The organism is Bradyrhizobium sp. HKCCYLS2038 (genome assembly GCF_051167655.1).
Classification (GTDB): Bacteria; Pseudomonadota; Alphaproteobacteria; order Rhizobiales; family Xanthobacteraceae; genus Bradyrhizobium.
On the sequence record NZ_JBNPTM010000003.1, the window covers coordinates 781,575 to 838,081 of the forward strand.

Consider the following 56,507-nt stretch of genomic DNA (forward strand, 5'->3'; position numbering starts at 1 on the left):
GTGTTAGCGAGCATCGGCAGCGCCTCCTCGCGCCAGCGCGCATAGCCCGGCGGGTTGACGCCGTGAATGATCAGGCTGGCCCCCTCGGCGGCCGCGAGCACCGAAGCCGCATCGCGCGCATCGCCCTCACGCCACTCGACCGGGAAATCCAGCAGCGGTCGCTGGCCGGGGGGCCTCCGCGTGAGCGCGCGGATGACAAAGCCGCGCCGCGCCAGCGCCTTGGCGATGGCGCCGCCGATCGCGCCGGTGAGGCCGAGGACCAGGGCGGTCGGGGTATTCGTGGCGTGGGACATGGTCGATCTCCTTGCTGTTTCCGGCAATCTGGCCCGCCCCACTCCAAACGAAAATTGCCAATCTTCCTTGAGATGCTATACGTTTTTGTATGAAGACAGAGCCCTCGGACTGGAGCCTGCTGCGCTCGTTCCTCGCGGTTGTCAGGCGCGGCAGCCTGTCGGCGGCGGCGCGCGCCACCGGCCTGACGCAGCCGACCGTCGGCCGCCACATCGACGAGCTGGAAGCCAGCCTCGGTATCGCCCTGTTCACCCGGTCGCAGGCCGGCCTGCTGCCGACCGAGGCGGCGACGGCGCTGCTGCCGCATGCCGAGGCGATGGAGGCGGCGTTCGCGGCCCTGGTGCGCACCGCCAGGACCGGCGGCGATGCACTGCAGCCGCGCGGCGTCGTCAGGATCTCGGCCAGCGAGATCGTCGGCACCTTCGTGCTGCCGGCGATCTTCGCCGACATCCGCCGCCGCTTCCCGGACATCGTCATCGAGCTCGTGCTCAACAACCGCACCGACGACCTGCTGCGGCGCGACGCCGACATCGCGGTGCGAATGGTCCGCCCGGTGCAGGACGGCCTGGTCGCGCGCCGGCTCGGCAACGTTCCGCTGGGACTCTATGCGCACCGCGACTACATCGATCGCTACGGCCTGCCGGAGACGGTCGAGTCGCTCGCCGCGCACCACATCATCGGCTTCGACCGCGACGACCACTCCGCGCGCTCGGTCGCCAGCTCACAGCTGCCGATCTCGCGCGAGCTCTTCTCCTACCGCACCGACTCCGACGTCGCCCAGGTCACCGCCATCGAAGCCGGCCTCGGCATCGGCGGCATGCAGAAGGCCATGGCCCGGCGCAATCCAGCGCTGCTCCCGGTGCTCCCCGACCAGATCACCTTCGAACTCGACTGCTGGCTCGCCGCCCATCAGGACCAGAAGGACTCACCACCGATCCGCGCGATGTTCGATGGCTTGGCAGAGGGACTGAGCCGGTGGATTGGTGAGGGACGGCATTAGTTGGTACGCCGAGATCCCTCTCCACGCCAAACAGGCGTGCGCCCGCAAACTCATTTCTCCCACCCTCTCAACCACATCACCACTGTCCAGTCCTCCCGCGAAAAATATTCCTGTTTCTATTTTCCAGAAATTATGTTTCTCTCTCCCCGTCCCGCCTCGGCACGAGGGGCGTTTCGCGAACGTCACGGCACGCGGGGTGGGATGCGGTGGGCGCGTCGGAGCGCAGCGTGACCAGGTCATGCGGACGAACGTTTCCGATGCGCCGGCGAAATCGTAGGGTCCTGGCCTCCCGGTGCTGAGGTCAAGCTCGCGACAACGCTTTTCGCGTTGCGCGGGTGACGGGGGCAAGACAGCCGGTCCCCGGGGAGAGGACGTATAAGCCGTCAAACCATCGCGCGGGGAATGCCGGGATGTCTCGGCTGAACCTGTGGTACCTGCCGCCTGCATTTTTTTCGCAGGCGGGCCATGGGGGCGGCCAGCTCCCGGCATTCCCTGCGCCCTCGGCTCATTCGAGGGCGAGACCACCGGCACAGCTCGGACGCATCGGCGCCGCGAGGGCGAAGACGTCATGTCCCGGTCGCGCCGCGCGGCAGCCGGATCTCACGCCGACGGCGGCGTGCTCAACTCGCGGCCTTGCCGGCGGCGATCCTGCCGGCCAGCGCCGAGGCGATCGCCTCCGACAGCTCGCCGAGACGGAAGGGCTTCGCGAGCAGCCGCGTCGTGGCGCGGAACTCCTCCGGCACCAGCGAGGGATCGGCGAAGCCGGACATGAACAGGATCGGCAGCTCCGGCCAGCGGCGGCGCGCCTGCTGCGCGAGCTCGATGCCGGTCACGCCATCCGGCAGCACGATGTCGGTCAAGAGCAGCGCGATCGGCTGCGGCCGTTCCAGTTCGACGATCGCGGCGGCCGCGCTGGTGACGACGACCGGGACGTAGCCCATGGAGCTCAGCATGGTGGAGGCCATGGCGCAAACCAGCGGATTGTCCTCGACGACGAGGATGCGCTCGCCGGTCACAGATCGCGGCAGCCGGATCGTTCCGCCGCGGGGACCCTCGAGGGGGCCGGGGCCGGCACTCGGCAGATACAGCGTGACGCGCGTGCCCTCGGCCACGCGGCTCGCGATGACCGCGGTGCCGCCGGATTGCCTGGCGAAGCCGTACACCATGCTCAGCCCGAGCCCGCTGCCCTTGCCGAACTCCTTGGTGGTGAAGAACGGCTCGAAGGCGCGGCGCGCGACCTCGGGCGGCATGCCGGCGCCCTTGTCCGACACCGCAATGGTGACGTATTCGCCAGCCGCGATGCGCTCGTCGCCGTCATCGAGCGGCTGGTCGAGCACGGCATTGGCGGTCGTGATCGTCATGCGGCCGCTGCCGGCCATCGCGTCGCGCGCGTTGAGCGCGAGGTTGAGCAGCGCATTCTGCAGCTGCGTCGAATCGATCAGGCACCGCCACAGCATCGGCTCCTGCGCCAGCTCGATCTCGACGGTCTCGCCGAGCGTCCGCTGCAGGATCGTCGTCATCCCGCTGACGAGCTCGTTGACGTCGGTGACCTGCGGCCGCAGCGTCTGCTTGCGGGCGAAGGCGAGCAGGCGGCGGTTGAGATCGGCGACGCGCTCGGCCGCCTCGATCGCGCGCTCGACCATGCCGCGGGCGTCGTCCTCGGCGGGCGGCAAGGTGTCTAGCAGCAGATCGAGATTGCCGAGCGCCGCCGCCAGCATGTTGTTGGAGTCGTGCGCGATGCCGCCGGCCAATTGCCCGATCGCCTCCATCTTCTGCGCCTGGCGCAGTTCGTCCTCGATGCGCCTCCGCTCGGTAATGTCGACCGACAGCACCAAATATCCGCGCACCGCGCCGTCCTGGCCGCGGTCGGGCACCCGGATGGTCTCGCACCATCGCTCGCGGCCGTCGGGAAACACCAGCCTCTCCTCGCCGCGAATGGTCTTGCCGGCGAGCACGGCCTCGATCTTCAGCTGCGCCTCGGCCGCGCGGGAGGAATCGATGAAATCGTCGATGCGGCGGCTGCGCATGGCCTCGGCGGGGGCGCCGGCGTACCATTCGCGCGCGACGCGGTTGGCGTAGCGGATGCGGCCATCGGCATGCACGTGCACGATCAGCGCAGGAACGTTCTCGGTGACCAGCTGATGCTGCTCGAGATTGTCGCGCATCGCCCGCTCCGAGCTCGCGCGCAGCTGCCATTGCCGCGCCAGGCCGAGACCGAAGCCGATGATCAGCAGATTGAGCGCCGCGGCGGCCAGGCTGTAGTACAGCGCGTTATTCTTCCAGCCGGCCAGATACTCGATCGGATGCCGCGCCACGGTCACCACCAGCGGCAGACCGGCGACCCGCCGATAGCTGATGCTGCGCGAGATTCCGTCGGTGACCCCGCTGCCTTCGAAGCTTCCGTAAGGTGCCTGCGGAAGGTGGTACGTGAACAGCTTGTTGGTCCTGACGTTTCGTCCGGCCAGCGCGTCGGCGTTGGGCGTGCGCAGCAGGATGGTGCCGTCGTCGCGGTACAGCGTCACGCTGCCGCGCTCCCCGACATTCAGGGACAGGAAGAATTTCCGCAGATTGTTGTAGTCGATGGGCACGAACACGACGCCGCCGAACCGTCCGTCCCGCGTGAAGAACGCGCGGCTGACGGCGATGACCATGGTCTTGCGCACGCGGGATTCGACCGGCACGTCGATGAAGAGCCCGCGACGGGGATCATCGCGCTGAGCCTGGTAGTAGGTGCGATCGGCGAAATTCTGTTCGCGGCCAGGCCCGCCATTGCCGAGACTGTCGGCCAGCAGCTTGCCCTCGGCATCGAGAACGACGATCGCATTCGCAACCGGGTATGGCGCCGCACGCTGTTTCAGATCCTCGATCAGCGCCGGATTGCCGGGGGTCTGAAGCGACGGATTCTTCGCCAGATTGTCGATGGTCGTGCTCAACAGAACGTCGACGGCCTGGATGTTGCGCAGCATGTATTCTTCGAGCGCGCGGGCGAGATCGCCATTGGCGGCTTCGATCGATCGATAGGTCTCCCAGTAGTTCACCGACAGCATGTGGGCGACGAACGCATCGCACAAGATCGCCAGCACGAGGCCGCTGAGGACGATGATGCGCGGCGTCCAACGCCGGTCCATGGCGGACCGCGGTGCGCTCCTGGTCAGCGCGGCAAGGGTTCCCGTCCGCTGCGCAGCGGTCCGCTCCTCGACTCTCGCTTTGGTGTTGTCCAACATGGCGCCAGGAAGTCGTCGAGCAGGTCGTCGAGCAGGTTGATCGTTGATTTGATCGGCGCGGCTCGTCGGCTCATGGTGATAAATTGTGTCGAGTTCTACGTCTCGGAAGCCCATGCCGCGCGATGCACGTCGCGATCACCGGATAGCATGCTTTGCGCTGCGATGTCATCTGTGGCGCGATCCGGCCGAGGACCCGGTACAACCGGCGGGCGAACCGAGGCCAATGCCGCCTTGGCCACGGTTTCGGCCGCCGCCGAGATCGACGTTGAGACCGAAGATGCTGCCGCCGATCATCAGATAGTCGTCTGCGGACGTTCCGATCAACGGCACGTCGAGCGGGAATCCCTGGTTCGAAACGTCGACCGGGCTTGCCGCCGTTCCCGACACGAGCAGGTCGACCTGGTCGCTGAACTGCAGCACTTCCACGTTGGTCAGCGTGTCGGTGCCGTCGCGTCCGGCCGCCCAGCCGCCGGCCAGCAAGCGCCGCATGCCGCGCCCGTCCGAGAAGCCTTCGAGATTGAGCTCACGCGCCAGCGCGGCGGCGACGAACGAGGCGAGGACGCCCGGAATGATGCCGAGGTCGAAGCCCGGCTTCAGCTGCGGGCTGGCCAGCACCTGCATCAGGAGCTCGGCGGACGGGCCGCTGAAGGTCAGGCCTTTCAGCACCATCGGCGCGAACGAGGCCTGGGCGAACTGATACGTCAGCAGCCAGCCCGCGGCGACTGCCCCGCCCGCGGCCACGGCCGAGCGCAGGATCTTCGTGCCGACCTGAAACTTGGACACCTCGGCAAATCCGGTGAGCGCTGTGCCCGCGGGCACGCGGCAGCTGTCGCTCTCTCTCACTGCGCCTGGTTCCAAGCTTAGTGGACGCGCATCATGACTGCACAACTACACGACAAACAGCTCAAGATTCGATCTTGACGCAGGCGTCAGGATCGAATGTCCTTCTCAAATCTTGGGGGCTCTTGCGCCCCCTCGCGTTCCGAGATGACCGGCCTTCGCCGGCATGAGTCCGTTTGCGCCGGTTCTCCATGAAGACACCGCTCATGGTCGACGGGCAGCGCCTGGCTCGGTGCCAACTCTTGCCCATGAGCACGCTGCTCGTGGTCAACGTGCAGCTCCGAGTTCGGAGCCGGCCCGTTATGATGAGAGCCGCTCCCGAGCTTCTTCCCTCAACTCATCAGGTCAAAGCCACCGACAGGTTTCGCGTCCCTGCTCGCTCGTGCCGGCGATGCAATCCACGCGTGACATTTGATCTTCACAACTGAACAAGATCGCAGCTTGCTATTTATTTGTTCAACAAAGCATTGCTTTGATCACATCTTCAACTGGCGCTTTGAACAAGTCGTGATCATCATTTGCTGGCGATCGGACAGAAGACGTGGCGTCGCGACACATGCGCGCGACACCGGGTACCCACGCCGTCGAGCTCGAATCGTCGCAGGCGCGGCGTCGACAACAACGGGCCGCCTGCGGTTTGGCATTCACTCAAACTGCGAGGGGGTTCATCCCATGACTGTTGGCGTCCTCTATCTGATCGTGGCCGCAATCGGCATCTTGCTGGCGGCGATCGCCTATTTCCTCAACCGCACCAGCGGAAAGTTCTTCATCGCCTTCACGCTAATGGAGATCGTCATCATGGCGATCATCGGCGTCATCAACGGCGTGCTGGGAACGCCCAACGCGATGCTCGGACGCCTGTTCATGACCTTCTCCGGCAGCTACGGCTTCCTCGCCTTCGCCGCGATCTGCGGCGGCTTCTACATCGCCGGTCCGCTGTGCGGCTACATCATCCGCAAGCCCGGGGCGGCGACGCTCGCCGAGACCATGAACGGCGTGGCGCAGGTGCTGTCCGGCAATCCGAACGGCGTCATGGTGCTGGGCGCGGGCTTCCTGCAGGGCTTCATGTCCGATTTGGGCTTTGCCTTCTTCGGCTATCGCAAATGGACGATGTCCGTGCTTGCGCTATCCGGCGCGCTCGCTCCGTTGCTCCAGCAGATTCCGGAAGTCTACTTCTTCGGCGTCGGTGACATGGGCATCAGCTACAACCTGCTGGCCCTGGTCATCCGCATGGTCAGCGGCGCGGTCTATGCCATCATTCTCGTCAAGCCGATCGCCCATGCGCTGGCCCGCGCCGGCGTGCTGCGCGGCACCGCCTTGGCCTCGGCAGAGGCACCGACCCGGATGCAGAGCTCGCCGGCCTGAGCGGGCAACGACTGAGGTTGCAGTCCCGTCCGGTCGCGCAGCAGCCGCTGCCTGACCGGACGGCGGCTGCCGCCGATGCCGATCCGGATCTCCACGCCGGGATTGCCAAGCCAGAGGCGCAAGCCAGCCCCATCCGGCCATGCGTCGCGGGACAAAGCGTTGAGGGAATATGAGCATCGCTTCCTTTGGAGCCGATCAGTCAGCTGCCATTGCCGTCCCCAGCGACACCGACGCGGCGCCGCCGGTAGCGCCTGGTCCGGTCTCCGAGAGCCCAATGACCACGCCGGACGCGACCACCTTCGCCGTCGACATCCGCAATGTCTCCTACGCCTACGAGGGCGAGAGCGACGACGTGCTGCGCGACGTCTCCTTGCGCGTCAGCGACGGCGAGTTCGTCCTGATCCTCGGCCCGAGCGGATGCGGCAAGAGCACGCTGCTCCAGCTCATGAACGCGACCATCCCGCACACGCTCAAGGGGCGCCTGAGCGGCGACGTCTCGATCTGCGGCAAGCCGATCGTCTCGACCCGGATCGCGAGCTTCGCCACCGAGGTCGGGATGGTGTTCCAGGATCCCGATGCGCAGATCATCAATACCCGGGTCCGCGACGAGGTCTGCTTCGGTCTCGAGAACCTCTGCCGCCCTGCGTCGGACATCGTAGAGCGGCAGCGCGAGGCGCTCGCCTTCGTCGGTCTCGACGGCTTTGGCGATCGGTCGATCTTCGATCTCTCCGGCGGGCAGAAGCAGCGCGTCAGCATCGCCGCGGTGCTCGCCTCGAGGCCGCGCCTGCTGGTGCTCGACGAGCCCACGGCCAATCTCGATCCCGCCGGAATGGCCGAGATCTTCGCCGTGCTCGAACGCCTTAACCGCGAAGCCGGTACCACCATCGTGATGGTGGAGCATCGCGTCGACGAGCTCGCCGGCAAGGTGTCGCGGGTCGTGATGATGGATCGTGGCGCGGTCATCTTCGACGGCGGACCGCGCGAGGCGTTCTCGCGCCGCCGCGCCGCCTCGTCGGAAGAGCACGCCGCCGTCCCCACCAGCGCCTGGTTTCCGCAGGCCTGCGAGTTCGCCCTGGCGCTCGGCGAGCGTCTCGGCACACCGGTCGAAGCCGCCGACATGCCGCTCGATGTCGACGAGGCCGTCACCTTCGCCGAGCGCCAGCTCGGGCGAGCCTCGGTGAGCGAGCCATTGCCGGCCGCGGCCCCCGCGCGCCCGACTGCCGGCGGCGGTCCTGCCTTCCTCAAGGTGCAACAGCTCAGCTTTGCCTACGAGAAACATCTGCCGATCCTGAGCGACATCTCGTTCAGCCTCGGACGCGGCGAGATGGTCGCACTGTGCGGCCGCAACGGCTCCGGCAAGACCACCCTCGCCCGCCTGCTGATGCATATCAACGCGCCGGCGCGCGGCATGATCTGGCTGGATGACAAGGATGTCGCCGACCTCAGCGCGCGCGATATCTCGGCCGAGATCGGCTACGTCTTCCAGAATCCGGATCATCAATTCGTCACCGACCGCGTCTGGGACGAGATCGCCTATGGCCTCAAGGTCCGCAACTATGCCGACTCCGCTATCGAAGAGCGGGTCGGCGAGGTGCTCGACATCGTCGACCTCACGCGCTACCGCGACCGCTCGCCCTTCAGCCTGAGCCTCGGCGAACGCCGGCGCCTCAGCGTCGCCACCATGCTGGTGCTCGAGCCGCATCTGCTGGTGCTGGACGAGCCGACCATCGGTCAGGATCATGAGCGCGCCCAGCAATTGATGGGGCTGATGGCGCGACTGCGCGAGCGCTATCGCACCACGATCCTGATGATCACCCATGACGTCCGCCTGGTCGCGGAATGGGCCGACCGGGCGCTGGTGACCGGCGGCGGCCGGCTGCTGTTCGATGGCACACCGGACGCAATGTTCGCCGACGACGCGCTGATCGCCGAAGCCGGTTTACTCACGCCGCCGATCTACGAGATCAGCAAGGCGCTCGCCGACCGGCACCCGGGAAGCGCGCTGCAGCCGACATTGTCGCTGCAGCATCTGGCGGACAGTGTCGGAGGCAGCAGCGCATGAGCAGATCCACCGCGTTTCAGTTTCGCGCCGGCAACTCGTTCTTCCATCGCCTCGACCCGCTGACACGGCTGGTCTGGCTGCTGGCGATCTCGTTCCTGGCATTCGGCGCCTATATCGCCTGGGTCCAGATCGTGATCACGCTCGCCGTGCTGTTCGCCGCCTTCGTCCTGGCGCGGCTGTCGGTCGTGTCGGTGTTCCGCAGCACCTGGCTGTTCGGTCTCGCCTGTCTGAGCTTTCTGGTGATCCAGACTCTGACGCTTCCCGGCAGCCACGTCGCCTTCCACATCCTGGGCCATCCGATCTACGCCGAGAGCGCCGATTATGCGCTGGCCTCGGCGCTGCGCATCTACACCATCATCCTTTCATCCCTGGTGTTCGTGCGGACCACCGATCCGCGCGAGCTCGCGATTGCCCTGGTCACCCAGATGGGCGTGCCCTACCGCATCGCATACTCGTTCTTCATCGCGCTACGCATCATTCCGACCATCGAGGAGGAGATCAAGCTGATCCGCGCCGCCCAGTCGGTGCGCGGCGTGGTGCGCGAGCGCAGCATCGCCGGCCGGATCGGCGAAACCAAGCGCTACGCCATGCCGCTGCTGGTCGGCAGCCTGCGCAAGGCCTCGATGATGGTGATGTCGATGGAGGCCCGCGCATTCGGCGCCTACCCGCAGCGGACCTTCGTCGAGGCGCCGCGGATGTCGGCGGTCGGCATCGCCGTGTGCGCGATCATGCTTGCGCTGGTGATCAGCTGGTACGCCGCGCTCGCGCTCGGCTACGTCCATTCCTTCTACGTGCTGTCGTCCTGACGCTGCCGCACGGACCTCACCGTTTCGATCTCCTCACTGACTTATTGGATGACACGCCATGACCACTCCTCCCCAATTTAATGGCCAGATCGCAATCGTGACAGGCGCCGGAAGCGGCATCGGCTTTGCCACCGCCGAGGGCCTTGCCGCTGGTGGCGCCACGGTGATCTGCGTCGACTGGAAGGCGGCCGAGGACGCCGCGACAGCGATCCAGAAGACGACGGGCGGCGAGGCGATCGGCGTCACGCTCGACGTCCGCGATGCCGCCGGCTGGACGGCGCTGGTCAAGGACGTGACCGAACGGCACGGCCCGATCGACATCCTCGTCAACAATGCAGGGATCGCGGTGCCCGGCGACACCGCCGCCGACGTCTCCGAGGACGTGTGGGATCGCATTCTCGACATCAACGCCAAAGGCGTCTGGCTCGGCATGCGCGCCGTGCTGCCGGGCATGCTCGCGCGCCGGCACGGCAAGATCTGCAACGTGGCCTCGACCGCCGCCCATATCGGCCTGCGCGACGCCGCCGCCTATTGCGCCTCGAAAGGGGCGGTGCTCGCGCTCACGCGGCAGGCGGGCGTCCAATACGCGCCCTACAACGTCCAGATCAACTCCGTCTCGCCGGGAACGACCATGACCGGGCTGCAGCGCGACGTCACCGAGGCCCAGCGGGCGGCGTTCCTGCCGCTGACGCCGATCGGACGCTTTGCGGAATCGCCGGAGGTCGCCGCAGCCATCCTGTTCCTGGTCTCAGGTGGATCCTCCTTCATCGCCGGCTCCGATGTCAGCGTCGACGGCGGCATGGTCGCGCTCTGAGCCGAGAGGGCCGAAATGAGAGTCCTGCTCACCGGTGCTGCCGGCCTGATCGGCATGGCCCTGCGCCCTGCTTTGACGGCGCGCGGCCACTCGGTCCTGGCCACAGACATCGTTGGGTTCGGCAAGGATGATCCCGAGCTCCGGCTGATGCGGCTCGATGATCGCGCGCAGCTCGAGCATGCCGTTGCCTCCGGGCAGATCGAGGCGATCATCCATTGCGGCGCCATCTCCGGGCCGATGATGGCGCGCGGCCAGCCGATGAGCCTCGTTGCCGCCAATATCGACACGACCGCCCTGCTGCTCGACATCGCACGCGCGCACGGCCTCAAGCGCGTCGTGTTCTGCTCATCGATCAGCGTCTACGGCGATGTCGGCGCCGCCGTGATCACCGAGGCGACACCGCTGCGGCCGACCTCGGTCTACGGCGCCACCAAGGTCGCCTGCGAACAATTGATCCGGGGCTTTGCCGCCGAATATGGCCTGTCGGGCGTCAGCCTGCGCATCGGCCGGGTCTATGGTCCCTACCGTCGTGCCAACTGCCATCTCAAGACGATGATCCAGGACGCCGAACGCCAGGCGGAAACCGAAATCCCCTGCGATCCCGGCTTCGTCTATCACTACGTCTATGTCGACGATGTCGCTGCTGCTGTCATCACCGCGCTGGAGGCGGTCGAGCTGCCGCATCGCGAGTACAATGTCGGCTCGGGCGAGGCGCTGACGATGCCCGAGATCGTCACGGCGGCCGAACGCGTGCTTCCCGGCCTGCGCGCCCGCCTCGTGGCGGGCGCCGATGACGTGCCTGATGTTCAGATCAGCTTCGATGTCGCGCGCATCGCCGGCGATCTCGGCTGGACGCCACGCTTCTCGATCGCCGACGGGCTCGCTGCCTATCGCGCGGCGATCCGTGCCGGCGCTGCGGCGCCATGACATGACGGCCGCGCCATGAGGACCGCACGGATCTTTCGCCTCGGCATGGCCCACCCCGGCGATCTCTCCGAACTCGACGCCTTGATCGCGGCCGGTACGATCCGCGCGTCCGAGATCGTTGCCATCATCGGCAAGACCGAGGGCAATGGCGGCGTCAACGATTTCACCCGCGGCTTCTTCACCCAGACGGTGATGATGCGGCTGTCGGAGCAGCTGCAGCGGCCCGCCGACGAGCTGGTGCACGAGATCCCCTGCGTGCTGTCAGGTGGCACCGAAGGCGTGATGAGCCCGCACTACAGCCTGTTCTGCGTCAGCGAGAGCGAGGCGCCGCAACCGCAAACAGCTGCGCTCGCCATCGGCACCGCCTTCAGCGCCGCCATGCCCGTCCATGAGATCGGACGCCGCGCTCATGTCGAGAGCGTCGCCGCGACGGTCCGCCAGGCGATCGCAGCCGCCGGCATCACGCGGACCGAGGACGTGCATGTCGTCCAGGTCAAATGCCCCTGCGTGACGGCGGCGCGGGCTGCGGCGGCGATCGCGGCCGGCCAACCGCCGGTGACCACGGATCCGAACCGGTCGATGGCGCTGGCGCGCGCCGCAGGCGCGTTCGGCGTTGCGCTGGCGCTCGGCGAGATCGGCGCCGACGACTTCACCGACGCCTCGCTGCTGAGCGAATTCTCCCTGCAATCGCCGCGCGCCAGCATCTCCTCGGGCGTCGAGGTCGAGAGCAACGAGGTGGTCGTACTCGGCAACAGCGTGAGCTGGACCGGCCCGCTCAGAATCGCGAGCCGGCCGATGGCGGATGCGCTCGACATCGGCGCGATCACAGCCGTGCTCGCCGATCTCGGCCTTGCCGCTGCGCCCCAGCTCGCCAAGACCGATGCCGATCGTGTGGCCACGGTGCTAGTGAAATGCGAGCCGGACCGGCGCGGGCTGATCCGGGGGCATCGCCACACCATGCTCGACGACACCGACATCAACGCCCAGCGCCACATCCGCGGCGCCGTCGCGGGCCTCGTCGCAGGCGTGATCGGCGACGGCCGCATCTTCGTCTCCGGCGGCGCCGAGCACCAGGGTCCGGACGGCGGTGGCCTCATTGCAGTGATCGCCGCGCCGGCGGGAGCGCAAAGCTGATGCGGATCGTCATCATCGGCGCCGGCGTCGCGGGCTGCGTGCTGGCCCGGCAGCTGGCGCAGCTCGACGGCGCCGAAGTGATCTGCCTCGAGCGTGTCGCCCACGGCGATCATGCCGAGGCCGGCACTGGGCTCAATATTGGCCCCAACGCGGTTAAGGCGCTGCACGCCGTCGATCCTGACCTGGCCGCACAGATCACCGCGGCCGCCTTGCCATGGGCCAACTGGCGGATCTGTCTCGCCGACGGCACGCTGCTGTTCGACCTGCCGCTGCGCGAGGTCGCCGACCATCAGGGATGGCGCATCCGCTGGTCGGAGCTCTATCACGTCCTGCGCGACGCCGCGGGCGCTGTCGTCGCGTACGGCTGCGACGGAATCGAGATCGAGCGCGCCGCGTCGGATCCGCGCCGAAGCGCGGTGAGCTGGCAACAGGGCGGCCGTCCTTGCCGCCTCGACGAGGTCGACCTCGTGATCGCTGCCGACGGCCGCTATTCGGAGGTCCGCCGCAGCGTCTCCGGTCCGCCGCCTCAGCGCCTGGTCGGCGTCGCGATCTCGCGCACGCTGGTGCCGGATACGTCGGACGGATTGATCGACGACTACGCGCAATGGTTCAACGGCCCCAACCGCCTGCTCGCCTTTCGCGTTCCGCCCGATCACGTCTACATCGCCAGCGCGTTTCCGATCGCGCCGGAGGCGCCGATCGACGATGCGCTGAAGACGCCGGCCGCGCTGCGTGCCGCCTTCACCCCGCAAGCGGGAGCGCCATGTGCTGCCGTCGGCTGGATGGTCAAGCGCCTGAGCGAGACCATCAGCGGCACGCATTGGGCGCGGATGCAGGAGCATGACCCGCTCTACCGCGCCGCCGATCGCAACGTGCTCTATCTCGGCGATGCCGCCCACGGCATGGTGCCGACGCTCGGCCAGGGAGCGACGCAGGCGATCGAGGACGCAGCCACGGCCGCGTCGCTGATCGCGCAGCGCTGGCATGGCGGCGACCGCGACGTGCGGCAATGGCTGGATGCGATCGCCGCGACGCGCATGGAGCGCATCCGCTTCGTGATGGCGTTCTCGCTGGCCGCGACCGATACGATGCTGGCCGGCGCCGATCCGGTCGCCGGCACGTTGCAGAAGAATGAGCCGCCGTTCCGCCGCAGGCTGCAACGCCTGTACCGCGACATCGGCTGGCCGCAGCCATCCCATCTCGAGCGAGGAGAGATCGCATGAGCACATCCACGACCAGCCTGCCGGCGGCCACCATCCACGGCCTGTTCCACATCGCCATCAAGACCGAGGACCTCGCCGCCACGGTCAAATTCTGGACCGAGGTGATTGGCCTGCGCGCCGTCGACCGGCCGGATTTCGGCTATCCCGGCGCTTGGCTCGGCTGCCCACAGCCGGGCGGACTCGCGATCATTCACATCTATGCCGGGGGACCGGCGCTCGGGCCGAGCGGCAAGGCCGAGACCGGCACGGCCGCCATCGATCACGTTTCGCTGTCATGCTCCGGCTATCGCGCCTATGTCGCGCGCTTCAAGGAGAACGGACTCGACTGGCGCGAATTCCTGGTGCCAGGCACCACGCTCTGGCAGCTGTTCGTCTATGACCCCAACGGCGTGCAGCTCGAGCTCACCTTCGAGGGCAGAATCGAGGGAGACGAGACACCGGACATGTCGCCCGGACGCGCCTATGTCGCCGGCGCCAGCTTTTTCAGCAAGGCGAAGGCCTGACCACATCCGTCGCGCGCGCGAAGCGTGATCGTCCGCGCAGCAAGATGGTCGCGCTCGACCAGAGCCCGATTGATTTTCCAGGGGGTGCCGCAAAGAACAGGACGGGAACGGCAAGTCCGAATGACGTCGTCACTTTCCCGGGTCAGATCCGGAAAAGCTTCCGAGAGATTTCAAGGGAAAATGTGAGGTTGTGTGGTGCGCTCGGAGGGACTCGAACCCCCACGGTGTTACCCACTGCCACCTCAAGGCAGCGCGTCTACCAATTCCGCCACGAGCGCGAAGGAGAAGCCGGAACCAGGACAGATCGGCACCGGATCAATGGCGCCCGTGTATCAAATCGATGCCGGGGGGACAAGGCCCGCTCGGCCCCGAAATCCAGGAATTGTGGACGTTTTTTTGCTTTGCGGCAGGCTAGCGCGAGTGCGCCGTCGGCGAACGCGGCAGCATTTCCTTCACTTCCACCGCGATGCGGTTGCGGTCGACCAGCACCACGCCGTTGGCGATCGGCAGGTTATTCGCCAGCACCTTGACGTCGTCGGCCTCGGTGGCGTCGAGTTCGATGATGGCGCCGCGCGACAGGCGCAGGACCTGGTGGATAGGCATGGAGCAGGTGCCGAGGACGACCATCAGGTCGACTGTCACTTTGTCGAGGGTTGACACTGCAGGACCACCGAAGTCACGACTAGATTCCGTTACCGAAGACATCACCATGTTGTGGTTAGCCAATGGTTAACAGCCGCGAAACCCTCGACCTGACCACCTTCGCTGGCCCCCCGGGTAATGCGGTGGACTGGCGCATCTCCGATTCGCTGGTCGAATACGCCGCGGCGACCGCCTTCATGGAGGCACGGGCCGCCGCGATCGCATCGGGCGACGCGCCGGAGCTGGTCTGGCTGCTCGAGCACCCGCCGGTCTACACCTCCGGCACGTCAGGCAAGCCGGAAGACCTGCGCGATCCGCGATTTCCGTTCGTGTCGACGGGCCGTGGCGGCCAGGTCACCTACCACGGCCCTGGCCAGCGCGTGGCGTATGTCATGCTCGACCTGAAGCGCCGCCGGCCGGATGTGCGCGCCTATGTCGCGGCGCTGGAGGAGACCATCATCCGCACGCTCGACGCCTTCAATGTCCGCGGCGAGCGGCGCGAGGATCGCGTCGGCGTCTGGGTCCGGCGGCCGGACAAGGGTGTCGGATTCGAGGACAAGATCGCGGCCATCGGCGTGCGGCTGAAGCGCTGGGTGACCTTCCACGGCATCGCCATCAATGTCGAGCCGGACCTGTCGCACTTCCAGGCCATCGTGCCCTGCGGCGTGACCGACCCGCGCTACGGCGTCACCAGCCTGGTCGATCTCGGCCTGCCGATCACGCTCGCCGATGTCGATGTTGCGTTTCGGCAGGCGTTCGAGAGCGTGTTCGGCGCGGTCAACGCGAGCCTGCCGGAAACCGCCTAGCCGGGCTCAGGCTCCGCCCTGCTCCACCGGCACGCCCAGCTTGCCGGCGACATAGCGGCGCTCCTGCGTCAGTCCGCCGAAGCCGTAGGCGTCTCCCCTCACCTCGTCGACATGCAGATAGGTCTCGTGGTGCAGCGGGCCGATCAGCTCGGCCATGCGGTCGTACACGGCGGCGAGATAGGCGGCCTTCTCATCCTTGGTATTGGTCCCCTCGCTGACGTGAACGTCGATCCAGTAGCTGGCGAGATTTTGCTCGGCGAGCGAGGCGCCGCCCGCGAACCAGTCCGCCGCATCCGCCTCCGAGACGATCACGGCGGTGACCTTGGGATCCTTGCGCAGGATGCGCGCCGTCAACACCGTGACGGCCTCGGCGATCTCTGGCTTCAGCGACGGCGAGCGGCGCTGGCTCGCATAGATGATGTTGATGAGGGGCATGATGGTCTCTCCTTTCAGGCGGCGGCGCCGCGGTACGCCTGAAAACCTAGCAACGGGAGCATCATTTCTGTATGCTATGATTGATGATATCAATGATAAGACTTCGTAATGACACCAACGCTCGACATCGGCGCGGTCCGCGCCTTTCTCCTGGTCTCGGAGCTGCAGAGCTTCACGCGCACGGCCGAGGCGCTCGGCACGACACAGGCCGCGGTCAGCCTGAAGCTGCAGCGGCTGGAGGCCGCGCTGGGAAAACGTCTGCTCGAACGTTCGCCGCGCGCGGTCCGCTTGACGGCGGACGGCGCAGCGTTTTCGGAGAACGCCCGTGCGCTCGTGGCCGCGCATGACCTCGCGCTGGCCGGGACGCCTCGCCTGCGGCCGCGCCTGGCGCTTGGCATCAGCGATCACGCCGCCGGCCCGGAGCTGGTGCCGATGCTGCAGCAGTTTCAGGCGATGACAACCGAGCTGACCCTGTCGGTCGGCATCGGGTTCTCGCGCGATCTGCTCGACCGCTACGATGCCGGCGCGCTCGATGCGGTCATCGTGCGGCAGGAAGCCTCGCGGCGCGGCGGCGAGACCCTGGCCGACGACGCATTCGGCTGGTTCGCAAGCCCGCGCCTTCGCGCTGCTGCCGACGGCCCCGTGCCACTGGCGACGCTGGCAGCCCCATGCGGCGTGCGGTCCCTCGCGGTTCGCGCGCTGGAGAAGGCGAAGCGCCCCTTCGTCGAGGCCTTCGTCGGTGGTGGCGTGGCTGCCGTCGTGGCGGCGGCGCAGGCCGGTCTCGCGATCGCTCCGCTTGCGCGACGAATCGCGCCTGCCGGACTGGCCGATGCGGGAGCAAGCCTCGGCTTGCCGAAACTCGGGCGATCGAAGGTCATTCTTCACGCCAAGGTCGGCGATGCGCGCAAGCGCGCAGCGTTGCGCACGCTGGCCGCGGCATTCCGAAGCGCGGCCTCATCGGGCAATTGACGGCGACGGGCCGTGATGTAGCATAGGTTAATTTCGGAGATCAGGAGCTGCGGCTTGAACCGTCTCTTGACCGCAGCTGACATGGTCAGCGCCTCGCCACAGCCGAGCCCCACGGGCACCATCGGTCCCGAGCCGCTGCACCGCCACGCCTTGCTCCGGACCTCCAGCGCCGAGGTGCTGCGCGACATCGCCGGCCGCAAGCTCGGCGCGGTGCGTGTGGACTTCAGGAACGCCGAACGCTTCGAGGCCATCGTCAATCTGATCGAGCTCGAAACCATCGGCCTCGCCTTCGGCACCACCACCTGCGACATGGTCTCCGACCACCGGCCCGCCGACTTCATTCGGATGCAGATGGCGTTGAGCGGGCGCGCGGTCAGCTGCGCCGGTGGTGAGGCGACCGACGTCAACGAGCAGCAGTTCGCCGTCGCGCCGGCGGGTGTACCCTGGCAGATGGCCTGCCATGGCGGACATCGCCGGCTCACGCTGCGGCTCGATCCAGCGGTGCTGCGGCAGCGGTTGACGGCATTGGTCGGCGTCCAGCCGCGGGCGGACTACGCGATCGATCCCTGGATTCCGGCGGCTGACCCGCAAGCCCGCAGCCTTTTCAAGCTGCTCGTTTTCCTGACGACCCAGCTGAGCGAACAGGACGCCGCGTTCCCCGCCGCCGTCTATCGCGAGCTGGAAGACGCGGTGCACGTCGCCTTTCTCTGCGCCAGCCGTCACCGCTTCCGCGACAAGCTCATCGACCCCGCCCCGATGCCGGAGTTCGGGCTGGTCAAGCGGTTGGAGGACTATATCGAGGCCCATTGGCGCGAGCCGATCACGATCGAGCGGCTGGCGCGCGAGGCCGGCGTCAGCGCCCGCTCGATCTTCCGCGTGTTCGAGCGGGTGCGCGGCTATTCCCCGATCGCCTTTGCAAAATCCGTCCGTCTCCGCCGCGCGCATGAGATGCTGTGCTCCGGTGATCCGGCCGTGACGGTGGCATCGGCCGCGGCCGCCTGCAACTTCGCCAATGCCGGACACTTCGCCCGCTACTACCGCGCCACGTTCGGCGAGCTGCCATCGGCGACGATGGCACGCGCCGGACGTTCGTGAGCAGCGTGACGCGTCACAGGATCGCTTCCAGCGCGCTGCGCAGGCTCTGATGCCGGAACACGAAGCCGCTCGACAGCGCCTTGTTGGGCACCACGCGCTGGCCGCCGAGCAGAAGCTCCTCGGCGAAGTCGCCGCCGAGGCGGCGCAGCAGCGCGGCGGGGACACGCAGCAGCGCCGGACGTCGCAGGCGGCGCGCCAACTCGACCGTGAAGGTGAGATTGCGTACGGGCAGCGGCGCGGTCGCGTTGATCGGCCCGGCGATGCTCTCGGTTGCGATGACGTGCGCGATCAGCCGGATCAGATCGTCGCGCTCGATCCACGACATCCATTGCGCGCCGGAGCCGAGCGGGCCTCCGAGGCCGAACTCGAAGGGCGTCAGCATGCGCGACAGGAAGCCGCCGTCGCGGCCGACCACGAGACCGATGCGCAGCATCGCCACGCGCACGCCGTGCAGCTCCGCGCCGCGCGCCGCCTGCTCCCAGGCCTCGCAGAGATCATGGCTGAAGCAGGCATGCGATTTGGCCGACTCGGTCAGCGGCTGGTCCTGCCACAAACCGTACCAGCCGATCGCCGAGCCGTTGACCAGCACCTTCGGCTTGCGGTCGAGCCGCGCGATCAGTGCGACGACAGCCTCCGTCGTGACGATCCGCGACTGCAGGATCTTGTCGCGCTTCGCGGCTGTCCATGGCGCATTGCCGATCGGCTCACCGGCCAGATTGACGATCGCATCAATGCGCGTGTCGGACGCGATCTGATCGAGGCTGGTGATCGAGGTCAGCGGCGCCGACAAGGCGGCGGCTCGTGCGGGATCACGCACCAGCGCAATGACGTGATGGCCTGAAGCGGCGAGGCCGGCGACCAGACGCGCGCCGATGAAACCGGTGGCTCCGGTGACGAGCACCGTCTGCGCCGGCGGCAATGCGGCAAGAAGCTCGCTTGCGTCGGGCTGCGACATCCGCGCAAGCCGCCTCGCCGCGGTGAAGTCGCGCAGGCCGCACAGGCCGGCGCCGATGGCGGCCGCCGCGGCGACCCAGCTCAGAAGACCGGCATAGGCCGGCACGATCGCGGATGGCCGCATCGCCCAGCCGATCAGCACGGGGATCAGCAGCATCAGAATGGCTCCGTAGTTGATCGCGAGCAGCGTATGATTGATGCGCTCGCTCGGCGGCAGCTTGCGCGTCAGGTCCTCCTCGACGAAGTCGGTCAAGGTGATCGCGATCTCGGCGACGAGCACTGCGAGCACGAGCATCGCGAAGATCCCGTGCATCTCGCTCCAGCCGAGCACGGCAAACAACAAGGCGTAGAGCAAATTGCGGATGCCGTGCAGCTTCAGCTCGTTCCGCTGCGACAGTCGCCATGCCAGGCGCTCGATGAATTCGTGATGATAGAACGTGTCGAACACGCCCATCGCGATCTGAACGGCGATCAGGGACCAGAGCAGCGGCGTCATGGTGTGGACTCCCGGAACACGGCGCTCTGGCGGATGATCCGGCCGAAGCGCGGATGAACGATCTCGAGCGCGAAGCGGAACGCGCCCGCGCCGAGATCAGAATGCGTGACGGTGAGATCGCCGGGCGTGAGCCAGGACGGCAGCATCCAGCGCCGGCCGGCGAACGACACGGTGTAGCCGGCGCTTTGGAAAACGAGCGCGCCGTCGGTCACGTGAACGCGCAGGCTCATGCTCAGCCCCCAGCCGAGATACTCCTCCAGTCCAGTCGGACCGGCGAAGCGCTTGGCCGAATGGATCACTTGCGGAAAGCCATGCGGGCGGCCGCAGATGCGGGTCCAGATCTGGCCGCCACTTGCGGCGTCCTCGGTCACCGCGACGATCATCGGCACGCCGACATTTGCGCTCGTCGGCAGCGGTCCGCCGATTAGCCGCGCCGCCTGCGCGAACCAGAAGCCGGCGCGGCTGACCTCGGCCTGATCAACCTCGCCGACATAGACGACGGTCGCGCCGTCGACGAGCCGCTTCGAGAAGCGGCGCCAGATCGACACCGGCAGCCGCCCCCAATCCTCCGGCGACAGCAGCGCGCGAAACCTGTGATCGTCATGGAGCCTGGCGTTGGCGGGTGCTGTTGATCCAAGATGTCGTAAGCTCACCATGACGCCCTCCGCTCAACTAATCGCTGCCGGACCTCGATCGTCCCGATGGCAGCAGGTTTGCGATCTTCTCGCCGAGCTTGATGAGCGCCACCAGCCGTGGCCGCGGCACCCGGAGCATCTGCGCGTACCAGCGGTCGACCAGCTCGGTGAACGCCAGCATGTCCTTCAAGCGTCTGCTCGCGACCGCGCTGATCGTCGGATCGCCGGTGGCCTCCGCGACGCAGGCGCGCAGCGCAGCGATGGCCGGATCGATCTCACGTTGCTTGCGGCCGGCGGCGATGCGCTGCGCGACCTCCCAGATGTCGGTCTCGGCCTCGTAGTGGTCGCGACGGTCGCCGAGGATCGGCACGCGCCGGATCAGATCCCAGGCGAGCAGCTCCTTCAGCGAGTTCGACACGTTGGAGCGCGCCATGCCGAGCGTGTCGGCGATGTCCTCGGCCGTCATCGGCTTCTCAGCGAGGTACAACAGGCCGTGAATCTGGCTGACCGAGCGGTTCACGCCCCACTGGTCGCCCATGTCGCCCCAGTTGAGGATGAAGCGCTCGACGGCGGGAGGAAGTTTCTTCTTGCCGGTTATTTCTGTCATGACAGAAATATCTGACTATGCAGAGTGAATGTCAAGAGCCGTTCGTGCTCTTGAACCCGGCGGCCGGTTGGCAAGACGGACGTCGAGGCGCACACTTCAACGTCGGCGAAAAGCCTCCCTGCCCCATTGGAACCGGAGCAAGCCATGACCGCATCCGACAAGGCATTCACCGGATCGATCCCACAGGTCTATGATCAGTTGCTGGTTCCACTGATCTTCACGCCCTACGCGGAAGATCTTGCACGGCGCATCGCAACCGACCGTCCGCGCGATGTGCTGGAGACGGCGGCCGGAACGGGCGCAGTCACGCGGGTGCTGCACGCGCAACTCTCCCCGGAGGTCCGGATCACGGCAACCGACCTCAATCCGCCGATGCTTGCACAGGCAAAGACGCATCTTGCCGGCGCTGATCGCATCAAGTTTCAGCCGGCGGACGCGTTGGCCCTGCCGTTCGCTGACGCGAGCTTCGATCGCGTGGTGTGCCAGTTCGGCGTGATGTTCTTTCCCGATCGCATCAAAGGCTATTCTGAAGCGCGCCGCGTGCTGCGGCCTGGCGGCCGCTTCGTCTTCAACGTCTGGGATCGGATCGAGGACAATGAGTTCGCGCACGTGGTGCACGACACGTTGCAGCAGGTCTTCGCCGACGATCCACCGCAGTTTATGACGCGAACCCCGCACGGCTATTTCGACGCGGCGCGGATCACGGCCGATCTGCACGAGGCCGGCTTCACCGACATCGCGATCGAAACCGTGACTCATCGCAGTCGCGCAGCTTCGCCGCAGGACCCCGCGATCTCCTTATGCCAGGGTACGCCGATGCGAAACGAGATCGAAGCGCGGGGCACGCCGGGGCTGACGGCCGTCACGCAGGCCGCTGCAGATGCACTCACGAAACGGTTCGGCAGCGGGTCGATCGAGGGCAAGATCCAGGCGCTGGTGGTTTCGGCGGCGTGAGCAGCCGCGCTGTAAGATCAGCTCCCGCTACAGCAGCCACCATGCGCTCGCGATCACCACGGCCCAGATGACTGCACCGGACAGGATGGCCCAGACGTCGCCGACGACAACATGTCCGTTCGGATCTCGGACAAGACCGAAGCGGCCGGCTTTGCGACCTCCCCAGAATGGGCCCGTCCTGATCTTTCCGAGCGAAGCCGCGATCAGAACTGCGCGTCCGGTCACGAGGCATGTCGCTGTCGCGACACGAGCGACGGCTTCGAAGGCGAGTTCGGCGATCATCGACACACAGCCTCCTCACCCGCTTGATCCGCGGACCCAACCCGTCCAGCCCCGCTAGCGACTACAGCGTCGGCAGCACGGAGAACGACTCGCCAAGCTGGCGCAGCGCGAGCTGATCGGCCGTCCCCGGCGCGTCGGTCACGGTATCGACCCGCGCCGCGGGCGGCCCATTGCGGCAAGCCGCGACCATGGTTGCGACGTCATCGGCCGGACCTGCGAACACGGCCTCGACGCTGCCGTCGGTGCGGTTGCGGACCCAGCCGTCGAGGCCGTTCAGGATGGCCTGGTCCTCGACCCAGGCGCGATAGCCGACGCCCTGCACGCGACCGTGGACCGTGACGTGGGCAATGGCGCGATCGCTCATGATCCGAGCCCCAGAAACGCGCGGAGGCGCTGCTTGACGTCGGCCTCGCGCATCACGCGCGCGGTCAGCTCGGATGACGGCAGCCCTTTCAGCTGTTTCGGCGAGACACCCTCGCGCAACGCCTTCAGCGTCTCGTGGACGGCCAGCGTCGCGGCGGCGATCGGGGCATGGCCCTGCAACGCGACGCGGACGCGACGCGAGGCGAGATAGTCCAGATCGGACATCGACTCGGGCGCGCCGCCGAGCACGATCGGCAGCGACGTCGCCGCGGCGATGGCATCGAGCTGATCGCGCGCGGTGATGCCGGTGAAGAACAGCCCGTCGACGCCGCAGGCCTCATAGGCTTTGGCACGCGCGATCGCGTCATCGAGCGAGGTGATGGAGACGGCGCCGGTGCGGCCGAGAATGACGAGTGACGGATCGCTACGGCCATCGAGCGCGGCCTTCACCTTGCCGACGCCCTCGGCCAGCGCGATCAGTTGCGGCTTGTCGGCACCGAACGCCTGCGGCAGCAGCGTGTCCTCGATGGTCAGGCCGGCGGCGCCGGCGGCTTCCAGCTCCTGCACCGTGCGGCGCACGTTCATCGCGTTGCCGTAGCCGTGATCGGCATCGACCAGTACCGGCAGCGCCGCCGCGCGCGACATCCGCCGCATCTGCTCGGCGAGTTCGGTCAAGGTGATCAGCGCGATGTCGGGATCGCCGAGAATGGCGAGCGATGCCGCCGAGCCGCCGAACATGCCGAGCGCAAAACCGAGGTCCTCGGCGATGCGGATCGAGATCGCGTCGTAGACGGAGCCTGGATGAATGCAGCGGTCGCCGGCGAGAACGGTGCGGAGCGCTTCTCGGCGTGCACGGAAGGTCATTACATGCCCCTCTCTCCGTCATTGCTAGGAGCGAAGCGACGAAGCAATCCAGAGTCGTGTGCCGAGCCCTGGATTGCGTCGCTTCGCTCGCAATGACGGCGGATAGACTTACTACGCGAACTCCAGGATCAGCGCGTCTACGGCGAGCGTGGCGCCCGCCGAAGCGTGGATCTTCTTCACGGTGCCGTCCTGCTCGGCGCGCAGCACGTTCTGCATCTTCATGGCCTCGACCACCGCCAGCGTCTCGCCGGCCTTGACCTCCTGCCCTTCGGTCACCGCGATCGAGACCACGAGACCCGGCATCGGGCACAACAGCTTCTTGCCGCTGTCGCCGGCGGTGACGATCGGCATCAGCCGCGCCGCGGTCGCTTCGGCTTCGGTGTAGACGTAGACCGGCGCTTCGACACCTTGATGCGCGAGGCGCACGCCGTTGGGGATCGGCCGCGTCTGCACCGCGATGCCAGCGCCGTCGATGGTGCCGTGCCAGACCGCATCGCCCGGCTTCCAGTCCGACACCAATTGATGCGGCGCGCCGACCTTGCCGTCGGCACCGACGAAGCGGACGGTGATCGCGCCATTGTCCCTGGCGATGTCGAGCAGGATCTCGTCGCGCCCGAGCCAGACGGCGCGGCGACCCTGCCGCTTCACCGGACGGCCGATCATCTGCTGGGAGATCTGCCGCTTGCGTTCGCCGAGCACGTGGTCGATCGCGGCGCCCACCGCCGCGAGCCGGCGCGCGATCTCGCCTTCCGGCGCGCGCGCGGCAAATCCCTTGGGAAATTCCTCGGCGATGAAGCCGGTCGAGAGCCGGCCCTCGCGCCAGCGCGGATGGTTCATCAGCGCCGACAGGAACGGGATGTTGTGGCGGATGCCGTCGACATAGAACGCGTCGAGCGCGGTCGACTGCGCCTCGATCGCCGCGGCGCGCGACGGCGCATGGGTGACGAGCTTGGCGATCATCGGATCGTAATAGATCGAGATCTCGCCGCCTTCCTGCACGCCGGTGTCGTTGCGCACGGTAATGCCGTCAGCCTTGCTCTCGGCCGGCGGACGATACTTCACCAGACGGCCGATCGACGGCAGGAAGCTGCGGAACGGGTCTTCCGCATAGACGCGCGATTCCACCGCCCAGCCGGTGAGCTGGACGTCCTTCTGCGCCAGCGCGAGCTTCTCGCCGGCGGCGACACGGATCATCTGCTCAACGAGATCGATGCCGGTCACGAGCTCGGTCACGGGATGCTCGACCTGCAGACGGGTGTTCATCTCCAGAAAGTAGAAGCTCTTGTCCTGGCCGGCGACGAACTCCACCGTGCCGGCGGAGTCGTAGTTCACGGCCTTGGCGAGCGCGACCGCCTGCTCGCCCATCTTGCGCCGGGTCGCCTCGTCAAGCAGCGGCGACGGCGCTTCCTCGATGACCTTCTGGTTGCGGCGCTGGATCGAGCATTCGCGCTCGCCGAGATAGATCACGTTGCCATGCTTGTCGCCAAGCACCTGGATCTCGATGTGGCGCGGATCGACGATGAACTTCTCGACGAAGACGCGATCGTCGCCGAACGACGCCTTGGCCTCGGCCTTGGCGAGATTGAAGCCCTCGGCCACTTCGCTGGTCGAATGCGCGATGCGCATGCCCTTGCCGCCACCGCCGGCGGAGGCCTTGATCATCACGGGATAGCCGATCTCGTCGGCGATGCGCACGGCGTGCTGGGCGTCCTCGATGACGCCGAGGAAGCCGGGCACGGTCGAAACCTTGGCCTTCGCCGCGGCCTTTTTCGATTCGATCTTGTCGCCCATCGCGGCGATGGCGCCGGGATTGGGACCGATGAAGACGATGCCGTTCTCCTGCAGCGCGCGCGGGAACGCCTCGCGCTCGGACAGGAAGCCGTAGCCGGGATGCACGGCCTCGGCGCCCGTTTTTTTGCAGGCCTCGACGATGCGGTCGATCAAGAGATAGCTCTCGGCGGCGGCGGGCGGGCCGATCAGCACGGCATCGTCGGCCATCTCGACATGCAGCGCATCACGATCGGCTTCCGAATAGACCGCAACGGTCCTGATTCCCATGCGGCGGGCGGTATTGATGACCCGGCAGGCGATCTCGCCGCGGTTCGCGATCAGAATGGTCTTGAACATGTTTTTTCTTGATACCTTTGGGCGGGCTCCCCGCTCACGGCACAGGCGCGACCTCCGCGAGCTTAAGCGGTTCGTCTATAGCAAAATCGCCCGCGCGCAACCCGCCTATCGGCGCGTTTGCGCGCATCTCACAGGCATGCTAGCAGCCGGCGCTCCCGTCACCCGGAATAGCTGTGGAAACGCCCTCGCATATAGGCGTGCGATACGGCCTTCATCAGCTCGGTGACCTCGGTCTCCAGATAATCGTTCGCAACAATCAGCGCGCGAATGGTGGCGCGCAGGTCGCCGCCGCAGGCGGCGATGGCCTGATCCACAGCGGCGTCGAGCGCCTGGGCATCGCTGTCTCCGCCGGTGAGACTGGGCTGGCTTTCGGGGTTGGGGCGCGATTCAGACGGCATGGCGTGATGGCGATCCTCGCTCCGGTCACGCCATCATGTTCACTTTATGTTCTCAGGAGTCAAGCCGCTTCACGCGGCTCCTGCGGACTCCTGTTGGACAGGCACCGCCTTCTCGGCGGTCGCAGGCTTCGCCAGCGCGCCGTGGCGCACCAACTCGTGGATGAAGCCGAGCTTGCCGATGACCGGCGGCGTCAGGATGAACGGATAAAGGTCACGTGCGCCCATTGCCCGGGCAACGCTGTTCATGGCGAAGGTGAACGGCAGCCAGGCATTCACGATGGCGTCGAAATCACTGACCACGTAGGGATCGAAGGTGACGCGCGCGGTGAGCCCGCCGATCTGATCCGCGGGCGGGTCGATCTCGATGCCGAACTCCGAGGCCATCTCGAGAGTATCCACGATGTGAAGATAATGCGCCCAGGTCTCGGCGAAGTCCTCCCACGGATGCGTGGTGGCATAGGCCGAGACGAAATTGTCCTGCCAGTCGGCCGGTGCCCCCGTCTCGTAGTGGCGCTTCAACGCATCGCCGTAATCCTGGGTGTCGTCGCCGAACACCGCGCGGCATTGCGCGAGCTTGCCGGCGTCGCGCACCAGCACGTCCCAGAAATAATGACCGACCTCGTGGCGGAAGTGGCCGAGCAGCGTCCGGTAGGGCTCGCCCATCTCGAGCCGGCGCCGCTCCCGCTCGATCTCGTCGGCCTCCGCAAGCGCGATCGTGATCAGGCCGTTGTCATGGCCGGTCAGCACCTTCTGCTGACCGCTGGGATCATCGGCCAGAAAATTGAAGATCAGCCCGTGCTCGGGATCCTCGATCCGGGTCTTCAATGGAAGCTTCCAGCGGATCAGCGAGTAGAACAGCCGGTGCTTGGCCACCTCCAACTCGCGCCAGCCGGCGAGTTGCGCGGGATCGGAGAGATTGGGAATCGTGCCATTGTGTCGGCACGCTCGGCAAAATCCTTCGGTCTCGCCGGCCTTGAGCAGCCAGTTGCACGCGTCGTGCTCGGCATTGGCACAGAAGAATCGCCCATCCTGGCCATCGGCCAAGGTCCGAACGCCCTGCTCTGCCGGCTCGATCGCCGACAGGATCTGGCGCTCCGGCATGAAGGCAAGCTGATGGCCGCAGCGGCCGCAGCTGCGGTTCTCGAAATACAGGATGTTCTTGCAGGCCTGACAGACGAACAGCTTCACGATGGGACCTACGCTTTGCGGATGTTCAGGGCCTGACGACGCACGACAGTAACCGTACGTTCCCGGGGAGCGGAACTTTTTATCTGCCCCGGCGTTCCCGTCGTGCAGGCGTTTGCCTGCCGCAATCGCTGGCCAATTTGCTTTCATTGGACCCAATGTCGCCACGCTTCCGAACACCCGCGGTGAAATTCTCCGGCGACCGCTCGCTCGATCAGTGCAGGTCCGCATGAACAGCGCAGATGCGCCCAGAGACGACGTCCTCCCCGAGGCTGCCGGTGCGGCCGAGCTGCGCCAGCATATCGAAGAGATTGAGCGCGATCGCGACCAGGCCTATCGGGCGCTGCAGGAGCGCGAAGCCGAGCTTGCGCGCATCCAGCGGATCGGGAGGGTCGGCGGCGTCGAGGTCGACCTCCGCGAGGGCTTTCGCAATCGCCGCTCGCCCGAATATCTGATCATTCACGGACTTCCGCCGGAGGCGGCCAACGAGACCCATGAAGACTGGGTGAAGCGCCTGCATCCGGACGACCGCGCCCGGGCCGAGCAGGCCTTCATCGCGGCGGTCAAGAGCAAGCAGGAAGACTATACCACCGAATACCGCATCATCCGTCCCAACGACGGCGAGATCCGCTGGATCCGGGTGATCGCGCGCATCGAGCGCGACTGGAACGGCCGCGCCATCCGGCTGGTCGGCGCGCATATCGACGTCACCGACCAGATGCTGGCGCAGTCCAAGCTGCGCGAAAGCGAGGAGCGTTTCCGGCTGATCGCCGACAGTGCGCCGGTGCCGATCTGGGTCACCAAGCTCGATCGCACCCGCTCCTTCGTCAATCACGCCTATGTCGACTTTCTCGGCGTGTCCCATGACGAGGCCCTCGCCTATGACTGGCGCAAGGCGCTGCATCCCGACGATCTGCCGCGCATCCTCGGCGAACAGCAATCCGGCGAGTGCTCGCTGAAGCCATTTTTCCTCGAGGCGCGCTATCGCCGCGCTGACGGCGAGTGGCGCTGGCTGCGCTCGGAATCCCAGCCGCGCTGGGATGCGACCGGCAGGCATATCGGCTTCATCGGCGTCGCACACGATGTCACCGCCGCCAAGCAGGGCGAGATCGAGCTCCGTCGCATCAATGAGACGCTGGAAGAGCGCATCCGCGAGCGGACCGCGCAGCTCGCAGCCAACGAGGCGCGGATGCGCGCCATCTTCGACACCAGCAACCAGTATCAAGGCATTCTCGATGTCGAGGGGCGTGTGACCCACGCCAACCGGATCACACTCGCCGGCATGCGCGCGTTCGGTATCGACGTGATCGGGCAACCGGTGTGGGATGCGGCATGGTTCGCGCATACACCGGGCGCAGCCGAGGCGCTCCGCAAGGCGTTTGCGCGTGTGCTCACAGGCGCCAATTTTCGCACCGAGCTGCGGCTGGACTTCGCCAACGGCGAGCGTCACATCGAGGTGTCGATGCGACCTCTGTTCGATCAGCACGAGACGATCACGGGCGCCGTCGCCGAGGCGATCGACGTCACCGAGCGCATTCAGAGTGAGGAGCTGTTGCGCCAGTCGCAGAAGATGGAGGCGGTCGGCCAGCTCACCGGCGGCGTCGCGCACGACTTCAACAATCTGCTGACCATCATCCGCTCCGCCACTGACTTCCTGCGCCGGCGCGATCTCGCCGAGGACCGGCGGCGACGCTATGTCGATGCGATCTCCGAGACCGTCGAGCGCGCCTCGAAGCTGACGGCGCAGCTGCTGGCCTTCGCGCGCCGGCAGCCATTGACGCCGCAGGTGTTCAATGTCGGCGAGCAGGTCGAGAGCGTGGTGCAGCTGATCCGTCCGCTGGTCGGCAGCCGCATCCAGATCGAGCTGGCCGTCGACGAGGCCCGGCTGTTCACGCTGGCCGACATCGCGCAATTCCAGACCGCCCTGATCAACCTCGCCGTGAACGCGCGCGATGCCATGAATGGCGAGGGGCGGCTGATGATCGGCGTGCGCAGCACCGATGCGATCCCGCCGCTGCGTGGCCAGAACGGCCGTCCCGGCGCCTTCATCGCGATCTCGGTCACCGACACCGGCGCCGGCATCGCGCCGCAAAACATCAACGCGATCTTCGAGCCGTTCTTCACGACGAAGGAAGTCGGCAAGGGCACGGGTCTCGGCCTCAGCCAGGCCTTCGGCTTCGCCAAGCAGTCCGAAGGCGACATCGCCGTCGACAGCCGGCTCGGCCACGGCGCGACCTTCACGATCTATCTGCCGCAGGCGGCCGCGCCCGAATCCAGCCAGCATGCCGGCGCGGCGCGCATCGAGCCGGCCACCATCGGTCGCGGCTACCGCGTGCTGGTGGTCGAGGACAATGACGAGGTCGGTCAGTTCTCGACCGAGCTGCTCGAAGACCTCGGCTACGTCACCCGCCGCGTGTCGAACGGCCAGGATGCGCTGGCCATCCTCGCGGACAATGAGTTCGCGGTCGACCTGGTGTTCTCCGACGTCATCATGCCCGGCATCAACGGCCTCGAGCTCGCCGGCATCATCCGCGACCGCTATCCCGGCCTGCCGGTGGTGCTGACATCCGGCTACAGCCACGTGCTCGCGGAGAACGCCCATCACGGCTTCGAGCTGATCAAGAAGCCTTATTCGGTGGAGTCGCTGTCGCGCATCCTGCGCAAGGCCATGGCCGAGAAGACGCCGCTGCCGCGGTGAGCCGGACCTCACCATTCACGAGGACGCCCGGAGGAGAACTGCGGAACCAGCGGTAGGGCTGCTTTGTTGCGATAGCTCACGCGCGACGAGGCGGCATGACGGATTTCGAACGCACCACGGACCTGTCTCGGGCTAGCCGCGCGCTCGATGCCGCAAACTTCTTCCTGGCCGACGTGCGCGATGGCCTCGGCCCCTATCTGGCGATCTATCTGCTTACCGAGCAGAAATGGGACGAGGCCTCGATCGGCGTCGTGATGTCCCTGGCGACGATCGCAGGCATCGTCGCTCAGACCCCGGCCGGCGCGCTGGTCGATGCGACCAAGGCCAAACGCATGATCATGATCGCGGCGGCGATCATCGTCACGGCGGCGTCACTGGCGCTGCCGCTGATGTCGAGCTTCTGGCCGGTCGCGATCTCGCAGAGCATCGCCAACGCGGCCGGCGTGATCTTTGCGCCGGCGATCGCCGCGGTCTCGCTCGGCATCGTCGGCGCAAGAGCGTTCACGGCGCGGGTCGGCCGCAACGAGACCTTCAACCACGCCGGCAACGCTGTCGGCGCCGTCATCGCCGGCGCGGCTGCTTATGCGCTCGGACCATCGGCGGTGTTCTATCTGATGGCGGTGACCTCGGCCGGCAGCCTCGTCAGCGTGCTCGCGATTCCCGAGCGCGCCATCGATCACGATGTCGCCCGCGGCCTGTCGCAGCAGAAGGATCGCGCCGCGACCGAGCAAGGCGAGCAACCCTCCCGCCTCGGCATTCTCCTCACCTGCCGCCCGCTGCTGATCTTCGCCATCTGTGTCGCGCTGTTCCATCTGGCCAATGCGGCCATGCTGCCGCTGGTCGGCCAGAAGCTGGCGCTGCAGGACAAGAACCTCGGCACCAGCCTGATGTCCGCCTGCATCGCCGCGGCGCAGCTGGTGATGGTACCGATGGCGCTGCTGGTCGGCGCCCGAGCCGACCGCTGGGGCCACAAGCGCTTCTTCCTGGCGGCGCTCTTGATCCTGCCGCTGCGCGCGGTGCTCTACACGCTATCGGACGACAAGGCCTGGCTGGTCGGCGTGCAACTGCTCGACGGCGTCGGCGCCGGCATCTTCGGCGCGATCATGCCGGTGATCGTCGCCGACCTGATGCGCGGCACCGGCCGCTTCAATGTCGCCCAGGGCGCCGTCATCACCGCGCAGAGCATCGGGGCTGCGCTCTCCACCGCGATGGCCGGCCTCGTCGTCGTCCATGGCGGCTACAGCGCGGCGTTCCTCACGCTGGGGGCGACGGCCGCCGTTGCCGTGATTGTCTGCTGGCTGCTGCTGCCCGAGAGCAGCGGCGCGGACGCATCGCATCCGGACGCCGTACCCTCGCCCGCTATCCCCGCCGAATGATTTCCTCTATCGATCCCAGACCATGTCCCTGCACGCAAATTGGCTCGCTTACGCCATCATCCTCACCGCCACCGCCGGCGTCATCATCCGCCCGTTCCGGCTGCCCGAGGCCATCTGGGCGGTGGCCGGTGCCATCCTGCTGGTCGCGCTTGGCCTGCTCCCCGCGGCCGATGCGCTCGCCGGCATCCTCAAGGGCGTCGACGTCTACCTGTTCCTGATCGGCATGATGCTGATTGCCGAGCTCGCCCGCCGCGAAGGGCTGTTCGACTATCTCGCAGCGTATGCCGTGGAACATGCCCGCGGCTCGCCGCAGCTGTTGTTCCTGCTGGTCTATGCGGTCGGCACGCTGGTCACCGTTCTGCTGTCCAACGATGCCACCGCAATCGTGCTGACGCCGGCGGTCTATGCCGCGACCCGCACGGCCGGCGCCTCGCCGCTGCCTTATCTGTACGTCTGTGCCTTCATCGCCAATGCCGCGAGCTTCGTGCTGCCGATCTCCAACCCGGCCAACCTCGTCGTGTTCGGCGAGCGCATGCCGCATCTGACCGAGTGGCTGCGCCAGTTCACCGTACCCTCGATCGCCGCGATCGCCCTCACCTATGTGGCGCTGTGGCTGACCCAGCGCCGCGCCTTGCGTGACGAGCGGCTGCGCACCGATGTCGAGAAGCCGCATCTCAGCCGCGAAGGCCGGCTCGCCGCATTCGGCATTCTCACGATCGCGGCCGTGCTGCTGACCGCCTCCGCGCTCGACATGCAGCTGGGCCTGCCGACCTTCGTCTGCGGCGTGGTCACGGCGGCCGCGATCCTCCTCGTCAGCCGGCAATCGCCTTGGCCTGTCCTCAAGGGCGTGTCTTGGGGCGTGCTGCCGCTGGTCGGCGGGCTGTTCGTCATGGTGGAGGGTCTTGCCCGCGCCGGCGCGATCGGCCAGCTCAGCGCCTGGCTGCATCAGGGCGTCGCCAGCTCACCCGCCGGCACCGCCTGGGCGGCGGGCCTCGTCACCGCCGTGGCGGACAACGTCGCCAACAACCTGCCGGTCGGCCTCGTCGCAGGCTCGGTGGCCGCGAGCGATCACCTGCCGCAGGAGGTCATCCGGGCCATCCTGATCGCCGTCGATCTCGGGCCCAATATCTCCGTCACCGGCTCGCTGGCGACGATCTTGTGGCTCACCGCGTTGCGGCGCGAAAAGATCGAAGTGACGGCGTGGCAGTTCCTGAAGATCGGACTCGTGGCAACGCCGCCGGCGCTGTTCGCAGCGCTGGCGGCGGCCATCTGGTAAAGGCTATGCAAGCTCAGGCCGCGGCCTCGTAATTGACCTCGCTCTCGGCGACCTTGGTCAGAAGCTCGTCGGTCTTCTTCTCCTCGCTCAGCGTCTGGTCGAGCAGCTTGACCGCCTGCTTCAGCTCCAGCTTGTTGGCCCAGGACTTCAAGGTGCCGTAGCGCGAGATCTCGTAGTGCTCGACCGCCTGCGCTGCCGCAAGCAGGCCGGCATCGAGCGCCGCCGTACCCTTGTACTCGGTCATGATCTCCTTGCCCTCGTCGAGGATGCCCTCGATGGCATCGCAGCGCTTGCCGCGCGCGGGCTTGCCGATCAGCTCGAAGATCTGCTCGAGGCGCTCGATCTGGCCTTCGGTCTCCTCCTGGTGCTTCTCGAACGCCGCGGACAGCTTCTCCGACTGCGCCGCCTTGGCCATCTTCGGCAAGTTCTTCAGGATCTGCTTTTCGGCGTAGTAGATGTCCTTGAGCGTATCGAGGAAGAGCTCGTTGAGGTCTTTGTCTGCAGGCATGGTGTGCTCCCTGAGTGTTGTGAGCCGACAACCAGAAAGCCACACCCTGGTTCCTGCCACTGACGACCGTCCGGAGAAAATCCAGGGACGGTGTCCGCCTGCCTCCGCGCCCCTCTTGTAACAAAACCGTCACCCGGCAAAACTAAAGCTCTTCCCTGCGGCGACACGCCGCGATTCCGCCGATTGCTTCCAGGAGTTTTCAATGCGCCGCCCGCTCGTGCTGCTGTGCGCCGGACTGACCCTGCTGTCGTCCAGTGCCGCGTTTGCGCAGAACGCGTCCCCCCATAACCTGATCCTGTTCATTCCCGACGGCCTGCGCGCCTTGAAGGTCACGCCGGAGACTGCGCCGGCCATGGCCGCGGTGCGCGACAAGGGCGTCAACTTCAAGAACTCGCACTCGCTGTTCCCGACCTTCACCATGGCCAACGGCTCGGCGATGGCCACCGGCCATTATCTCGGCGACACCGGCACCTTCTCCAACACGATCTTCACCGGCTATACCTCGGTGCCCGCTGGCGACACGGTGGTGCCCTTCATCGAGAACGACGCCGTGCTCGGCGACATCGACGAGCACTTCAACGGCGACTACCTCAACGAGGACACGATCCTGAAGCTCGCCCGCAAGGCCGGCTATTCGACGGCCGCGATCGGCAAGCTCGGCCCGACCTATCTGTTCGACCACACCTCCTGCCCGTGCAAGCCGGGCGCGACCTCCTCGATCGTGATCGACGATTCCACCGGCGGCAAGAACGGCGTGGCGCTGACCGACGAGGTCAAGGACGCCATCGGCAAGGCCGGCCTGCCCCTGGCGACGCCGTCGCGCGGCGACAACGGCAAGGCGGGTGACGCCAAGACGCCGGGCACCACATCGGCCAACGTGCCGCAGCAGGCCTACATGGTCGACGTCGCCACCAAGGTGGTGCTGCCGATGTTCAAGGCGCGCAACAAACCGTTCGTCCTGGTGTTCTGGTCCCGCGATCCCGACGGCAGCCAGCACAATCATGGCGACAGCCTGAACACCATCACGCCGGGCATCAACGGTCCGACCTCGATGGCCGGCATCAAGAATGCCGACGACAATCTGGCTGCACTGCGCAAGGCACTCGACGACCTCGGCCTCGCCGCCACGACCAACATCATGGTGCAGGCCGACCACGGCTTCTCGACCATCTCCAAGGAGACCAAGACCAGTCCTTCGGCCAAGGTCAGCTACGACGACACGCCGAAGGATTTCCTGCCGATGGGCTTCCTGGCGCTCGACCTCGCGAGGGCGCTCGACCTGCCGCTGTTCGATCCCAACGACAAGAACGCGGCGGTGCCCGCCGGCAAGCATCCGAAGGCCGGCAACGGCGTGCTCGGCAAGGATCCGACCAGGCCCGACCTTATCGTGGCCACCAATGGCGGCTCCGACCTGATCTATCTGCCGAACAACGACAAGAAGCTGGCCCGCCGCACCGTCAAGGCGCTGCTGGAGCAGGACTACGTCTCCGGCATCTTCGTCGACGACAAGCTCGGCGAAATCCCCGGCACCTTGCCTCTGTCGGTGGTCAATCTCGACGGCAAGGCCGTGACGCCGCATCCGGCGATCGTGGTCAACTTCCGCTCCTACGTCGCACCGGGCTGCGACGCACCAAGCAACTGCTCGGTCGAGGTCGCCGACACCGTGCTGCGCCAGGGTCAGGGCATGCACGGCTCGTTCAGCCGCGGCGACACCTACAACTTCATGGCCGCCATCGGCCCCGACTTCAAGGCGGGCTTCGTCGATCCCCTGCCCGTCAGCAATGCCGATGTCGGCATCACCGCCGCCAAACTGCTCGACCTCAAGGTCGCGCCGAAAGGAAAGCTGATCGGCCGCGTCATGACCGAAGCGATGCCGAACGGCGCGACGCCGAAGGCCGTGTCCGACGTCATCAAGTCCGATCCCGCGGCGGGCGGCTTGCGTACCGTGCTGAAGCTGCAGCGCGTAGGCCAGCAGCGCTATTTCGACGTCGCCGGCTTCCCCGGCCGCACCGTCGGGCTGGACGACGAGGCGCCGAAGCAGAAGGCGGCGGCGAGGTAATAGCCCATCGCCATCATGCGATCACCGGAGTGCCCCGCAACAGCGGGGCATTTCTGTTTCAACGAGTCGCCCCCTCTCTCAGCCCGTCATTCCGGGGCACGCGAAGCGTGAGCCCGGAATCCATACCCCGGAGCGTTGATGTGGCGAAGACAAGCGCCACAGCCATCTCGCGACGCACGCCGGCCTGTGGCTATGGATTCCGGGCTCGCGCGTTCCGCGCGCCCCGGAATGACGGGCGGAGAGAGAACGTATAGCCCGGGTGAGCGAAGCGTTACCCGGCGACACTGTTCCCGCGTGTCGCTTCGCTCATGCGGGCTGCGGCTTGGCTGGGGACCTCGTCCCCATTATTGTTTCGCAATGAGAAGCACAGCTCTCTCCACGTCATTGCGAGCGCAGCGAAGCAATCCAGAGTCGCGCGCGCAGCCCTGGATTGCTTCGCTGCGTTCGCAATGACCCCGTGGAAACATCCAGCTGCTTCATGACCCCCTCACCGTGCAACGTCGAGCGTGACTCTTACCTCGATCGTCTTGCGGTTGCGGAGCACGCGCAGCACGACGCGATCGCCGGGATTTTTCGTCTCCAGCGCGCGCGTCATGTCGTCGGGGGAATCGACCGCCTGCCCGTCAATCGCGAGCAGCACGTCGCCGAGTGCGAAGCCGCCGTCGCGCGTGAGCCGCGCCGGGATCAGCCCGGCCTTCTCGGCCGCCGAATCCTGCTCGACGTCGAGCACGAACACGCCGGAGACACCGAGCCGCGAGGCCAGCGCCTCGTTGGCCTTCGCATCCGTCCGGATCCCTAGGCTCGGACTCACATAGCGGCCGTTTGCGATCAGCCGCGGCACGATGCGGTTGACCTTGTCGACGGGCACGGCGAAGCCGATGCCTGCGGAAGCGCCCGAGGGGCTGTAGATCGCGGTGTTGACGCCGATCAGCCGGCCGGCGCTGTCGAGCAGCGGGCCGCCGGAATTGCCGGGATTGATCGCGGCGTCGGTCTGGATCAGGCCGTTCAACGTCCGGTCCTGCGTGACCTGGAGATTGCGGTTGAGCGCCGAGACGATGCCGGTGGTCAGCGTGCTGCTGAGGCCGAACGGGTTGCCGATCGCGAACACCTTCTGCCCGACCTTGAGATCGGCGCTGGTGCCGACCGGCAGCGGCTTCGGCCGGTCGACACCGACGCCGATCACCAGCACGGCGAGATCGTTCTCCGGGCTGGCGCCAACCAGCGCCGCGCGGAACGAGCGGCCATCGGTGAGGCTGACCAGCGCCTCGGTGGCGCCTTCGATGACGTGATAGTTGGTGACGACGTGGCCGAGCTCGTCCCAGACGAAGCCCGAGCCGGTGCCGGAACGTTCCTGCTGCGAATTGCCGGTCCACGGATTGACGGATTGTTGAACCGTCGTGATGAACACGACCGAGCCGCTGCGGCTCTCGAACAGCGCAATCGTGCTCTTCTCGTCGGATGCGAGATCGCCGCGCGGGGTGATGTCGCGCGGCTTGGCGCGCAGGCCGAGCAGCTCGGCCTGGATCAGCGGAATGCTCTGCCATGCGATCATGAGCACCAGCGCCGTCGCCGCCACCGCCAGCAGGCGCGCGGGAAAGCTCCATCGGCTCATCTCGTGAACTCCGTGCTCGGTCCCATCACGACCGATCTATTGACCGGCCGCCACGCATCATCAAGAGGCTGAGCATCGGGCCGCAACATGTTGAACGGCAAGCCATGATGGCCCGAGATAAGAAAAGAGCGCGATGGGACCATCGCGCTCTTCGAATTCACACGACCGGATGGGCGCGGCGCACTTACATCCCGATGTCGATCATCGAGGGCAGTTGCGACAGCGGCAGCACAGTGACGCCGACCAGGGTCGCGACCATCGCTCGCAGGGTGCGGTTGCCCTGGCGCTTGCCGCGCATGCGCTTGGCGACCCATTCCAGCGCATCGGTGCGGACGCCGCGCGCATTGATCGGCGCCCAGCTCTCGATCGCCGTGTCCGGCGACAGCGCGACGTTGCGCGGCGGCACCGGCAGGCCGGAGGCGGCTGCGGTGTGATGCGCGATCGCCTTGGCGAGCAGATCCTCGAAGCGGCCATCGTCCTTGCGCTCGGTCGCGGCAGCGTCGATCTCGAACAGCGCCTCGGCCTCGGCGCGGCTGACCGGCGCGTCGTTGATCGCGGCCGCCGTCAGGATGCGTGCGCACCAGGCGGCGTCTTCAGCGTCGAGCATGCGGGAGAAATGCACGCGTCCCGCGGTGGTCGGGCCTTCTCCGGTGATCACACCGTCGCGCACGATGGCGAGCGCGGATGCGGCGGTGTCACACGAGGACGGTTCCAGACCATCGATGGTTTTTGGTGCAGAGGTAGCCATGTTCTCTTCTCAGTTGCTGTGTTGACCCACCTTGTCGGCGCGCGTCTGAACGAGTGGTTAACGGTTCGAAACGCTGCAGTGGGTTTTTGTATCGGTTGCCCATTTGCCGCAGTGACCCGGATCACGGTTCAAAGCGGCTCGTCGCGGGGGCGGCGTGTTGCGACCGAGAGATGGCGAAATCGGGGCAGCCGGTACTCTCACGGATGTTTTGCAGCAGGCACGGAACTCAAAAGAAGTTGTTGTCATCGCGCGCCTGAGGAGAACGATGTTCTCTTTTTTCTGGAACGGTTCCCATGGCAGGCGGTATTTCCTATAGTCGATAGAACAATTTAGTCGCCCTCTTTCAGATCACGTGAGGACTCCCATGGCACTTCAAATCGGCTCCACCGCCCCCGACTTCGAGGCTGAGACCACCGAAGGCAGAATCAAATTCCACGACTGGATTGGCGACAGCTGGGCGCTGCTGTTCTCGCACCCGAAGGATTTCACCCCGGTCTGCACCACCGAGCTCGGCGCGCTGGCGCGGCTGAAGCCGGAGTTCGACAGACGCGGCGTCAAGCTGATGGGCCTGTCGGTCGATCCGGTCGACAAGCATGCGCAGTGGTCGGAAGACATCCGCGAGACGCAGGGTGCCGCGCCGAACTACCCGATGATCGGCGACACCGACTACAACGTCTCCAAGCTCTACGACATGCTGCCCGCAGCCGTATCCGGCGATCCGGCCAAGCGCACCGCCGCCGACAACCTGACCGTGCGCAACGTCTTCATCATCGGCCCGGACAAGAAGATCAAACTGATCCTGGTCTACCCGATGACCACGGGCCGCAACTTCCAGGAAATTCTCCGCGTCATCGACTCGCTGCAGCTCACCGCCAAGCACCGCGTCGCCACGCCTGCGGACTGGACGCAGGGCCAGGACGTGATCATCGCCGGCTCGGTGTCCGACGACGAGGCCAAGACGATCTACCCGAACGGCTGGAAGGCGCCGAAGCCGTATCTGCGCGTGGTGCCGCAACCGAAGTAACAGCGGCGAACCACGTTTGACGACGTGACCCCGGGGCGCCTTGCAGAGGCGGTCCCGGGATCTCGAGAGATTGAGCGCAAACCCCGAGCGCGTCAGAAACGACGCCGCTTCAGCCCCGCGGCGTCACCCAGTCCGCGATCAGAAGCCCCAACGTCGCCGATACCGCGGTCATGAACACGCCCCAGCTCATGTCCACGGCGACCACCGCCCAGGTCCAGTGCTTGAGCATCGCGAGCGATGTCAGCTCGAAGGTGGCGTAGCAGAACAGGCCGAACAGCGCGCCGTAGAGCAAGGTCGAACGCCAGGTGGCGTCGGCCGTGCCGTTGACGAAGACCAGCACGCCCGCGATGTAGATCAGATAGAACAGCACCGCCGGAACGGGGCGGATCTCGCCGAGCATCTCGCCGACCTGCGACTGGAAGAAGCCCTTCGCCACCATGCTCAGGAACGGGATGTCGAAGGCGAGCAGCACCGCAAGCGTGGCGAAATACAGGACGGCGTAGCGGCTCATGCGCGGCTTCTCCTTGGTGGTGCGCGGGTTGCGCCCGAATTGACACAGGGCGGTCAGCCGCGACGCTTGGTCTTGGGCTTCTTGCCACCTGGCGGCTTCGCCCGCGCGTGTCTGTCCGGAAACGTCCGTGCGCCGTGGCTGGACTTGTCGCCGTGCTTGTTTTTCTTCGCGAAGGCCGGCTCAGGTCGGCCTTGCGACGAGCCGTCGCGCTTCGGCTTGCTGCGCGGCCTGGCATCCTCTCGCTCGCGCGGCTCGTCGCGCTGCAGCGGATGGTAGGCGCTCTCCGCCGCCTCGCGCCGCGGCGGCCGCTTGTCCGGACGCGGCTTTTCCGCTGCCCCCTGCCCTGACGGAGCGCCCGACAGCGGCTCGATGCGGATCGTGTCCTCCTTGTCGGGACGGCGGATGTTCGCAACGAAGCGATCGGCGACGCGCGCGGCGATCTCGAACTCGGTCGTCGTGTCCGAGATCTTGATGGCGCCGATGTCCTGCTTGTCGATGCTGCCGCGGCGGCAGATCATCGGCAGCAGCCAGCGCGCCTCCGCATTCTTCTTGCGCCCGATCGCCGCCCGGAACCAGACGCTTGGCTCGCCCATGCCGTGACGCGATGGCTTGCCGCCTTTGGTCCGCGGCGCCGGCGCACGATCATCGCCACGCGCGACGGTGTCGCGAGCACCGCGCGCGACCGGATCGCGGCGTTCGTTGCGCGACCGGCCGCGATCCTCGACGGCATCGAGGATGTCTTCCGGCGACGGCAGCCGGGCGCGATAGAGCCGCGCCAGCGCGGCGGCGATGTCCTCGGCCGAGCGCTGCGCGAGCAGGAGCTGCGCGAGCGCCAGATCGTCCGCCGTCGTCTCCTCGGTGAAGATCGAATCCTGCAGCATGCGCTGCTGGTCGAGCTTGCGGATCTCGTCCGCCTGCGGCGCCGTGCCCCAGACGGCCTCGACGCCGGCGAGGCTCAGCAGCATCTCGGCGCGGCGCCGCCGTGCCGGCGGCACCAGCAGCACGCTGACGCCCTTGCGCCCGGCCCGTCCGGTCCGGCCTGAGCGATGCTGCATGACCTCAGGATCGTTCGGCAGCTCGGCATGGATGACGAGATCGAGATTGGCGAGATCGATGCCGCGCGCCGCGACGTCGGTCGCCACGCAGACGCGCGAGCGCCCGTCGCGCAGCGACTGCAGCGCCATCGTGCGCTCGTTCTGGGTCAATTCGCCCGACAGCGCGACCACCGAAAAGCCGCGCTCCAGCAGCGCCGCCTGCAAGTGACGGACGGCCTCGCGGGTGTTGCAGAACACGATGGCGCTGGGCGATTCGTAGAAGCGCAGCAGATTGACCACGGCATGCTCGGCATCCCCGGGCGCAATGCGGATGGCGCGATACTCGATGTCGGCGTGCCCGCCCTCGTCGCCTTCGACCTCGATCCGGAACGCGTCGTTCTGATACTCCTTAGCCAGGGCCACGATGCCGCGCGGGAACGTCGCCGAGAACAGCAGCGTCCGCCGTGTCTCGGGCGTGGTCTCGAGGATGAACTCCAGATCCTCGCGAAAGCCGAGATTGAGCATCTCGTCGGCCTCGTCGAGCACCAGGGCCTTCAGCTCGGAGATGTCGAGCCGGCTGCGGCGCAGATGATCGCACAGACGCCCGGGCGTGCCGACGACGATATGCGCCCCCGCCTCCAGCTCGCGCTGCTCGCGGCGCGGATCCATGCCGCCGACGCAGGAGACCACGCGCGCACCGGCATGCTGATACAGCCACGCCAGCTCGCGCTGCACCTGCAACGCCAGCTCGCGGGTCGGCGCCACGATCAGCGCCAGCGGAGCCGCCGCCGTCCCGAACCGTTCGGCCTCGCCGAGCAGATTGGCGGCCATCGCGAGCCCATAGGCCACGGTTTTGCCGGAGCCGGTCTGCGCCGAGACCAGCAGGTCGCGATCGACCGCCTCGTCATCGAGCACCGCGAGCTGCACGGGCGTGGGATTGTCAAAATTGCGCTCGGCCAGCGCGCGGGCGAGCGGCGGAGAAGTGACGGGAAAGGACAATTGGGGGGAAACCTCGTTTCGGTCCGGCTGCTTTACGCCATGCCGCGCCGGAACACGAGGGCTGAAACCCCAATTGCCCCCCTCGCCGGAGACGCCCGGGCGGTCAGTCCTCGGCCCACGGCCAGTGCCAGTGATGCCAGCCCCAGTTGCGTGGACCGCTGGCATCCATGGCCGCCTTCTGCTTGTCGTCGAGCGAATCATACAGCGCCTGGAACGCCGGCCGCACGAGCTTGATCGCCTGCTGCATCGCGTCCAGGCGCTGCTCGGCGAATGCGAGACGTTCGGTCGCCTTGGCGGGGGGCGTCGTCGAACAGTCCTTGGTGATCAGATCGGCCGCCTTGGCCGAGGCCGCCTTGAGATCGTCGAGCCGCGCCCGCTGCGTCTCGTTCGGCTTGATCGCGCTCTCGATCTGCGACAGCCGCCATTCGGCAAATCCGGCCATGCGGGGATTGCAGAGGAAGCCGAAGCCCCGGCCGCCCATCATCCCCGGCCCCATCATCATGCCCGGGCCCCAGCCCGGCGGTCCTCCCGCGCCCGGCTGGGCGAAGGATGGTGCAGCGGTCGCCGCCACGACTGCGGCGGCCAGGATCAACGCGCGTGGATCTGCTCGCATGGTGGAACTCCCTTGACGTGGCATCAATGAGTTCGTGCAAACTAAGCGGGTAGCGAACGCAGTGATTGAGCAGGATCAACGGAACCGTCATGCGCCACCGGCGAGTTGACGCGATGCGAACGAAGCGCAGCTATCGCTGGATATGGTCGTCGCTGGTGGCGTCCGGCTGCGGTACGCTGGCGCATATGGGCCTGATGCAGCTCAAGACCGCGCTGCATGTGCTGCCGCAGTTCGATCCCTCCTCCGCGCTGCTCGACACGCTCTCGCCGCTGTTTCTCGACGTGACGCATGTTCAGGCGCCGCTGTGGCTGCTCTCGCAGCTCAACGGCGCCTTCATCATCGGCCTTCTGTTCGGGCACTTCTTCCAGCGCCTGCCGGGACGCAGCGGCCTCGCCAAGGGCTTCCTGCTCGGCCTGGGCGCCTGGCTGCTGCTCGGCATCGCGCTGTTTCCAGCCATCGGCCTCGGGCCATTCGGCCTGTCGCTCGGCCTCGGTGCAGGCCCGGCGCTGTTCTCGCTGGCCATGGTCGAGGCCTACAGCCTGGTCCTCGGCGTGGTCTATGCGGCCCTGCAGACGCCACGTCCGGAAGACTGAGGCGGCGCGCGCGGCGGTTCTCCCGTCTCGGGACGGCCCGGGATCAGTTTCGACAAAACAGAATATTTCTCTTTCGCTTTTACAGAAACGATGTATGATCCGCGTCGTCCTGCCCCATGCAGAGGGACGTACGCGTCGTCATGAACGTCGGGTGCGGGATGCGGTGCCGCTGTCATGTCGGACGCGCTCGATGCGCAGACGACCGGCATGATTGCGGACGTGAAGTCGCAGCGTCCTGACACCCCGAAGCTGGTGTCACCCGCGCAATGCGCGTCAGCGCATTGTCGCGGCATGGTGGCCAACAAGCCCGGCGCACCAGGGAGACTGCGTATAAGCGTGAAGACACCGCGCAGGGAATGCCGGTTGACCGGCTTTGCCTGTGGTACTGCCGCCTGCATTCTTTTCGCAGGCGGGCCATGGGTGAGGCCCTCACCCGGCATTCCCTGCACCCTCTCGTTTGCGGAGGGTGAATGATACGCAGCAAAACTCGGGCGTGACGCGCCGCGGGACTGCGAGGTCATGTCTGCCAAGCTCGACCAATACGCACGACCATCAGCAAGGTTGCGCGCTCAGCACGCAACGACCTCAAGTCCGCATCGCAAAATCGCAGAGCAGCAAACGCATCTCCGCTGGCGCAATGGCATGGGACTTGCTCAAATCGCACATCAATTCGTCGCTTGCGGAGACCATCGAATGCTTGAGGGAGCCGAAGTCCGGCTGGCCGTCGATATCGGCGGAACGTTCACCGACATCGTTCTCGACATCGGCCAGCAGCGCCGGACGCGCAAGCTTCTGACCACGCCGACGCAGCCCGAACAGGCCGTGCTCGACGGCGTCAGGCTCATTATGGCCGATGCCAAGGCCCACATCTCCGACGTCGACGTCTTCATCCACGGCACGACGCTCGCGACCAACGCGATCATTGAGCGGCGCGGCGCCAGGACCGCGCTGATCGCCACGTCGGGCTTCCGCGATGTTCTGGATATTGGAACTGAGAGCCGCTACGATCAGTACGATCTCGCGATCGACAAGCCGAAGCCGCTGGTGCCGCGCAGCCTGCGCTTCACCGTGCCGGAGCGTGTCGATGCTCATGGCGACATCAGGCTGCCACTCGACGAAGCGGCGATGCGCGCGCTCGCGCCGCAACTGCGCGCGCTCGACGTCGCCAGCGTCGCCATCGCCTTCCTGCACGCCTACGCCAATCCCGCGCATGAGCGGCGTGCCGCCGAGATCCTGGCCGAGGAGCTGCCCGGCGTCTCGATCACACTGTCGTCCGCCGTCTGTCCCGAAATCCGGGAATACGAGCGCACCTCCACCGCCGTCGCCAATGCCTATGTGCAGCCGCTGATGGACAGCTATCTCGCCCGCATGGATCAGGCGCTGCGCATCGAGCAGTTCCGCGGCACGATCTATCTGGTCACCTCGGGCGGCGGCGTCACCTCGATCGACACCGCGCGCCGCTTCCCGGTGCGCCTGGTCGAATCCGGCCCCGCCGGTGGGGCCATCTTTGCCGGCCAGATCGCAGCACGGCTCGGTGAGCGCAAGGTGCTGTCGTTCGATATGGGCGGCACCACCGCAAAAATCTGCCTGATCGAGAATTTCGAGCCGGAGAGTTCGCGCGTGTTCGAGGTCGATCGCGCCGCACGCTTCCTCAAAGGCTCGGGGCTGCCGGTGCGCATTCCCGTCATCGAGATGGTCGAGATCGGCGCCGGCGGCGGCTCGATCGCGCGGATCGATGCGATGAAGCGCGTCACCGTCGGCCCCGAGAGCGCCTCGTCCGAACCGGGCCCGGCGTGCTACGGCCGCGGCGGCCGGCGTCCGGCGGTGACCGATTCCGACGTCGCACTCGGCATGATCGATCCCGATGCGTTTGCCGGCGGCACCATCAAGCTCGATCCCGAGCTGTCGAAACAGGCCCTGCTCCGCGATGTCGGTACCCCGCTCGGCCTCGATGCGGAGACCGCGGCCTATGCGGTGCACGAGGTCGTCTGCGAGAACATGGCGAGCGCGGCGCGCGTCCATGCCGTCGAACGCGGTGCCGTGATTGGCCAGCATACGCTGATCGCGTTCGGCGGCGCCGCACCGCTGCACGCCGCCCGCGTTGCCGAGAAGATCGGCGTCGCCAGGGTGATCGTGCCGTCCAATGCCGGCGTCGGCTCCGCGGTCGGCTTCCTCGCCGCGCCGATCGCCTATGAGCTGGTGCGCAGCCGCCATGCGCGGCTGGATGATTTCGACACGGCGCTCGTCTCGACTCTGTTGCAGGAGATGGCCGATGAAGCCCGTGCTCTCGTCGAGCCGGGCGCAGCCGGTGCTCCGGTGCGCGAGCGCCGCGCGGCCTTCATGCGCTATGTCGGCCAGGGCCACGAGATCAGTGTCGAACTGCCGAACCGGGCACTTGCCACCGGGGACCTTCCTGCCCTGCGCAAGACCTTCGAGGCTGGCTATGCCGCGCTATTCGAGCGCGCCATCCCAGGCGCTGCGATCGAGGTGCTGAGCTGGTCGGTGCTGGCGACGACCGACGCGCGCCGGCCCGAAGGGATCGCCGAGGTCACCCGAAAGCCGGCAGGCGCGGCCTCGGGTCATCGCAAATTCTTCGATGGCCGCGCCGGCCGCTTCGTCGACATCCCGCTGTATCGCCGCGAGCAGATGACCCCGGGCGCGGTGATCGCAGGACCTGCCGTGATCGCCGAGGACGAGACCTCGACCTTCATCTCCAACAGCTTCGATGCGCATATCGACGGTGCGGGCAGCATCGTCATGGAACGAAAGGCGGCCTGACCATGAGCGCGTCACAAACCAGCCTGATCGACCTGCAGATCATGTGGCACCGGCTCATCGCCGTGGTCGAGGAGCAGGCCCAGGTGCTGCTGCGCACCGCCTTCAGCCCAATCGTGCGCGAATGCGGCGACCTCTCCGCCGGCGTGTTCGATCTGAAGGGCCGCATGCTGGCGCAGGCCGTCACCGGCACGCCGGGCCATGTCAACTCGATGGCCGAGTCGGTGAAGCACTTCATCGCGCACTTCCCGATCGAGACGATGAAGCCCGGTGATGCCTACATCACCAACGATCCCTGGATGGGCACCGGCCATCTCAACGACTTCGTCGTGACAACGCCCTGCTTCAAGGACGGCCAGCCGGTCGCTTTGTTCTCCTGCACCAGCCATCTGATGGACATCGGCGGCATCGGCTTCGGCCCCGATGGCACCGACGTGTTCATGGAGGGGCTGTACATCCCGATGCTGAAGCTGATCGACCAGGGCGTCGTCAACGAGACCTTGATGGCGATGATCCGGGCGAACACGCGGCTGCCGGTCGATACCGAAGGCGACACCTACTCGCTCGCCGCCTGCAACGATGTCGGCTGCCAGCGACTGGTCGAGATGATGACCGAGTTCGGCATCTCTTCGCTCGATGAGCTCGGTGACTACGTGTGCGAGCGCTCGCGCGAGGCCGTGCTGGCGGAGATTGCCAAGCTGCCCAAGGGCACCTGGCGCAACGAGATGGTGGTCGACGGCTATGATGCGCCGGTGACCTTGAAGGCGGCGCTGACGATCTCTGACGATGGCATCCATGTCGATTTCGACGGCACGTCGAAAGCCTCGAAGTTCGGCATCAACGTGCCGCTGTCCTACACCACGGCCTATACCGTGTTCGGCCTCGGCTGCGTCGTGGCGTCAGCAATCCCTAACAATGCCGGCTCGCTGTCGCCGCTGACCGTGTCGGCGCCGTCGGGCGCGATCCTCAACGCACCGAAGCCCGCGCCGGTCGCCTCGCGCCATGTCATCGGCCAGATGCTGCCCGACGTCGTGTTCGGCTGCCTGCGCCAGATCATTCCCGAGCGCGTCCCGGCCGAGGGCACCTCCTGCCTGTGGAATCTCAACGTCCGCGGCCAGACCCGCTCCGGCGCCGGCGGCAATTACGGGTTCTCGATGGCGGTGACCTCGAACGGCGGCACCGGCGCGCGCTTCGACAAGGACGGCCTATCGGCGACCGCCTACCCTAGCGGCGTGCGCGGCACGCCGGTCGAGATCGCCGAGACGCAGACGCCGCTGATCTTCTGGCGCAAGGAGCTGCGGCCGGATTCCGGCGGAGCCGGACGCACCCGCGGCGGCCTCGGCCAGATCATCGAGGTCGGCAGCGGCGTCGATGCGCCGTTCGACATCCTCGCCGCCTTCGACCGCATCGACCACCCGCCGCGCGGCCGCGACGGCGGCCACAACGGCGAGGCCGGCTACGTCGGGCTCGCGTCGGGCCAGAAGCTGCGCGGCAAGGGTTTTCAGACCGTGCCGCCAGACGATCGGCTGGTGGTGCTGACCCCGGGCGGCGCCGGCATCGGCGATCCCCGGGAACGCGCGACGGAGCTGGTGCAGAGCGACGTCGAGAGCGGGCTGGTATCGACGGACAATGCTGCAAAGCTCTACGGACAGGCGCGGTGATGGGGGTCTTCAGCATTGCCTATGCTCGATCGAGCCCACCTCGCGCGTCGGTCTCGGCCTCTACCCGCCTGCGGGGAGAGGCCGGATTGCATCGCAAATGCAATCCGGGTGAGGGGGACTCTCCGCGAGTCTGGTGGGCGTGGCTGCCCCTCACCCCAACCCTCTCCCCGTAAGAACGGGGAGAGGGAGCGCACTGCCTTCGCGACGCCAGCCGGGATCCAACTAACAGGCGTGAATTTTCCCCATCGCATCACAACCAACCGGAGACACCGATGATCACACGACGGACGTTCACGGCAGGGGCAGCCACCCTGCTCGCCGGCACCCAGCTCTCGACCGGAGCACGCGCCGCCACGACCAACTGGGACATGTCGACGGTCTGGCCGGAGGGCAACTTCCACACCCAGAACGCGATGGCCTTTGCCGAGGAGGTGAAGAAGCAGACGGGCGGCGCGGTCAACATCACCGTGAAGGCCGGCGGTCAGCTCGGCTTCAAGGGGCCCGAACATCTGCGCGCGGTGCGCGACGGGCTGGTGCCGCTTGCGGACGTGCTCAACATCCAGCAGGTCGGCGACGAGCCGTTCATGGGCGTCGAGAGCATCCCGTTCCTCGCCGGCTCGGTCGACGAGGTCAAGGCACTGCACAAATACGTCCGGCCCGAATACGACAAGATCGCCGCGCGCAACAACCAGAAGATCCTCTACATCGTGCCGTGGCCGACGCAGTACCTGCATCTGAAGGTCAAGACATCGGACGTCGCGGGCTTGAAGAACATCAAGATCCGCGTGCCCGACAAGAACGCGGTCGACATGCTCAACGCGATCGGCATGGCCGCGGTGATGATCCCCTGGGGCGAGACGATCCCGGCGCTGGCCTCTGGCGCGGTCGCCGGCGTCTCGACCTCGTCGGTTTCGGGTGTCGACGGCAAGTTCTGGGAGTTCCTCAAATACGTCTACCCGACCAACCATGTGTGGTCGTCGCAGATGCTCAACGTCAACCTCGACTCCTGGAAAGCGCTGACGCCCGAGCAGCAGAAGATCATCGCCGACATCGCCGCCAAGATGGAGCCGACCTTCTGGGCCAACTCGGTCAAGGCCGACGTCGACAGCCTCAACCGGCTCAAGGAAGGCGGCATGGAGGTGGTGCCGGTCTCGGATGCGATGATGACGGAAATCCGCGCCAAGACCGCGCCGCAGATGGAGGCCTTCCTGAAGCGCGTGCCGGCTGCCGAAGCTCCGGTGAAGGCGTATCTCGCCGAGATGAAGCGTGGCTGAGGGCGTCATGGAGCCGCCGCCGGGCGATCGGGCGAGCCTCAACGCAGCGGCGCCCGCGCCGCTGCGCATCCTGCTCGACATCATCGATCGGCTCGGCCGGCTCGACGGCTGGATCGGCGGCGGCTGTTTGCTGATGCTGACAGCGCTGATGCTCGCCGAGGTCACGACGCGGGCGCTGTCCAACGTGCTGCCGTTCTTTCCCCCGACGATCTCGATCGCCTGGGAATACTCATCCTACCTGATGGCGGCGTCGTTCACCTTCGGCGCCGCCATGACCTTGCGGGTCGGCGGGCATATCCGCGTGGTGCTGCTGCTCAAGAACGTGCCGGCGCCGCTGCAGCGCGCATTGGAGGTGCTGGCGGCCGCCGCCGGCTTCGCCTTCATGGCGTTCCTGACCTCGGCCATGACGAAGTTCGCCTGGAGCTCGTTCATCCGCGGCCAGGTCTCGACCTCCAGCGACACCCCGCTGTGGTTTCCGCAAGCCGTCGTGACGTTCGGCATGCTGCTGCTGACCCTGCAATTCCTCGCCCGCGCCATCCAGGCCGCGCTGGGACTGCCGCTGGAGGATCACCGCATGAAGGCGTCGCCGGTCGAATGAGGAAGCGATCTCATTCCAGGTCCGTGATCTCGCGCGGAAGCCGGTGCGCTCCCTCTCCCCGTTCTTCACGGGGAGGGGGGCAGACGCACCGGAAGTGTACATGGAGAGACCTGTCCCCCCTCACCCGGATTGCATCTGACGATGCAATCCGAGCTCTCAGCGCGAGCGAAGCTCGTCGCGGCCCCGCAAGCGGGGCGAGGTTACAGCGCCCGCGCCGCAAGAGATGTGCCCATCTCAATCACGCAAGAAGGGAGCGGCTAGCCGGCGCGCTCGCCAATGCCCTCCCGCCCGCTCCCCTCACCGCGGACACCCTCGCCCCATGACCATCGAAGTCGTCGCCCTGTTCGCCATCCTGTTCGCGCTGCTCGCCTGTGGCCTGTGGATCGGGCTGACGCTTGCCTTCACCGCGACGTTGCTGCTGGCGATGTTCCGCTCAATCCCGCTCGACAAGCTGCTTCCGCAATATGCCTGGAACATCCTGACCACGCAGGAGCTCCTCGCGCTGCCGCTGTTCATCCTGATGGGCGAGCTGCTGTTCCGTACCCGGCTGTCACGTTCGCTCTTCCAGGGGCTCGCGCCTTGGGCTGGCCTGCTGCCGGGCCGTCTGCTCCACGTCAACGTCATCGGCTGCACCATCTTCGCCGCGATCTCCGGCTCGTCGGCCGCGACCACGCAGGTGATCGGCCGAATGTCGCTCAACGAGCTGTTGCGCCGCGGCTATTCGCGCGACATCGCGATCGGGTCGCTCGCCGGCGCCGGCACGCTCGGCTTCCTGATCCCGCCGTCCAACATCATGATCATCTATGGCGTGCTCGGTGACGTCTCGATCCTGAAGCTGTTCACTGCGGGCGTGCTCCCGGGGCTGCTGCTGGCCGCGACCTTCATGGGCTGGGTGATGCTGCACACCACGCTGAAGCCCGCGATGGTGCCGAAAGCGGAGGCGCAGCTGTCACAGGTGCCATGGGCCGAGCGCTTCGCGGCGCTGAAGGATCTTGCCCCTGCCCTGTTCCTGATCGCCTGCGTGCTCGGCTCGATGTATGGCGGCCTCGCCACGCCCTCGGAAGCCGCCGCAGTCGGTGTGCTCGGCGCGGCGCTGGTGGCCTATTTCCAGGGTGCGATGTCGCAGCAGGTGGTGCGCGACGTGATGATCGGCTCGGTCATCACCTGCTCGATGATCGCGCTGATCGTGCTCGGCGCCTCGATCCTCGGCAATGCCGCAGCCTTCCTCGGTATTCCGCAGATGGTCGCGAGCTTTGTGAAGGGCCTCGGCCTGTCGCCCTTCATGCTGATCTCAGCCCTGATCGTGTTCTACCTGATCCTGGGCTGCTTCCTGGACGGCTTCTCGATGATCGTGATGACCCTGCCGATCGTGCTGCCGATCGTGAAGGGCGCCGGCTTCGACGAGGTCTGGTTCGGGATCTTCCTGGTGCTCGCCGTCGAGATGGCCCAGATCACGCCGCCGGTCGGCTTCAACCTGTTCGTGATCCAGGGCCTGACGGAGGACGGCCTGGGCTATATCGCCCGCGTGACCGCCCCCTATCTCGCCATCATGGTCGCCTTCGTGCTGCTGCTCACCCTGTTCCCCGGCATCGTGACGATCCTGCCACGATTGCTGTACGGGTGATCCATGTGACGTCGACGAGCCCTCCCCACGCCGTCATTCCGGGGCATTCGCGCGCAAAACGGCGCAGCCGTTTTGAAACAGCGCGAATGAGCCCGGAATCCATAGCCACGAGCGGTCGTGGCTTGGCGAGATGCTCGTGGCATCGTTCTTCAACACGATTGCCGGTCGTGGTTATGGATTCCGGGCTCGCGCTTCGCGCGCCCCGGAATGACGAAGCAGCACGGACCCGGATGACCAGCGCCATCGGGGCGGCCGCATCAGGCGGCGCGCATCCCGTCGAGGAACTTCTGCACCTCGGCCTTCAGCCGCAGGCTCTCGCTCGACAGCGCCTGGGCGGACGCGAACATCCGGTTGGAGCTTTCGCCGGTCTCACCCGCTCCGCGCGCCGCGCTACGGATGTTGTTGACGACTTCGGCGGTGCCGGTCGCCGCCGAGCGGACGCTCTGGGTGATGTTCTGCGTGGCGGCGCGCTGCTGCTCGACCGCCGCCGAGATCGACGCAGCGATCCCGTTGATGCGCTCGATGGTCGAGCCGATCGCCTTGATGGCGTCGACCGATTCCTGCGTCACCGTCTGCATGTTGGCGATCTGGCTGGAGATCTCCTCGGTGGCCTTGGCAGTCTGCCCTGCCAGCGTCTTGACCTCCTGGGCGACGACCGCGAAGCCGCGGCCGGCATCGCCGGCGCGGGCGGCCTCGATGGTGGCGTTGAGCGCCAGCAGGTTGGTCTGCTCGGCGATCGAGGTGATCAGCTTGACGACGTCGCCGATGCGGTTGCCGGCGTCGGACAGCTCCTTGATGCGCTGGTCGGTCGCGGTGGCCTGATTGACCGCCTCGGCGGCAATGGCGTTCGACTCCTGCACCCGGCGGATGATCTCGGTGATCGAGCCGGACAGTTCGTCCGAGGCGGCCGCCGCGGTGCGGACGTGCTCGGAGGCGGTTTCCGAGGCGCCAGCCGAATGGCCGGAGAGGTCGGCGGTGGTGCGTGCCGTCTGCGTCAGCTGGCGCGCCTCGCGCTCGAACTCGCTCGACGAGCTCAGCACGTTCTCGATGATACCGCCGATGCTGGACTGGAACGAATCCACGAAGCGCTGCATTTCGGCCTTGCGCTGCTCGATGGCCGCCGTTGCATTAGCGACCTGCTCCTCGCGCATCCGCCGCCGTTCACCGGCTGCGCTGCGGAACACGACCAGGCTGCGGGCGATCTCGCCGATCTCGTCGCCGCGCTCGTCGGCCGGGATCTCGACGTTCTCCCCGCCTTGCGCGATCGCAGTCACCGCCTGTGTCACGTCGCTCAGGGGTTTGGTGACGCGCCGAACCGCCAGCATCGTCAGGGCCAGCACGAGCAGCGCAGCAATCGCGGCCGCAACGATCATGGTCTGCATCGCCTGCGACAGCATGGCGTCGAGCTCGGCCATGGGCACACCGACATAGAGGATGCCGATCACCTTGCCCGCCAAGTTCGTCACCGGGAAATAGGCGGTCATGAACGGTTTGCCGAACAGCGTCGCCGGCCCCTTATAGGCCTCGCCTCGGCGCAGCAACGCCTGCGCGGGGTGGTCGGCCGCAAGCTGGGTGCCGACGGCGCGGTCCCCGTTTTCCTTCTTGACGTTGGTCGACCGGCGAACGAACTGGCCGTTGTCGTCGACCACGAACAAGGTGGCGCTGCCGCCGACATAGGACACCGCGCGATCGACGATCGCATGGTCCTTGATCTCGGAGATTGCGGGAACCTCGATGCGGGTGACGGCGCCGTTCTGCACGCCGACCTTGGCATCCTTGAACGTTTCGGCAAACGTCAGCGCGAAGGTGCGCAGATTGCCTTCGATGTCGCGCTTGGCCCGCTCGCCGAAATCGGAGGTGAGCGACCAGTAGGCCGCGCCAACCACGAGAGCCGTGTTGACGGCAATCACGACCGCGGCGCCGATCAGCGCCTTGGTGCCAAGCTTCAGTTTGATGGTCACGTCGTAAAACCTTCCGGGGGAGTGCAACTGATTCTCAATTTGCCCGTACTTGGTTTCCTTCCGATTATTTTCTGCTGTGGAAAATACGGACAACCCCTTAAAAAACAGCAACAAGATACCTGATCATGGCGTCGCCCCCTATCATCGTATGGTTTCGCGAGAGCCTGCGACTGTCTGACCACCCCGCGTTGCATGCTGCTGCGACACGCGGAATTCCCGTCGTCTGCAGCTATGTGCTGGACCAGGAAAGCCCTGCGCTGCGCCCGCTCGGCGGCGCGACGCGGTGGTGGTTGGCGCAATCGCTGCGTGCACTTCAGGCCGAATTGCACAACTGCGGCGCTGAGCTGGTGATTCGCCGGGGACCGGCGGCCAAGGTGCTCGCGGAACTGGCGCGTGAGACCAAGGCGAGCGCGGTGTATTGGAACGATGTCGCGCAGGCCGGACCCCGCGTCGTGGCCGCGGATGTCGAGGCGGCGCTCGGCGAGATCGGCGTCACGTCGCGCGTTTTTCCCGACGACCTGCTGGTCGATCCGGCCGAGTTGCGCGGCAAGGACGGACGCGGCCCGCGCGTGTTCACGCCGTTCTGGAAGCGCGTGCTCGCCTTGGGCGATCCGCCGAAGCCGCTGCTGGCGCCGTCCAGGCTGTCGTCACCGCCGGCGGTTGCGAGCTTGGCCATCGATGAACTGGCCCTGGAGCCGACCAAGCCCGACTGGGCGGGCGGCCTGCGCGCGACATGGCGGGCCGGCGAGCGCGCAGCCCAGCAGCGGCTCGCGCAGTTTCTCGAGGCCGCCGTGCGGACCTATGCCGCGGACCGCGACCGGCCGGACATCGACGCGACGTCGCGCCTGTCGCCGCATCTGCGGTTCGGCGAAATCAGCCCGCGCCAGATCTGGCACGCCGCGCGCTTCGCCGCCGAGGAGAGCCCGGCGTCGGCGCTGGGGATCGACAAGTTTCTGAGCGAGCTCGGCTGGCGCGAGTTCAGCCGTCACCTGCTCTACAACAACACGGATCTCGCAACCCGCAACCTGCAGCCGTCGTTCGATGCGTTCCCCTGGGCTCACGACGAGACGGCGCTGCGGGCCTGGCAGCGTGGGCAGACCGGCTACCCGATCGTCGATGCCGGCCTGCGCGAGCTGTGGCACACCGGGAGCATGCACAACCGCGTCCGCATGGTCGCCGCCTCGCTGCTGGTCAAGCATCTCTTGATCGACTGGCGCTGCGGCGAGCAATGGTTCTGGGACACTTTGGTGGACGCGGATGCCGGCAGCAATCCGGCCAGCTGGCAATGGGTGGCGGGCTCGGGCGCCGACGCAGCCCCTTATTTCCGCGTCTTCAATCCGGTGCTGCAGGGCGAAAAGTTCGATTCCAACGGCGCCTATGTGCGGCGCTGGGTTCCGGAACTGGCGCGCCTTCCGGCCGGGCTGATCCACCAGCCCTGGGCGGCCAAGCCGCTCGAGCTCGCGGAGGCCGGCGTCGCACTCGGCCGCTCCTACCCGGCGCCGATGATCGAACACAAACAGGGGCGCGAGCGCGCGCTGGCGGCCTATGCGAGCTTGCGCACAAGTGATTAGTTGGGGTGCGCTTTGACAGCAGAGAGAATCCAGCTATCGTCGCAGGGTTTCCAACAAATCGGGGGACCGATATGGACGACACTCCTCTCTCTGACCCGACCATGACCGAGACGAGCATGCCCGCCGAGGCGCCGAAGGATCCGGTGGCCACGACGGCACCCAAGGCCCGGCGCGCCGCCAAGAAGACGTCGAAGAAGACCTCGAAGAAGGCCGCACCGAAGCGGTCCGCCGCCAAGGCCAAGAAGGTCGCGACCAAGAAGTCGGCCAAGAAGACCGTGAAGAAGGCCGCCAAGAAGACTGCGAAGAAGGCGGCCAAGAAGGCCACCAAGAAAGCGGCCAAGAAGACGAAGAAGGCCAAGCGCTGAGCCTGACTGGTTCGGGACCGAAGGCAGCTGAGCTGCCTTGTTGAAGGTCTCGGCGAAACAATCCAGTGCCCGGTAGTGGGGACGATCTGGCGCTGGATTGTTTCGTGATTTTCCGTCCGGCTGTGAAGGCGGAGAGGACGGCCCCCGCGCACGGATGGAGCGCCTGCTCTGCCCATCGTCGTGGAACATATTTGCCGCTGGCGCCTTAGCTTATTCCGAAGGCTTATTTCGAAACGAGGGAGACAGAAGCCGAGCCGTGATCACACCATGACCGGGTCAGGCTCACCACGCGTCAGGACAGGGGTCGACGATCTTCCAGAGTTCGATGCCGTTCTTGATCCGCTTCATCTCGGTGGTGAGACCGCCATTGCGGCGGATCCAGTCCTTCACCGTATCCGGATAATAGGACATCAGCTCCGAGGTCCCCTCCATGCTGGTGACCTTGATGCCGAAGGTGAAGGCCTTGTCGTAGTAGGCCTGGTGGAAGCCGAGGCTCGCCTTCGGCGTGACGCAGATCTTGTTCATCGGCACGATGCCGAACACCAGCGTGCAGGCCGAGTTGCAGATGCCGTCGATGATCACGCGCTGGCGCGTGTCGCGGATGTGCTGGTATTTCGCTTTGTATTCTTCGATGTAGCCGCCATGATCGCGGGTAATGTGCAAGTCGGCGCGCGCCGGTGCGGCGGCCACGAGCAGGAGCACGACCAATGGGATCAGGCGGTTCATGAACTGGACGGGAAACCCGGTGTGATCTGGGCGACGTCGCGGCAAGAAGAACAAGGTCGATGCACGGCGCATTGCGTCGACCTTGTCATCAATTCGTTAAGCATGCGGAAAAAGCCGAAAATTTGGCAAACCACGGCGCTTTTCCGCCTCCCCGCCGTCCTTTCGGGGTCAGATTACCTTACAACTGGCTGGTCTTAGCGCCTTCTTCGGAGAAAAGACATGAGCAAGCTCGCATCATTCGCTGCCGCCCTGATCGTGGCCGCGGCCGCCCTGGTTCCGGTCTCGTCGGAGGCGCGCCACCACCATCGGCACCATAGGCACCACCATCATCACGGGCTGCCCTATGCGATCAGCTTTTTGCACAATTACGGCCCCGGCCCGCTGCCCGGCACGTTCGCGTTCTACGATGGTCCGTCGACCAACCACTGCTATCAGAGTGCCGCGGCCTATCTCGGCCAGGACCGCCGCCGCCATCCCTGCTTCTGACGGATGCAGTGCCGGCCTGCCCAAGGCTGGCCTTGCCGGTCCGAGTCTGCTATCCCGACACCGTCGGGACTGGTCCCGCCGACAAGCGCTCGTAGCTCAGCTGGATAGAGCATCGGATTTCGATTCCGAGGGTCGGGAGTTCGAATCTCTCCGAGCGCGCCAGGCCCGTCTTCGCCACCCGTCACCCGCCATCGCCGATCATCACCGAAGCGCACAGTAACGCCTTGTCAGATCGTAGTTTTTCGCGATTTCGGTAACTGCAGCGTAGGATCGGCGGTCGTCGGCGAACTCCGCCAGACCGTCCATTTGGCCATCCCTCGATCTGAGTTAGAATCCCCCTCACCTGAAACGCTGCATTTTTCGGCGAGGGACAGGAGTTCGAATCTCCCATGCAGCTTCTAACTCGAAAGCCCGAGATCACGGCCAAGAACTATCTCTCCGTCGGGCCCGGTGAATACCCGTGCGGCAACAACCTCTATTTGATCGTCACCCCAAGCGGCGGCCGCCGCTGGGCGTTCCGCTACCAGCGCAACGGCATCGTCAAGAAGATGGGGTTCGGTTCGGCCAAGGAAACCGGCCTGAAGCTCTCCGAGGCCAGGGACAGGACGATTGACGCTCTGCGGCTGCTGGCCAAGGAGACCGATCCACGAGAGCACCGTGACGACGAGAAACGCCGCACTCAGGGATCGCGCCAGTTCGGAGAATTCGCCGAGGAATGGCGGCGAACCTACGAGACCGGCATGAGACACAAGGCCGCCAGAGCAAAGCTGAAGCGTATCGTGCAAGTCATCTGCCGCCCGCTCCACAAGCACTGGTTCCACGAGATCGAAACCGCACATGTCGTCAACGTGCTCATGCCGATCTGGCAGCAGCCTGAGACCTCCCGGTCCGCTCGCCAGATCATCAAGAAGATTCTCGACGCAGCGATCGCTCACAATCTGCGACCGAAAGACAACCCGGCTGATTGGGCCAGCCGACTGCAACCGATCATGCCCAGGCAACGGCGGCGTGGCACGATACGGGGCGGCCACAAGGCAATGGACTACCAAGACCTACCGGCATTCATGCACAAGCTCAGCGCCATCTCGACGCAAAGCGCGCGGGCGCTCAATGACGAATTCGTGTTTCCCGGTCGCAGTCTGAAGAGACCGATGAGCAACATGACCATGCTCAAGTATCTCAAGGAGCTCACCGGAGACGACTCCCTGACTGTGCACGGCTTCCGCACGACGTTTCGAACCTGGGCGCAGGAGCAAACCCACTTCGAGGAGGAAATCGTCGAGCATTTCCTGCCCCACATCACGGGCGATGATGCCGAAAAGGCCTATAAGCGCGGCGAGGCCCTGAAGAAGCGACTGCATGTGATGCAGACATTCGCTGACTTCGCAACGCAACCACCAAGGAGCAATGTGAC

At 66.4% G+C, this 56,507-nt stretch carries 49 protein-coding genes, 2 tRNA genes and 1 pseudogene (2 of these 52 cut by a window edge); 29 read left to right on the forward strand and 23 right to left on the reverse strand.

Annotated features, from left to right (window positions below; genetic code table 11):
• Positions 1-293, reverse strand: partial view of an NAD-dependent epimerase/dehydratase family protein gene (locus ACQR1I_RS17530; protein ID WP_434866708.1) — the beginning only. Its footprint begins 679 nt before the window's first position; only the first 293 of its 972 coding nucleotides appear in the window; the start codon lies at positions 291-293; its stop codon lies beyond the left edge, outside the window.
• An 89-nt stretch (positions 294-382) separates the two neighbouring features.
• Between ACQR1I_RS17530 and ACQR1I_RS17535 the strand changes: the two genes are divergently transcribed.
• The gene (locus tag ACQR1I_RS17535) at positions 383-1,291 is read left to right on the forward strand and encodes a LysR family transcriptional regulator (RefSeq protein ID WP_434866707.1); all 909 of its coding nucleotides are present in this window, start codon (positions 383-385) and stop codon (positions 1,289-1,291) included.
• 620 nt (positions 1,292-1,911) lie between these two features.
• Here ACQR1I_RS17535 and ACQR1I_RS17540 read toward each other — a convergent pair.
• Positions 1,912-4,515: a PAS domain-containing protein gene (locus tag ACQR1I_RS17540; protein WP_434866706.1), complete on the reverse strand. Its 2,604-nt coding sequence runs from the start codon at positions 4,513-4,515 to the stop codon at positions 1,912-1,914.
• A gap of 453 nt (positions 4,516-4,968) precedes the next feature.
• Positions 4,969-5,316 (reverse strand): annotated as a pseudogene (locus ACQR1I_RS17545) (YeeE/YedE family protein); the annotation flags it as partial.
• 711 nt (positions 5,317-6,027) lie between these two features.
• Between ACQR1I_RS17545 and ACQR1I_RS17550 the strand changes: the two are divergent.
• The 8 genes from ACQR1I_RS17550 (at position 6,028) to ACQR1I_RS17585 (ending at position 14,189) form a co-directional block, all read left to right on the forward strand.
• Entirely contained in the window at positions 6,028-6,720 is a 693-nt protein-coding gene (locus ACQR1I_RS17550) for an ECF transporter S component (protein WP_434866705.1), read from the forward strand.
• A 274-nt stretch (positions 6,721-6,994) separates the two neighbouring features.
• The gene (locus ACQR1I_RS17555; protein WP_434866704.1) at positions 6,995-8,782 is read left to right on the forward strand and encodes an ABC transporter ATP-binding protein; all 1,788 of its coding nucleotides are present in this window, start codon (positions 6,995-6,997) and stop codon (positions 8,780-8,782) included.
• On the forward strand, positions 8,779-9,588 hold the full coding sequence (locus tag ACQR1I_RS17560; protein ID WP_434866703.1) for an energy-coupling factor transporter transmembrane component T family protein: 810 nt from the start codon (positions 8,779-8,781) through the stop codon (positions 9,586-9,588). The genes ACQR1I_RS17555 and ACQR1I_RS17560 overlap by 4 nt, the downstream gene beginning before the upstream one ends.
• 58 nt (positions 9,589-9,646) lie before the next feature.
• The gene (locus ACQR1I_RS17565) at positions 9,647-10,402 is read left to right on the forward strand and encodes an SDR family NAD(P)-dependent oxidoreductase (RefSeq protein ID WP_434866702.1); all 756 of its coding nucleotides are present in this window, start codon (positions 9,647-9,649) and stop codon (positions 10,400-10,402) included.
• Positions 10,403-10,417: 15 nt separating this feature from the next.
• Positions 10,418-11,329 (forward strand): NAD-dependent epimerase/dehydratase family protein, encoded by a 912-nt coding sequence (locus tag ACQR1I_RS17570; RefSeq protein ID WP_434866701.1) that lies wholly within the window; start codon positions 10,418-10,420, stop codon positions 11,327-11,329.
• Positions 11,330-11,344: 15 nt separating this feature from the next.
• Positions 11,345-12,463: a ring-opening amidohydrolase gene (locus tag ACQR1I_RS17575; RefSeq protein WP_434866700.1), complete on the forward strand. Its 1,119-nt coding sequence runs from the start codon at positions 11,345-11,347 to the stop codon at positions 12,461-12,463.
• Complete coding sequence (locus tag ACQR1I_RS17580) at positions 12,463-13,686, forward strand: FAD-dependent oxidoreductase (RefSeq protein WP_434866699.1); 1,224 nt, start codon at positions 12,463-12,465, stop codon at positions 13,684-13,686. Before ACQR1I_RS17575 ends, ACQR1I_RS17580 begins: the two co-directional genes overlap by 1 nt.
• Positions 13,683-14,189 carry a VOC family protein gene (locus tag ACQR1I_RS17585; protein ID WP_434866698.1) on the forward strand — a complete coding sequence of 169 codons (507 nt, stop codon included), beginning with the start codon at positions 13,683-13,685 and terminating at the stop codon, positions 14,187-14,189. Before ACQR1I_RS17580 ends, ACQR1I_RS17585 begins: the two co-directional genes overlap by 4 nt.
• Before the next feature lie 193 nt (positions 14,190-14,382).
• Here the strand turns inward: ACQR1I_RS17585 and ACQR1I_RS17590 are convergent.
• Together ACQR1I_RS17590 and ACQR1I_RS17595 are read right to left on the reverse strand one after the other, a co-directional pair.
• Positions 14,383-14,467: transfer RNA gene (locus tag ACQR1I_RS17590), tRNA-Leu, on the reverse strand.
• Between the two features lie 133 nt (positions 14,468-14,600).
• Positions 14,601-14,849 (reverse strand): FliM/FliN family flagellar motor switch protein, encoded by a 249-nt coding sequence (locus ACQR1I_RS17595; protein ID WP_041750832.1) that lies wholly within the window; start codon positions 14,847-14,849, stop codon positions 14,601-14,603.
• A gap of 65 nt (positions 14,850-14,914) precedes the next feature.
• Between ACQR1I_RS17595 and lipB the strand changes: the two genes are divergently transcribed.
• A complete protein-coding gene (lipB, locus tag ACQR1I_RS17600) occupies positions 14,915-15,637 on the forward strand; it encodes a lipoyl(octanoyl) transferase LipB (RefSeq protein ID WP_434866697.1) in 723 nt (240 codons plus the stop codon).
• A gap of 6 nt (positions 15,638-15,643) precedes the next feature.
• On the opposite strand, the gene ACQR1I_RS17605 is transcribed toward lipB, so the two are convergent.
• Positions 15,644-16,072, reverse strand: a complete 429-nt coding sequence (locus ACQR1I_RS17605) for a tautomerase family protein (protein ID WP_434866696.1) — start codon at positions 16,070-16,072, stop codon at positions 15,644-15,646.
• A 108-nt stretch (positions 16,073-16,180) separates the two neighbouring features.
• On the opposite strand from ACQR1I_RS17605, the gene ACQR1I_RS17610 reads away from it, so the two are divergent.
• Complete coding sequence (locus ACQR1I_RS17610) at positions 16,181-17,041, forward strand: LysR family transcriptional regulator (protein WP_434866695.1); 861 nt, start codon at positions 16,181-16,183, stop codon at positions 17,039-17,041.
• A 54-nt stretch (positions 17,042-17,095) separates the two neighbouring features.
• Complete coding sequence (locus ACQR1I_RS17615; RefSeq protein ID WP_434866694.1) at positions 17,096-18,136, forward strand: helix-turn-helix domain-containing protein; 1,041 nt, start codon at positions 17,096-17,098, stop codon at positions 18,134-18,136.
• 13 nt (positions 18,137-18,149) lie between these two features.
• Here ACQR1I_RS17615 and ACQR1I_RS17620 read toward each other — a convergent pair whose 3' ends face one another.
• Genes ACQR1I_RS17620 through ACQR1I_RS17630 form a run of 3 tightly spaced genes read right to left on the reverse strand, consistent with a single transcriptional unit; the run spans position 18,150 to position 20,828 of the window.
• Positions 18,150-19,586, reverse strand: a complete 1,437-nt coding sequence (locus ACQR1I_RS17620; protein WP_434866693.1) for a TIGR01777 family oxidoreductase — start codon at positions 19,584-19,586, stop codon at positions 18,150-18,152.
• The gene (locus tag ACQR1I_RS17625) at positions 19,583-20,242 is read right to left on the reverse strand and encodes a DUF4166 domain-containing protein (RefSeq protein WP_434866692.1); all 660 of its coding nucleotides are present in this window, start codon (positions 20,240-20,242) and stop codon (positions 19,583-19,585) included. The genes ACQR1I_RS17620 and ACQR1I_RS17625 overlap by 4 nt, the downstream gene beginning before the upstream one ends.
• Before the next feature lie 16 nt (positions 20,243-20,258).
• Entirely contained in the window at positions 20,259-20,828 is a 570-nt protein-coding gene (locus ACQR1I_RS17630) for a GbsR/MarR family transcriptional regulator (protein ID WP_434866691.1), read from the reverse strand.
• 144 nt (positions 20,829-20,972) lie between these two features.
• Between ACQR1I_RS17630 and ACQR1I_RS17635 the strand changes: the two genes are divergently transcribed.
• Positions 20,973-21,782 carry a class I SAM-dependent methyltransferase gene (locus ACQR1I_RS17635; RefSeq protein ID WP_434866690.1) on the forward strand — a complete coding sequence of 270 codons (810 nt, stop codon included), beginning with the start codon at positions 20,973-20,975 and terminating at the stop codon, positions 21,780-21,782.
• Between the two features lie 27 nt (positions 21,783-21,809).
• On the opposite strand, the gene ACQR1I_RS17640 is transcribed toward ACQR1I_RS17635, so the two are convergent.
• The 6 genes from ACQR1I_RS17640 to ACQR1I_RS17665 all read right to left on the reverse strand — a co-directional run bounded on the left by ACQR1I_RS17640 (position 21,810) and on the right by ACQR1I_RS17665 (position 27,004).
• Entirely contained in the window at positions 21,810-22,070 is a 261-nt protein-coding gene (locus tag ACQR1I_RS17640) for a hypothetical protein (protein ID WP_434888751.1), read from the reverse strand.
• 55 nt (positions 22,071-22,125) lie between these two features.
• Positions 22,126-22,428 carry an acylphosphatase gene (locus tag ACQR1I_RS17645; RefSeq protein WP_434866688.1) on the reverse strand — a complete coding sequence of 101 codons (303 nt, stop codon included), beginning with the start codon at positions 22,426-22,428 and terminating at the stop codon, positions 22,126-22,128.
• Positions 22,425-23,291, reverse strand: coding sequence for an isocitrate lyase/PEP mutase family protein (locus ACQR1I_RS17650; RefSeq protein ID WP_434866687.1), 867 nt, complete (start codon positions 23,289-23,291; stop codon positions 22,425-22,427). The genes ACQR1I_RS17645 and ACQR1I_RS17650 overlap by 4 nt, the downstream gene beginning before the upstream one ends.
• A 111-nt stretch (positions 23,292-23,402) precedes the next feature.
• Positions 23,403-25,418, reverse strand: a complete 2,016-nt coding sequence (locus tag ACQR1I_RS17655; RefSeq protein ID WP_434866686.1) for an acetyl-CoA carboxylase biotin carboxylase subunit — start codon at positions 25,416-25,418, stop codon at positions 23,403-23,405.
• A gap of 158 nt (positions 25,419-25,576) precedes the next feature.
• Positions 25,577-25,816, reverse strand: coding sequence for a hypothetical protein (locus tag ACQR1I_RS17660; protein ID WP_434866685.1), 240 nt, complete (start codon positions 25,814-25,816; stop codon positions 25,577-25,579).
• Positions 25,817-25,885: 69 nt separating this feature from the next.
• A complete protein-coding gene (locus ACQR1I_RS17665; protein WP_434866684.1) occupies positions 25,886-27,004 on the reverse strand; it encodes a zinc-binding metallopeptidase family protein in 1,119 nt (372 codons plus the stop codon).
• 226 nt (positions 27,005-27,230) lie between these two features.
• Between ACQR1I_RS17665 and ACQR1I_RS17670 the strand changes: the two genes are divergently transcribed.
• The 3 genes from ACQR1I_RS17670 (at position 27,231) to ACQR1I_RS17680 (ending at position 32,351) form a co-directional block, all read left to right on the forward strand.
• Positions 27,231-29,699: a PAS domain-containing protein gene (locus ACQR1I_RS17670; protein WP_434866683.1), complete on the forward strand. Its 2,469-nt coding sequence runs from the start codon at positions 27,231-27,233 to the stop codon at positions 29,697-29,699.
• Positions 29,700-29,794: 95 nt separating this feature from the next.
• Positions 29,795-31,075: an MFS transporter gene (locus ACQR1I_RS17675; protein WP_434866682.1), complete on the forward strand. Its 1,281-nt coding sequence runs from the start codon at positions 29,795-29,797 to the stop codon at positions 31,073-31,075.
• Between the two features lie 22 nt (positions 31,076-31,097).
• The gene (locus tag ACQR1I_RS17680; protein ID WP_434866681.1) at positions 31,098-32,351 is read left to right on the forward strand and encodes an arsenic transporter; all 1,254 of its coding nucleotides are present in this window, start codon (positions 31,098-31,100) and stop codon (positions 32,349-32,351) included.
• Between the two features lie 13 nt (positions 32,352-32,364).
• Here the strand turns inward: ACQR1I_RS17680 and ACQR1I_RS17685 are convergent, their stop codons facing one another.
• Entirely contained in the window at positions 32,365-32,859 is a 495-nt protein-coding gene (locus tag ACQR1I_RS17685) for a ferritin-like domain-containing protein (protein ID WP_434866680.1), read from the reverse strand.
• A gap of 202 nt (positions 32,860-33,061) precedes the next feature.
• Here ACQR1I_RS17685 and ACQR1I_RS17690 point away from each other — a divergent pair, with 202 nt between their 5' ends.
• A complete protein-coding gene (locus ACQR1I_RS17690) occupies positions 33,062-34,918 on the forward strand; it encodes an alkaline phosphatase family protein (RefSeq protein ID WP_434866679.1) in 1,857 nt (618 codons plus the stop codon).
• Between the two features lie 487 nt (positions 34,919-35,405).
• On the opposite strand, the gene ACQR1I_RS17695 is transcribed toward ACQR1I_RS17690, so the two are convergent.
• Positions 35,406-36,530, reverse strand: coding sequence for a S1C family serine protease (locus tag ACQR1I_RS17695; RefSeq protein WP_434866678.1), 1,125 nt, complete (start codon positions 36,528-36,530; stop codon positions 35,406-35,408).
• Positions 36,531-36,714: 184 nt separating this feature from the next.
• Positions 36,715-37,278, reverse strand: a complete 564-nt coding sequence (locus ACQR1I_RS17700; RefSeq protein ID WP_434866677.1) for a hypothetical protein — start codon at positions 37,276-37,278, stop codon at positions 36,715-36,717.
• 364 nt (positions 37,279-37,642) lie between these two features.
• On the opposite strand from ACQR1I_RS17700, the gene ACQR1I_RS17705 reads away from it, so the two are divergent.
• The gene (locus tag ACQR1I_RS17705) at positions 37,643-38,302 is read left to right on the forward strand and encodes a peroxiredoxin (RefSeq protein WP_434866676.1); all 660 of its coding nucleotides are present in this window, start codon (positions 37,643-37,645) and stop codon (positions 38,300-38,302) included.
• Positions 38,303-38,411: 109 nt separating this feature from the next.
• Here ACQR1I_RS17705 and ACQR1I_RS17710 read toward each other — a convergent pair whose 3' ends face one another.
• The 3 genes from ACQR1I_RS17710 to ACQR1I_RS17720 form a co-directional block, all read right to left on the reverse strand.
• Positions 38,412-38,813, reverse strand: a complete 402-nt coding sequence (locus ACQR1I_RS17710) for a DUF2177 family protein (RefSeq protein WP_434866675.1) — start codon at positions 38,811-38,813, stop codon at positions 38,412-38,414.
• A 53-nt stretch (positions 38,814-38,866) separates the two neighbouring features.
• Entirely contained in the window at positions 38,867-40,846 is a 1,980-nt protein-coding gene (locus ACQR1I_RS17715; RefSeq protein WP_434866674.1) for a DEAD/DEAH box helicase, read from the reverse strand.
• A gap of 103 nt (positions 40,847-40,949) precedes the next feature.
• Entirely contained in the window at positions 40,950-41,459 is a 510-nt protein-coding gene (locus ACQR1I_RS17720; RefSeq protein WP_434866673.1) for a Spy/CpxP family protein refolding chaperone, read from the reverse strand.
• Between the two features lie 113 nt (positions 41,460-41,572).
• On the opposite strand from ACQR1I_RS17720, the gene ACQR1I_RS17725 reads away from it, so the two are divergent.
• The 6 genes from ACQR1I_RS17725 to ACQR1I_RS17750 all read left to right on the forward strand — a co-directional run bounded on the left by ACQR1I_RS17725 (position 41,573) and on the right by ACQR1I_RS17750 (position 49,984).
• The gene (locus tag ACQR1I_RS17725) at positions 41,573-42,052 is read left to right on the forward strand and encodes a DUF6789 family protein (protein ID WP_434866672.1); all 480 of its coding nucleotides are present in this window, start codon (positions 41,573-41,575) and stop codon (positions 42,050-42,052) included.
• 693 nt (positions 42,053-42,745) lie between these two features.
• Positions 42,746-44,830, forward strand: a complete 2,085-nt coding sequence (locus tag ACQR1I_RS17730; protein ID WP_434866671.1) for a hydantoinase/oxoprolinase family protein — start codon at positions 42,746-42,748, stop codon at positions 44,828-44,830.
• A gap of 2 nt (positions 44,831-44,832) precedes the next feature.
• A complete protein-coding gene (locus tag ACQR1I_RS17735; RefSeq protein ID WP_434866670.1) occupies positions 44,833-46,488 on the forward strand; it encodes a hydantoinase B/oxoprolinase family protein in 1,656 nt (551 codons plus the stop codon).
• 272 nt (positions 46,489-46,760) lie between these two features.
• The gene (locus tag ACQR1I_RS17740) at positions 46,761-47,762 is read left to right on the forward strand and encodes a TRAP transporter substrate-binding protein (protein WP_434866669.1); all 1,002 of its coding nucleotides are present in this window, start codon (positions 46,761-46,763) and stop codon (positions 47,760-47,762) included.
• Between the two features lie 7 nt (positions 47,763-47,769).
• Positions 47,770-48,360, forward strand: coding sequence for a TRAP transporter small permease subunit (locus ACQR1I_RS17745; protein WP_434867413.1), 591 nt, complete (start codon positions 47,770-47,772; stop codon positions 48,358-48,360).
• Between the two features lie 319 nt (positions 48,361-48,679).
• Positions 48,680-49,984: a TRAP transporter large permease gene (locus tag ACQR1I_RS17750; protein WP_434866668.1), complete on the forward strand. Its 1,305-nt coding sequence runs from the start codon at positions 48,680-48,682 to the stop codon at positions 49,982-49,984.
• Positions 49,985-50,241: 257 nt separating this feature from the next.
• On the opposite strand, the gene ACQR1I_RS17755 is transcribed toward ACQR1I_RS17750, so the two are convergent.
• Entirely contained in the window at positions 50,242-51,945 is a 1,704-nt protein-coding gene (locus ACQR1I_RS17755; protein WP_434866667.1) for a Cache 3/Cache 2 fusion domain-containing protein, read from the reverse strand.
• Between the two features lie 125 nt (positions 51,946-52,070).
• Here ACQR1I_RS17755 and ACQR1I_RS17760 point away from each other — a divergent pair, with 125 nt between their 5' ends.
• Together ACQR1I_RS17760 and ACQR1I_RS17765 are read left to right on the forward strand one after the other, a co-directional pair.
• Positions 52,071-53,516, forward strand: coding sequence for a cryptochrome/photolyase family protein (locus tag ACQR1I_RS17760; protein WP_434866666.1), 1,446 nt, complete (start codon positions 52,071-52,073; stop codon positions 53,514-53,516).
• Between the two features lie 101 nt (positions 53,517-53,617).
• Positions 53,618-53,881, forward strand: a complete 264-nt coding sequence (locus ACQR1I_RS17765) for a histone (protein ID WP_434866665.1) — start codon at positions 53,618-53,620, stop codon at positions 53,879-53,881.
• A gap of 282 nt (positions 53,882-54,163) precedes the next feature.
• On the opposite strand, the gene ACQR1I_RS17770 is transcribed toward ACQR1I_RS17765, so the two are convergent.
• Positions 54,164-54,607: a hypothetical protein gene (locus ACQR1I_RS17770; RefSeq protein ID WP_434866664.1), complete on the reverse strand. Its 444-nt coding sequence runs from the start codon at positions 54,605-54,607 to the stop codon at positions 54,164-54,166.
• Positions 54,608-54,826: 219 nt separating this feature from the next.
• Between ACQR1I_RS17770 and ACQR1I_RS17775 the strand changes: the two genes are divergently transcribed.
• The 3 genes from ACQR1I_RS17775 to ACQR1I_RS17785 form a co-directional block, all read left to right on the forward strand.
• Complete coding sequence (locus ACQR1I_RS17775; protein WP_434866663.1) at positions 54,827-55,093, forward strand: hypothetical protein; 267 nt, start codon at positions 54,827-54,829, stop codon at positions 55,091-55,093.
• An 85-nt stretch (positions 55,094-55,178) separates the two neighbouring features.
• Positions 55,179-55,255, forward strand: a tRNA-Arg gene (locus ACQR1I_RS17780).
• Positions 55,256-55,482: 227 nt separating this feature from the next.
• Positions 55,483-56,507: the 5' portion of a tyrosine-type recombinase/integrase gene (locus ACQR1I_RS17785; protein WP_434866662.1), read on the forward strand. The gene runs 19 nt beyond the window's last position; only the first 1,025 of its 1,044 coding nucleotides appear in the window; the start codon lies at positions 55,483-55,485; its stop codon lies off the right edge, out of view.

Bases quoted from the DNA above. Each gene is read 5' to 3' on its own strand.
- ACQR1I_RS17720 (WP_434866673.1), bottom strand. From the start codon at position 41,459: ATGCGAGCAGATCCACGCGCGTTGATCCTGGCCGCCGCAGTCGTGGCG.
- ACQR1I_RS17560 (WP_434866703.1), top strand. From the start codon at position 8,779: ATGAGCAGATCCACCGCGTTTCAGTTTCGCGCCGGCAACTCGTTCTTC.
- ACQR1I_RS17570 (WP_434866701.1), top strand. From the start codon at position 10,418: ATGAGAGTCCTGCTCACCGGTGCTGCCGGCCTGATCGGCATGGCCCTG.
- ACQR1I_RS17550 (WP_434866705.1), top strand. From the start codon at position 6,028: ATGACTGTTGGCGTCCTCTATCTGATCGTGGCCGCAATCGGCATCTTG.
- ACQR1I_RS17685 (WP_434866680.1), bottom strand. From the start codon at position 32,859: ATGCCTGCAGACAAAGACCTCAACGAGCTCTTCCTCGATACGCTCAAG.
- ACQR1I_RS17670 (WP_434866683.1), top strand. From the start codon at position 27,231: ATGAACAGCGCAGATGCGCCCAGAGACGACGTCCTCCCCGAGGCTGCC.
- lipB (WP_434866697.1), top strand. From the start codon at position 14,915: ATGGTTAACAGCCGCGAAACCCTCGACCTGACCACCTTCGCTGGCCCC.
- ACQR1I_RS17625 (WP_434866692.1), bottom strand. From the start codon at position 20,242: ATGGTGAGCTTACGACATCTTGGATCAACAGCACCCGCCAACGCCAGG.
- ACQR1I_RS17645 (WP_434866688.1), bottom strand. From the start codon at position 22,428: ATGAGCGATCGCGCCATTGCCCACGTCACGGTCCACGGTCGCGTGCAG.
- ACQR1I_RS17610 (WP_434866695.1), top strand. From the start codon at position 16,181: ATGACACCAACGCTCGACATCGGCGCGGTCCGCGCCTTTCTCCTGGTC.
- ACQR1I_RS17630 (WP_434866691.1), bottom strand. From the start codon at position 20,828: ATGACAGAAATAACCGGCAAGAAGAAACTTCCTCCCGCCGTCGAGCGC.
- ACQR1I_RS17675 (WP_434866682.1), top strand. From the start codon at position 29,795: ATGACGGATTTCGAACGCACCACGGACCTGTCTCGGGCTAGCCGCGCG.
- ACQR1I_RS17695 (WP_434866678.1), bottom strand. From the start codon at position 36,530: ATGAGCCGATGGAGCTTTCCCGCGCGCCTGCTGGCGGTGGCGGCGACG.
- ACQR1I_RS17700 (WP_434866677.1), bottom strand. From the start codon at position 37,278: ATGGCTACCTCTGCACCAAAAACCATCGATGGTCTGGAACCGTCCTCG.
- ACQR1I_RS17535 (WP_434866707.1), top strand. From the start codon at position 383: ATGAAGACAGAGCCCTCGGACTGGAGCCTGCTGCGCTCGTTCCTCGCG.
- ACQR1I_RS17740 (WP_434866669.1), top strand. From the start codon at position 46,761: ATGATCACACGACGGACGTTCACGGCAGGGGCAGCCACCCTGCTCGCC.
- ACQR1I_RS17750 (WP_434866668.1), top strand. From the start codon at position 48,680: ATGACCATCGAAGTCGTCGCCCTGTTCGCCATCCTGTTCGCGCTGCTC.
- ACQR1I_RS17760 (WP_434866666.1), top strand. From the start codon at position 52,071: ATGGCGTCGCCCCCTATCATCGTATGGTTTCGCGAGAGCCTGCGACTG.
- ACQR1I_RS17555 (WP_434866704.1), top strand. From the start codon at position 6,995: ATGACCACGCCGGACGCGACCACCTTCGCCGTCGACATCCGCAATGTC.
- ACQR1I_RS17680 (WP_434866681.1), top strand. From the start codon at position 31,098: ATGTCCCTGCACGCAAATTGGCTCGCTTACGCCATCATCCTCACCGCC.
- ACQR1I_RS17575 (WP_434866700.1), top strand. From the start codon at position 11,345: ATGAGGACCGCACGGATCTTTCGCCTCGGCATGGCCCACCCCGGCGAT.
- ACQR1I_RS17705 (WP_434866676.1), top strand. From the start codon at position 37,643: ATGGCACTTCAAATCGGCTCCACCGCCCCCGACTTCGAGGCTGAGACC.
- ACQR1I_RS17635 (WP_434866690.1), top strand. From the start codon at position 20,973: ATGACCGCATCCGACAAGGCATTCACCGGATCGATCCCACAGGTCTAT.
- ACQR1I_RS17655 (WP_434866686.1), bottom strand. From the start codon at position 25,418: ATGTTCAAGACCATTCTGATCGCGAACCGCGGCGAGATCGCCTGCCGG.
- ACQR1I_RS17690 (WP_434866679.1), top strand. From the start codon at position 33,062: ATGCGCCGCCCGCTCGTGCTGCTGTGCGCCGGACTGACCCTGCTGTCG.
- ACQR1I_RS17620 (WP_434866693.1), bottom strand. From the start codon at position 19,586: ATGACGCCGCTGCTCTGGTCCCTGATCGCCGTTCAGATCGCGATGGGC.
- ACQR1I_RS17660 (WP_434866685.1), bottom strand. From the start codon at position 25,816: ATGCCGTCTGAATCGCGCCCCAACCCCGAAAGCCAGCCCAGTCTCACC.
- ACQR1I_RS17565 (WP_434866702.1), top strand. From the start codon at position 9,647: ATGACCACTCCTCCCCAATTTAATGGCCAGATCGCAATCGTGACAGGC.
- ACQR1I_RS17725 (WP_434866672.1), top strand. From the start codon at position 41,573: ATGCGAACGAAGCGCAGCTATCGCTGGATATGGTCGTCGCTGGTGGCG.
- ACQR1I_RS17580 (WP_434866699.1), top strand. From the start codon at position 12,463: ATGCGGATCGTCATCATCGGCGCCGGCGTCGCGGGCTGCGTGCTGGCC.
- ACQR1I_RS17770 (WP_434866664.1), bottom strand. From the start codon at position 54,607: ATGAACCGCCTGATCCCATTGGTCGTGCTCCTGCTCGTGGCCGCCGCA.
- ACQR1I_RS17775 (WP_434866663.1), top strand. From the start codon at position 54,827: ATGAGCAAGCTCGCATCATTCGCTGCCGCCCTGATCGTGGCCGCGGCC.
- ACQR1I_RS17730 (WP_434866671.1), top strand. From the start codon at position 42,746: ATGCTTGAGGGAGCCGAAGTCCGGCTGGCCGTCGATATCGGCGGAACG.
- ACQR1I_RS17710 (WP_434866675.1), bottom strand. From the start codon at position 38,813: ATGAGCCGCTACGCCGTCCTGTATTTCGCCACGCTTGCGGTGCTGCTC.
- ACQR1I_RS17540 (WP_434866706.1), bottom strand. From the start codon at position 4,515: ATGTTGGACAACACCAAAGCGAGAGTCGAGGAGCGGACCGCTGCGCAG.
- ACQR1I_RS17745 (WP_434867413.1), top strand. From the start codon at position 47,770: ATGGAGCCGCCGCCGGGCGATCGGGCGAGCCTCAACGCAGCGGCGCCC.
- ACQR1I_RS17605 (WP_434866696.1), bottom strand. From the start codon at position 16,072: ATGCCCCTCATCAACATCATCTATGCGAGCCAGCGCCGCTCGCCGTCG.
- ACQR1I_RS17735 (WP_434866670.1), top strand. From the start codon at position 44,833: ATGAGCGCGTCACAAACCAGCCTGATCGACCTGCAGATCATGTGGCAC.
- ACQR1I_RS17765 (WP_434866665.1), top strand. From the start codon at position 53,618: ATGACCGAGACGAGCATGCCCGCCGAGGCGCCGAAGGATCCGGTGGCC.
- ACQR1I_RS17650 (WP_434866687.1), bottom strand. From the start codon at position 23,291: ATGACCTTCCGTGCACGCCGAGAAGCGCTCCGCACCGTTCTCGCCGGC.
- ACQR1I_RS17585 (WP_434866698.1), top strand. From the start codon at position 13,683: ATGAGCACATCCACGACCAGCCTGCCGGCGGCCACCATCCACGGCCTG.